Source organism: Candidatus Stoquefichus massiliensis AP9 (assembly GCF_000455285.1).
In the GTDB taxonomy this organism is placed as follows: domain Bacteria; phylum Bacillota_I; class Bacilli_A; order Erysipelotrichales; family Coprobacillaceae; genus Stoquefichus; species Stoquefichus massiliensis.
In genome coordinates, this window is the sequence record NZ_HG005284.1 from 255921 (window position 1) to 312235 (window position 56315).

Annotated in this window: 72 protein-coding genes; 12 read left to right on the top strand and 60 right to left on the bottom strand. The window is 33.4% G+C overall.

The window, feature by feature from the left end:
- Positions 1 to 78 precede the first annotated feature (78 nt).
- From BN350_RS01345 to BN350_RS01360, 4 genes are read right to left on the bottom strand one after another with little or no spacing between them, the layout of a single operon-like run.
- Positions 79 to 1248, bottom strand: coding sequence for a MalY/PatB family protein (locus tag BN350_RS01345; protein ID WP_028041992.1), 1170 nt, complete (start codon positions 1246 to 1248; stop codon positions 79 to 81).
- A complete protein-coding gene (locus tag BN350_RS01350; protein ID WP_028041993.1) occupies positions 1241 to 1981 on the bottom strand; it encodes a TrmH family RNA methyltransferase in 741 nt (246 codons plus the stop codon). Before BN350_RS01350 ends, BN350_RS01345 begins: the two co-directional genes overlap by 8 nt.
- Positions 1968 to 3095, bottom strand: coding sequence for a tetratricopeptide repeat protein (locus BN350_RS01355; protein ID WP_028041994.1), 1128 nt, complete (start codon positions 3093 to 3095; stop codon positions 1968 to 1970). The genes BN350_RS01350 and BN350_RS01355 overlap by 14 nt, the downstream gene beginning before the upstream one ends.
- Positions 3095 to 3367: a hypothetical protein gene (locus tag BN350_RS01360; RefSeq protein WP_028041995.1), complete on the bottom strand. Its 273-nt coding sequence runs from the start codon at positions 3365 to 3367 to the stop codon at positions 3095 to 3097. Before BN350_RS01360 ends, BN350_RS01355 begins: the two co-directional genes overlap by 1 nt.
- 86 nt (positions 3368 to 3453) lie before the next feature.
- Here BN350_RS01360 and BN350_RS01365 point away from each other — a divergent pair, with 86 nt between their 5' ends.
- Positions 3454 to 4263, top strand: a complete 810-nt coding sequence (locus BN350_RS01365; protein ID WP_028041996.1) for a methyltransferase domain-containing protein — start codon at positions 3454 to 3456, stop codon at positions 4261 to 4263.
- A complete protein-coding gene (locus tag BN350_RS01370) occupies positions 4260 to 5165 on the top strand; it encodes an RluA family pseudouridine synthase (protein WP_028041997.1) in 906 nt (301 codons plus the stop codon). Before BN350_RS01365 ends, BN350_RS01370 begins: the two co-directional genes overlap by 4 nt.
- Here the strand turns inward: BN350_RS01370 and BN350_RS01375 are convergent.
- Positions 5137 to 5742, bottom strand: coding sequence for a hypothetical protein (locus BN350_RS01375; RefSeq protein WP_028041998.1), 606 nt, complete (start codon positions 5740 to 5742; stop codon positions 5137 to 5139). The two genes, BN350_RS01370 and BN350_RS01375, sit on opposite strands and share 29 nt — an antisense overlap.
- Positions 5743 to 6329: 587 nt before the next feature.
- Between BN350_RS01375 and BN350_RS21785 the strand changes: the two genes are divergently transcribed.
- Positions 6330 to 6506: an Abi family protein gene (locus BN350_RS21785; RefSeq protein WP_420885232.1), complete on the top strand. Its 177-nt coding sequence runs from the start codon at positions 6330 to 6332 to the stop codon at positions 6504 to 6506.
- Between the two features lie 481 nt (positions 6507 to 6987).
- Here BN350_RS21785 and BN350_RS20785 read toward each other — a convergent pair whose 3' ends face one another.
- The 39 genes from BN350_RS20785 to BN350_RS01595 form a co-directional block, all read right to left on the bottom strand.
- Positions 6988 to 7884: an NlpC/P60 family protein gene (locus BN350_RS20785; RefSeq protein WP_187117086.1), complete on the bottom strand. Its 897-nt coding sequence runs from the start codon at positions 7882 to 7884 to the stop codon at positions 6988 to 6990.
- Between the two features lie 35 nt (positions 7885 to 7919).
- Positions 7920 to 8372, bottom strand: a complete 453-nt coding sequence (locus BN350_RS01385; RefSeq protein WP_028041999.1) for a phage holin family protein — start codon at positions 8370 to 8372, stop codon at positions 7920 to 7922.
- Positions 8373 to 8550: 178 nt separating this feature from the next.
- The gene (locus tag BN350_RS01390; RefSeq protein WP_028042000.1) at positions 8551 to 8850 is read right to left on the bottom strand and encodes a hypothetical protein; all 300 of its coding nucleotides are present in this window, start codon (positions 8848 to 8850) and stop codon (positions 8551 to 8553) included.
- Between the two features lie 32 nt (positions 8851 to 8882).
- A complete protein-coding gene (locus tag BN350_RS20470) occupies positions 8883 to 9203 on the bottom strand; it encodes a hypothetical protein (RefSeq protein WP_028042001.1) in 321 nt (106 codons plus the stop codon).
- Between the two features lie 25 nt (positions 9204 to 9228).
- Positions 9229 to 9564, bottom strand: a complete 336-nt coding sequence (locus tag BN350_RS01400) for a hypothetical protein (protein ID WP_028042002.1) — start codon at positions 9562 to 9564, stop codon at positions 9229 to 9231.
- A gap of 169 nt (positions 9565 to 9733) precedes the next feature.
- The gene (locus BN350_RS01410) at positions 9734 to 11209 is read right to left on the bottom strand and encodes a DUF859 family phage minor structural protein (protein ID WP_028042003.1); all 1476 of its coding nucleotides are present in this window, start codon (positions 11207 to 11209) and stop codon (positions 9734 to 9736) included.
- A gap of 6 nt (positions 11210 to 11215) precedes the next feature.
- Positions 11216 to 14416, bottom strand: a complete 3201-nt coding sequence (locus BN350_RS01415; RefSeq protein ID WP_147573503.1) for a collagen-like domain-containing protein — start codon at positions 14414 to 14416, stop codon at positions 11216 to 11218.
- 70 nt (positions 14417 to 14486) lie between these two features.
- Positions 14487 to 14852 carry a hypothetical protein gene (locus tag BN350_RS01420; protein WP_147573504.1) on the bottom strand — a complete coding sequence of 122 codons (366 nt, stop codon included), beginning with the start codon at positions 14850 to 14852 and terminating at the stop codon, positions 14487 to 14489.
- Between the two features lie 11 nt (positions 14853 to 14863).
- On the bottom strand, positions 14864 to 17470 hold the full coding sequence (locus BN350_RS01425) for a phage tail protein (protein ID WP_231385212.1): 2607 nt from the start codon (positions 17468 to 17470) through the stop codon (positions 14864 to 14866).
- A 152-nt stretch (positions 17471 to 17622) separates the two neighbouring features.
- The gene (locus tag BN350_RS18165; protein ID WP_231385213.1) at positions 17623 to 17931 is read right to left on the bottom strand and encodes a hypothetical protein; all 309 of its coding nucleotides are present in this window, start codon (positions 17929 to 17931) and stop codon (positions 17623 to 17625) included.
- Between the two features lie 92 nt (positions 17932 to 18023).
- Positions 18024 to 18464 (bottom strand): DUF6096 family protein, encoded by a 441-nt coding sequence (locus tag BN350_RS01435; RefSeq protein ID WP_028042008.1) that lies wholly within the window; start codon positions 18462 to 18464, stop codon positions 18024 to 18026.
- 10 nt (positions 18465 to 18474) lie between these two features.
- The gene (locus BN350_RS01440) at positions 18475 to 18891 is read right to left on the bottom strand and encodes a phage tail tube protein (RefSeq protein ID WP_028042009.1); all 417 of its coding nucleotides are present in this window, start codon (positions 18889 to 18891) and stop codon (positions 18475 to 18477) included.
- 21 nt (positions 18892 to 18912) lie between these two features.
- Positions 18913 to 19269 (bottom strand): hypothetical protein, encoded by a 357-nt coding sequence (locus BN350_RS01445; RefSeq protein ID WP_028042010.1) that lies wholly within the window; start codon positions 19267 to 19269, stop codon positions 18913 to 18915.
- Positions 19266 to 19799, bottom strand: a complete 534-nt coding sequence (locus BN350_RS01450; protein ID WP_028042011.1) for an HK97-gp10 family putative phage morphogenesis protein — start codon at positions 19797 to 19799, stop codon at positions 19266 to 19268. Before BN350_RS01450 ends, BN350_RS01445 begins: the two co-directional genes overlap by 4 nt.
- Complete coding sequence (locus tag BN350_RS01455) at positions 19796 to 20101, bottom strand: hypothetical protein (RefSeq protein ID WP_028042012.1); 306 nt, start codon at positions 20099 to 20101, stop codon at positions 19796 to 19798. The genes BN350_RS01450 and BN350_RS01455 overlap by 4 nt, the downstream gene beginning before the upstream one ends.
- On the bottom strand, positions 20073 to 20408 hold the full coding sequence (locus BN350_RS01460; protein ID WP_044600025.1) for a phage head-tail connector protein: 336 nt from the start codon (positions 20406 to 20408) through the stop codon (positions 20073 to 20075). Before BN350_RS01460 ends, BN350_RS01455 begins: the two co-directional genes overlap by 29 nt.
- The gene (locus BN350_RS01465; RefSeq protein ID WP_028042014.1) at positions 20395 to 20652 is read right to left on the bottom strand and encodes a hypothetical protein; all 258 of its coding nucleotides are present in this window, start codon (positions 20650 to 20652) and stop codon (positions 20395 to 20397) included. Before BN350_RS01465 ends, BN350_RS01460 begins: the two co-directional genes overlap by 14 nt.
- A 12-nt stretch (positions 20653 to 20664) precedes the next feature.
- The gene (locus tag BN350_RS01470; protein ID WP_028042015.1) at positions 20665 to 21594 is read right to left on the bottom strand and encodes a hypothetical protein; all 930 of its coding nucleotides are present in this window, start codon (positions 21592 to 21594) and stop codon (positions 20665 to 20667) included.
- Positions 21595 to 21607: 13 nt separating this feature from the next.
- A complete protein-coding gene (locus BN350_RS01475) occupies positions 21608 to 22195 on the bottom strand; it encodes a DUF4355 domain-containing protein (protein WP_044600026.1) in 588 nt (195 codons plus the stop codon).
- An 87-nt stretch (positions 22196 to 22282) separates the two neighbouring features.
- Positions 22283 to 22438: a hypothetical protein gene (locus BN350_RS20475; protein ID WP_155849086.1), complete on the bottom strand. Its 156-nt coding sequence runs from the start codon at positions 22436 to 22438 to the stop codon at positions 22283 to 22285.
- A 46-nt stretch (positions 22439 to 22484) separates the two neighbouring features.
- The gene (locus tag BN350_RS01485) at positions 22485 to 22772 is read right to left on the bottom strand and encodes a hypothetical protein (protein WP_028042017.1); all 288 of its coding nucleotides are present in this window, start codon (positions 22770 to 22772) and stop codon (positions 22485 to 22487) included.
- Between the two features lie 3 nt (positions 22773 to 22775).
- Positions 22776 to 24338, bottom strand: coding sequence for a minor capsid protein (locus tag BN350_RS18170; protein WP_049945480.1), 1563 nt, complete (start codon positions 24336 to 24338; stop codon positions 22776 to 22778).
- 18 nt (positions 24339 to 24356) lie between these two features.
- On the bottom strand, positions 24357 to 25814 hold the full coding sequence (locus BN350_RS01495; protein ID WP_028042018.1) for a phage portal protein: 1458 nt from the start codon (positions 25812 to 25814) through the stop codon (positions 24357 to 24359).
- Positions 25815 to 25825: 11 nt separating this feature from the next.
- Positions 25826 to 27100, bottom strand: a complete 1275-nt coding sequence (locus BN350_RS18175; RefSeq protein ID WP_044600027.1) for a PBSX family phage terminase large subunit — start codon at positions 27098 to 27100, stop codon at positions 25826 to 25828.
- The gene (locus tag BN350_RS19820; protein WP_049945481.1) at positions 27090 to 27485 is read right to left on the bottom strand and encodes a terminase small subunit; all 396 of its coding nucleotides are present in this window, start codon (positions 27483 to 27485) and stop codon (positions 27090 to 27092) included. The genes BN350_RS18175 and BN350_RS19820 overlap by 11 nt, the downstream gene beginning before the upstream one ends.
- A complete protein-coding gene (locus tag BN350_RS01515; protein ID WP_028042019.1) occupies positions 27482 to 27718 on the bottom strand; it encodes a hypothetical protein in 237 nt (78 codons plus the stop codon). Before BN350_RS01515 ends, BN350_RS19820 begins: the two co-directional genes overlap by 4 nt.
- A gap of 517 nt (positions 27719 to 28235) precedes the next feature.
- Positions 28236 to 29459 (bottom strand): hypothetical protein, encoded by a 1224-nt coding sequence (locus BN350_RS01525; RefSeq protein WP_028042020.1) that lies wholly within the window; start codon positions 29457 to 29459, stop codon positions 28236 to 28238.
- A gap of 4 nt (positions 29460 to 29463) precedes the next feature.
- A complete protein-coding gene (locus tag BN350_RS01530; protein ID WP_028042021.1) occupies positions 29464 to 29883 on the bottom strand; it encodes a Panacea domain-containing protein in 420 nt (139 codons plus the stop codon).
- 84 nt (positions 29884 to 29967) lie between these two features.
- The gene (locus BN350_RS01535) at positions 29968 to 30501 is read right to left on the bottom strand and encodes a hypothetical protein (RefSeq protein ID WP_028042022.1); all 534 of its coding nucleotides are present in this window, start codon (positions 30499 to 30501) and stop codon (positions 29968 to 29970) included.
- 313 nt (positions 30502 to 30814) lie between these two features.
- Complete coding sequence (locus BN350_RS01550) at positions 30815 to 31252, bottom strand: RusA family crossover junction endodeoxyribonuclease (RefSeq protein ID WP_044600054.1); 438 nt, start codon at positions 31250 to 31252, stop codon at positions 30815 to 30817.
- Positions 31236 to 31952, bottom strand: a complete 717-nt coding sequence (locus BN350_RS01555; protein WP_028042024.1) for a hypothetical protein — start codon at positions 31950 to 31952, stop codon at positions 31236 to 31238. The genes BN350_RS01550 and BN350_RS01555 overlap by 17 nt, the downstream gene beginning before the upstream one ends.
- An 11-nt stretch (positions 31953 to 31963) precedes the next feature.
- Positions 31964 to 33340 carry a PcfJ domain-containing protein gene (locus BN350_RS01560; protein WP_028042025.1) on the bottom strand — a complete coding sequence of 459 codons (1377 nt, stop codon included), beginning with the start codon at positions 33338 to 33340 and terminating at the stop codon, positions 31964 to 31966.
- Positions 33315 to 33791, bottom strand: a complete 477-nt coding sequence (locus BN350_RS01565) for a Cas9 inhibitor AcrIIA9 family protein (RefSeq protein ID WP_028042026.1) — start codon at positions 33789 to 33791, stop codon at positions 33315 to 33317. The genes BN350_RS01560 and BN350_RS01565 overlap by 26 nt, the downstream gene beginning before the upstream one ends.
- Before the next feature lie 23 nt (positions 33792 to 33814).
- Entirely contained in the window at positions 33815 to 34594 is a 780-nt protein-coding gene (locus tag BN350_RS01570; protein WP_028042027.1) for a DnaA ATPase domain-containing protein, read from the bottom strand.
- A 189-nt stretch (positions 34595 to 34783) separates the two neighbouring features.
- Positions 34784 to 35110 carry a helix-turn-helix domain-containing protein gene (locus BN350_RS01575; RefSeq protein WP_028042028.1) on the bottom strand — a complete coding sequence of 109 codons (327 nt, stop codon included), beginning with the start codon at positions 35108 to 35110 and terminating at the stop codon, positions 34784 to 34786.
- Between the two features lie 8 nt (positions 35111 to 35118).
- A complete protein-coding gene (locus tag BN350_RS01580; protein WP_028042029.1) occupies positions 35119 to 35511 on the bottom strand; it encodes a hypothetical protein in 393 nt (130 codons plus the stop codon).
- A 9-nt stretch (positions 35512 to 35520) separates the two neighbouring features.
- A complete protein-coding gene (locus BN350_RS18185) occupies positions 35521 to 36507 on the bottom strand; it encodes a recombinase RecT (protein ID WP_044600029.1) in 987 nt (328 codons plus the stop codon).
- Positions 36494 to 38029, bottom strand: a complete 1536-nt coding sequence (locus tag BN350_RS01590) for a DUF1351 domain-containing protein (RefSeq protein ID WP_028042030.1) — start codon at positions 38027 to 38029, stop codon at positions 36494 to 36496. The genes BN350_RS18185 and BN350_RS01590 overlap by 14 nt, the downstream gene beginning before the upstream one ends.
- The gene (locus tag BN350_RS01595; protein ID WP_028042031.1) at positions 38016 to 38744 is read right to left on the bottom strand and encodes a Rha family transcriptional regulator; all 729 of its coding nucleotides are present in this window, start codon (positions 38742 to 38744) and stop codon (positions 38016 to 38018) included. The genes BN350_RS01590 and BN350_RS01595 overlap by 14 nt, the downstream gene beginning before the upstream one ends.
- Positions 38745 to 38860: 116 nt before the next feature.
- Between BN350_RS01595 and BN350_RS01600 the strand changes: the two genes are divergently transcribed.
- Positions 38861 to 39568 (top strand): hypothetical protein, encoded by a 708-nt coding sequence (locus BN350_RS01600; RefSeq protein WP_028042032.1) that lies wholly within the window; start codon positions 38861 to 38863, stop codon positions 39566 to 39568.
- Here BN350_RS01600 and BN350_RS20480 read toward each other — a convergent pair.
- From BN350_RS20480 to BN350_RS01645, 8 genes are all read right to left on the bottom strand, one after another.
- Positions 39565 to 39735: a hypothetical protein gene (locus BN350_RS20480; RefSeq protein ID WP_155849087.1), complete on the bottom strand. Its 171-nt coding sequence runs from the start codon at positions 39733 to 39735 to the stop codon at positions 39565 to 39567. The two genes, BN350_RS01600 and BN350_RS20480, sit on opposite strands and share 4 nt — an antisense overlap.
- An 11-nt stretch (positions 39736 to 39746) precedes the next feature.
- Positions 39747 to 40457, bottom strand: a complete 711-nt coding sequence (locus tag BN350_RS19825) for a YqaJ viral recombinase family protein (RefSeq protein WP_028042033.1) — start codon at positions 40455 to 40457, stop codon at positions 39747 to 39749.
- Entirely contained in the window at positions 40450 to 40572 is a 123-nt protein-coding gene (locus BN350_RS21585) for a hypothetical protein (RefSeq protein ID WP_261797072.1), read from the bottom strand. Before BN350_RS21585 ends, BN350_RS19825 begins: the two co-directional genes overlap by 8 nt.
- A gap of 93 nt (positions 40573 to 40665) precedes the next feature.
- A complete protein-coding gene (locus BN350_RS01620; protein ID WP_028042034.1) occupies positions 40666 to 40914 on the bottom strand; it encodes a hypothetical protein in 249 nt (82 codons plus the stop codon).
- Entirely contained in the window at positions 40907 to 41155 is a 249-nt protein-coding gene (locus BN350_RS01625; RefSeq protein ID WP_028042035.1) for a hypothetical protein, read from the bottom strand. The genes BN350_RS01620 and BN350_RS01625 overlap by 8 nt, the downstream gene beginning before the upstream one ends.
- Before the next feature lie 91 nt (positions 41156 to 41246).
- Complete coding sequence (locus BN350_RS19830) at positions 41247 to 41717, bottom strand: helix-turn-helix domain-containing protein (RefSeq protein WP_049945482.1); 471 nt, start codon at positions 41715 to 41717, stop codon at positions 41247 to 41249.
- A gap of 469 nt (positions 41718 to 42186) precedes the next feature.
- Positions 42187 to 42363, bottom strand: a complete 177-nt coding sequence (locus BN350_RS20790) for a hypothetical protein (RefSeq protein ID WP_187117087.1) — start codon at positions 42361 to 42363, stop codon at positions 42187 to 42189.
- A gap of 1 nt (position 42364) precedes the next feature.
- A complete protein-coding gene (locus BN350_RS01645; protein WP_028042037.1) occupies positions 42365 to 42592 on the bottom strand; it encodes a helix-turn-helix domain-containing protein in 228 nt (75 codons plus the stop codon).
- 162 nt (positions 42593 to 42754) lie between these two features.
- Here BN350_RS01645 and BN350_RS01650 point away from each other — a divergent pair, with 162 nt between their 5' ends.
- Genes BN350_RS01650 through BN350_RS01660 form a run of 3 tightly spaced genes read left to right on the top strand, consistent with a single transcriptional unit; the run spans position 42755 to position 44396 of the window.
- The gene (locus BN350_RS01650; RefSeq protein ID WP_028042038.1) at positions 42755 to 43465 is read left to right on the top strand and encodes an XRE family transcriptional regulator; all 711 of its coding nucleotides are present in this window, start codon (positions 42755 to 42757) and stop codon (positions 43463 to 43465) included.
- Position 43466: 1 nt separating this feature from the next.
- On the top strand, positions 43467 to 43649 hold the full coding sequence (locus BN350_RS01655) for a hypothetical protein (RefSeq protein WP_028042039.1): 183 nt from the start codon (positions 43467 to 43469) through the stop codon (positions 43647 to 43649).
- Between the two features lie 9 nt (positions 43650 to 43658).
- Positions 43659 to 44396 carry a hypothetical protein gene (locus tag BN350_RS01660; RefSeq protein ID WP_028042040.1) on the top strand — a complete coding sequence of 246 codons (738 nt, stop codon included), beginning with the start codon at positions 43659 to 43661 and terminating at the stop codon, positions 44394 to 44396.
- A gap of 14 nt (positions 44397 to 44410) precedes the next feature.
- On the opposite strand, the gene BN350_RS01665 is transcribed toward BN350_RS01660, so the two are convergent.
- Positions 44411 to 44593, bottom strand: a complete 183-nt coding sequence (locus BN350_RS01665; protein ID WP_028042041.1) for a hypothetical protein — start codon at positions 44591 to 44593, stop codon at positions 44411 to 44413.
- Between the two features lie 308 nt (positions 44594 to 44901).
- On the opposite strand from BN350_RS01665, the gene BN350_RS01670 reads away from it, so the two are divergent.
- Positions 44902 to 46032 carry a site-specific integrase gene (locus BN350_RS01670; protein ID WP_028042042.1) on the top strand — a complete coding sequence of 377 codons (1131 nt, stop codon included), beginning with the start codon at positions 44902 to 44904 and terminating at the stop codon, positions 46030 to 46032.
- A gap of 188 nt (positions 46033 to 46220) precedes the next feature.
- Here BN350_RS01670 and BN350_RS01675 read toward each other — a convergent pair whose 3' ends face one another.
- Positions 46221 to 46949: an acyl-[acyl-carrier-protein] thioesterase gene (locus BN350_RS01675; protein WP_028042043.1), complete on the bottom strand. Its 729-nt coding sequence runs from the start codon at positions 46947 to 46949 to the stop codon at positions 46221 to 46223.
- 125 nt (positions 46950 to 47074) lie between these two features.
- On the opposite strand from BN350_RS01675, the gene BN350_RS01680 reads away from it, so the two are divergent.
- Positions 47075 to 47563, top strand: coding sequence for a hypothetical protein (locus BN350_RS01680; protein WP_028042044.1), 489 nt, complete (start codon positions 47075 to 47077; stop codon positions 47561 to 47563).
- 28 nt (positions 47564 to 47591) lie between these two features.
- On the opposite strand, the gene BN350_RS01685 is transcribed toward BN350_RS01680, so the two are convergent.
- The 3 genes from BN350_RS01685 to BN350_RS01695 form a co-directional block, all read right to left on the bottom strand.
- Positions 47592 to 48545 (bottom strand): hypothetical protein, encoded by a 954-nt coding sequence (locus BN350_RS01685; protein WP_028042045.1) that lies wholly within the window; start codon positions 48543 to 48545, stop codon positions 47592 to 47594.
- 110 nt (positions 48546 to 48655) lie between these two features.
- Complete coding sequence (locus BN350_RS01690; RefSeq protein ID WP_028042046.1) at positions 48656 to 50398, bottom strand: ABC transporter ATP-binding protein; 1743 nt, start codon at positions 50396 to 50398, stop codon at positions 48656 to 48658.
- Positions 50398 to 52101 (bottom strand): ABC transporter ATP-binding protein, encoded by a 1704-nt coding sequence (locus BN350_RS01695; RefSeq protein ID WP_028042047.1) that lies wholly within the window; start codon positions 52099 to 52101, stop codon positions 50398 to 50400. Before BN350_RS01695 ends, BN350_RS01690 begins: the two co-directional genes overlap by 1 nt.
- A 100-nt stretch (positions 52102 to 52201) precedes the next feature.
- On the opposite strand from BN350_RS01695, the gene BN350_RS01700 reads away from it, so the two are divergent.
- From BN350_RS01700 to BN350_RS01710, 3 genes are read left to right on the top strand one after another with little or no spacing between them, the layout of a single operon-like run.
- Positions 52202 to 53062: a LysR family transcriptional regulator gene (locus tag BN350_RS01700; RefSeq protein ID WP_028042048.1), complete on the top strand. Its 861-nt coding sequence runs from the start codon at positions 52202 to 52204 to the stop codon at positions 53060 to 53062.
- Between the two features lie 4 nt (positions 53063 to 53066).
- A complete protein-coding gene (locus BN350_RS01705) occupies positions 53067 to 53360 on the top strand; it encodes a hypothetical protein (RefSeq protein ID WP_028042049.1) in 294 nt (97 codons plus the stop codon).
- A gap of 1 nt (position 53361) precedes the next feature.
- Positions 53362 to 53781 carry a DUF6120 family protein gene (locus tag BN350_RS01710; RefSeq protein WP_028042050.1) on the top strand — a complete coding sequence of 140 codons (420 nt, stop codon included), beginning with the start codon at positions 53362 to 53364 and terminating at the stop codon, positions 53779 to 53781.
- A 37-nt stretch (positions 53782 to 53818) separates the two neighbouring features.
- Here BN350_RS01710 and BN350_RS01715 read toward each other — a convergent pair whose 3' ends face one another.
- The 3 genes from BN350_RS01715 to BN350_RS21175 all read right to left on the bottom strand — a co-directional run.
- On the bottom strand, positions 53819 to 54937 hold the full coding sequence (locus BN350_RS01715; protein ID WP_028042051.1) for an Ldh family oxidoreductase: 1119 nt from the start codon (positions 54935 to 54937) through the stop codon (positions 53819 to 53821).
- A gap of 61 nt (positions 54938 to 54998) precedes the next feature.
- A complete protein-coding gene (locus BN350_RS01720; RefSeq protein WP_028042052.1) occupies positions 54999 to 55883 on the bottom strand; it encodes a YitT family protein in 885 nt (294 codons plus the stop codon).
- Positions 55876 to 56315 (bottom strand): peptide chain release factor-like protein (locus tag BN350_RS21175; protein WP_044600030.1); only part of this gene is annotated, 440 nt, incomplete at its 5' end. The genes BN350_RS01720 and BN350_RS21175, both read right to left, overlap by 8 nt.

Here is a 56315-nt window from a genome sequence, read left to right on the forward strand (position 1 = left end):
CAAATTTTTGATGAAAGACAAATATTTTCATCATTTTTTACTTATATAACAAAAAGAGCAAATTATTGCTCTTGATGATTATACTCTCTCTTTAATAGCTTTCTCTAATTGCTCTAAAGCTTGTTTTAAAATACTTCTTGGGCAAGCAACATTAAATCTTTCAAAACCAGCTCCACCAGTTCCAAATATATATCCCTCATCTAGCCATAAATAAGCTTTCTTTAACATAAACTCTTCTAATTCTTCGTTATTCATTCCTAAACTTCTCATATCTACCCAAACAAGATATAAACCTTGAGGATCAATAACTTTAATATCAGGTAAATGCTCTGCAAAGAAATCTTTCATATAATCAATATTCCCTTGTAAATAAACAAGTAACTCATCAACCCACTTTGCTCCATATGTATAAGCTGCTTCACAGGCATCTAAGCCAAAGATATTAGGATCATTGACACCAGATGCATTTTTTTCATCAACAAACATCTTTCTCATTTCTTTATTAGCAATCACAATATTCGATGTCTGTAATGCTGCTAAATTAAATGTTTTTGATGGTGCAGTACAAATGATTGTAAAATCTTTAAATGATTCATCAACATTATAAAAAGCCACATGATTATGATTTTTATATGTAAAGTCCATATGTATTTCATCACTTATAACATAAACATGATGTTTTTGACATATTTTTCCCATTTGATACAATTCATCTCTTGTCCAAACTCTTCCAATTGGATTATGAGGATTACATAAAATAAACATCTTTACATGATTATCTATGATTTGTTTTTCAAAAAGTTCAAAATCACAAGTGTACTGTTCTCCATCAAAAAGAAGTGGACATTCGACAACTGTTCTACCATTTAAATTGATAGAAGCATCAAAAGGATAATAGACTGGTTTCATAATCATAATTTTATCACTTGGATGTGTATATGCTCTCACTGCTAATTTTAATGCAGTGACAATACCTGGTGTTGGTACAATCCATTCTTTTTGAATGTCAAAATGATGTCTATCTTTCATCCAATTTATAACTGCTTGATAATAATTTTCGGTTGGTGCTGCATATCCAAAAATACCATGTTCTGCTCTTTTGAGTAAGGCTTCTTTGACTTCAGGAAGTGTTTCAAAATCCATATCTGCAACCCACATTGGAATAATGCGAGAATCTTGTGCTTTTTCTCGATCATATTTAATACTATTTGTTTGTTTTCTATTTATAACTTTATCAAAATTATACATTTTCTCTTAATACCTCTTTCTGTTTAAAATTCTCTTTTGAAAAATGAAATAAAGCTAAACCTAATGCCATTGATAAATTTAATGAATCTATCTTATCACTATGCGGTATAAATACACTTTGTCCATATTCTAAATAACAATCATCTAATCCACTGCTCTCATTACCAAAAATCAAAGAATGTTTTTTTAAGGCTGTGACCTGATGTATATTTTTGGCTCCCTTTAACATAAATGGATAAAACTCTCGATCATGATATTGATGATAATATGTTTGAAAATCATCATAATAAATAACATTCAAATGAAAGATTGAACCCATGGAAGCACGAACCACCTTAGGATCAAAAATATCAACTGCTGGTCTAACAATCACAAGATTTGTATAGCCAAACCCTAACATTGTACGCATCATTGTTCCCATGTTTCCCATATCCATTGGATTAACCAGAACAATATGATTTTCATCATTTAATGAACTTGAATATGTTTGAAATACTCCTATCGCAAAACAATTGCTTTTAGGACTAAGTTTATCAATTGTTTTATCATGAATATTCATAGGAATATGATGTTGTTGACAGAGTTGTTGAATCAGTGGATAACCTTTATTTTTTTCAATAGAAGAATGAACAACTACTCGCATAACATTTTCTGGTTTTGTCTTTAACAACTCAATAGTTGGAAAAACGCCTAGTGTATAGCTTGTATCATCTCCTTTTTTATATAACTTCATAACTTATCTCCTTTGTTTCAATCTTATCAATATTTTTTTTAATTGCTTTTGCTCTTTGATAATAATAACTAGATTTTTGATAATCTCTTTTCATATAACGACCAGACTGGTAAAACTGAGATAATAATATGCAAGCATCATAACTATGTAAACGTGCTGCCTGATGCAAATAATTTAAAGCTTTCTTTTCACTCTTTTCAACTGTCAAACCATCAAAATACATCATTGATAATTCATATGCACTCTCACCATGCAATGAATAATAAGCATACCTCAATAATTCAAATGCTCTTTGTATATCCATTTCAACACCGATACCCAATTTTAAACATAATCCTGCTTTATACATACATTCTACCTGAAAAATCTTAGCACCCTCATAATACGCTTCAAAGGCTTGTGCATATTCTCGTTGTGATTCTAATAATAACCCTTTATAAAAATAAGCTTCATCATAATGACTATCATTTAAATACTGATAAGAGCGTCGTAAATCTTTATCAACATATTGTCCAAGCATATAAAAAACACCTAAATGAAAACATGTCAAATCATCACGATGACACTCATAATACATCAAAGCCTTCTCCACATCTCGTTCTACACCATAGCCATGTTCATACATATATCCTAAATAATAGGCTCCTCGATCATCTCCCAATCCATAAAGGTAAGAATAAATTTCAAAAGCCTTCTCATAATCCTGAGATACTCCAAAACCTAAAAAATATGTTTTTGCGATGATTAATAAATGATCAAAATCATTTCTCTTATATGCATCATGAATTAAAGTCTCTATCTCAGGAATCTCAAAATAATAACCAGTTTCCTGTATTAAAGTATAAAAGACAGCTACCATAAAATAAGCTTCATCTTCACTCAATTGAGCATGTTCTTTCAAGTAAGAAACATAACCACTCAAATCTATATCTTCATCAAAGATCATAGCATCAAAGATTCCCATCTTCATACCTAAAACAATCAAATAACATTCGTCAGGTAAATCCATTGCTTCATCATTTAAAGCTTCTTCAAATCGATCATAATCAAATCTAATCATATCACCATAATGGTCAAAAACATCAAGCACATTCTCTATAATCCGAATATCCATTAAACATCCTTATTCATTTGATGAATCATTGTCAATTCTTTTTGAGCATTATCCATTAATGCAACAAAATGATCCTTATCAAAAGAAGCCCCCTGATTAATTAATTCTATTAATTCTCTATATTTTTCTACAATTAATTCATACAAAGATTCCTTAATGACATAATCCATTTCTTGATGAGCCTGCTGTAATAACTGATTAATCGATTTATACTGTTCCTTAAAGACAGCATCATAATCAATTGCTGCTTTTTTCTTAGAAAACAATCCCATAAGTTCAACCTCCTTTACTTTTTATATTATACCAATATTCCCAAGTAAAAGTAAACATGTTATAATGCTTTCAAAGGAGGGAAATTATGCATAAACTCGCATGTCCAAAATGCCATCAGCCACTTGTATTAGATGGTCATTCATATAAATGTCAAAACAATCACTGTTTTGACATCGCTAAAAGTCAATATATTAATCTCTTATTAAATCCTGATAAATCCACAAACAATCCAGGTGATAATAAAGAAAGTTTACAATGCCGTAAAAACTTTTTAAATCAAAGATATTATGATGTCATTTTAAACGAAGTTGTTACTTATATTTCTCGTCATAATTGTCGCCACATGCAAATCTTAGATTTAGGATGTGGTGAGGGTTATTATACTTATCGTATGAAACAAGAATTAGGTGATAATTGTACAATCTATGGTTTGGATATATCTAAAGATGGTATTCAGATGGCTTCTAAATATACAAAAGATATTTATTGGATAGTTGGAAATTCAAAGAATATTCCTATCCAAGATCATTCTTTAGATGTTATAACTGCTTTATTTACAGTGGTTAATGCTAAGGAAATTCAAAGATGTTTAAAAGAAGATGGTTATATGATCCATGTGACTGCTAATAATAAACATCTGATTGAATTTAAGGAATTGATATATGATGAAGTGAAAGTCAAATCTGATGAACATATTCGTTTGCCTTTTGAGACAGTAAAAAATTATGATTTTCAAAAGACAATACATTTAAAAAATCGTGAAGATACTTTAAATCTATTAAAAATGACTCCTCACTATTATCATATTAAAAAAGAACGTCGTCATGTTTTAGATACATTAGGTGAATTCGATGTAACGATTGATATCCGTATTACAATCTATAAAATGTCATGAGATATCAAGTTCATTATCCCTATTTAACTTTAATTATTGATTCACCTATTGCAATAGAAGAGCTTTTCAAAGAATTTCACTTATCTAAAAAAACAATCCATTTGCTTAAACAAGAAAAAAACTATACAGTCAACAAAAGATATGTTTCTCCTACAACAATTCTTATTAAGGGAGATCAATTAACACTCAAGGCTTTTCAAGAAGATGATGGAATGTATACACCACTTTATCAAGATTTAGATATTATTTATGAAGATGAATTTTTATTAGTTGTCAATAAACCACCTTTTCTTCAGGTCTTTCCAAGTGATTCATCAAAGAATGATTCACTTGCTAATATCGTCAGTGGTTACTATCATCAACAGGGTTATAACCTTCCTGTACGTTTTATTCATCGTTTAGATTATGAAACAAGTGGTCTTGTTATATTTTGTAAATGTGCTTTTGTTCAGCCATTATTAGACTATCAGCTTTCTATTAAAAACATACATCGTCATTATCTAGCTATTGTTGAAGGTACAATCAACGATTATAAACGTCATTGTATTCCTTTACCGATTGGTAAAGATCGCCATCACAATCAAAAAATGATTGTGACTCATCATGGAAAAGAAGCTTGTACATATTATCAATGTGTAAATTCACATCAAGGTCTATCGCTCCTTTCATGTACACTCACATCTGGACGTAAACATCAGATTCGTGTCCATTTAGCTCATGTCGGATTACCTATTTTAGGTGATTCACTCTATCACCAGCCATCACCTCTGATAGCTCGTCAGGCATTACATGCTTATCAGTTAGAGTTGGTACATCCTATCACAAAAGAAAAGATGACACTCATTTGTCATCCTCCTCAAGATATGAAAACAATTATTCAATCAATAGATCCTCAATTGTAGGATCTTTTTTCATTCTCACCATTTTAAATACATTCTGATGATGTGTATCAAATAATATACGTGAGTCAATTTCTCTTCTTTTTCCACAATCAGAAAAAATAATACGATAATGGGATTCACTTTCAATATATCCACTTAAGCATATCCAATGCCAATTATCTTCTTCTAATTCTTCAGCACGATGATGAAGAATTAACATACCTACTGGATGTCCTTCATCAATACTCTTTAGCACAAAAGATAATGCATGTTTATAATTTTTAGATTTCTTTTGATAAATTGGATGTAAACATTGACCATCATCTGCCATTCTTTTCACAAATGTTCTCGCAAACTTATACAGAAAAGGATATCCCATATAACCAGGAGTCATCAGTGAAAACATCTCTTTCATAATCTTAAGAAATTCTTCTTTTGGATACTGTTTCTGTTGGTGATAATATGCAAAAAGATTACTTGCCAGTACACTTGCACATCCTGCTTTCTGTGCCCATTCATCATCAAACCAATCTTGATCCCCACCATAACCTATACGCTGATTATTTTCATATATTATTGGCATTTCTAATTCTTTCATTCTACTCCTCCAAATCTAATATATCCCTTAAAAAACTGATTAAATACCAGTTATTTTTTGTAATAATTTTAATTCAATTATTTTTAATTCTAAACCTTTATGCATAATTATACAACTTAACTCTTGAATTTCAAATCTTAATTTGTTGCACTCTTCATGGCATTTTAAATCATCAAACGGAATTAATAATTGATTTATTTTTTTCTAAAGTTTCTCTTTTCTTATATAAATTTTCCAAACCTTTTATAATAACTTTTCTTTTAATAATTGTTCATGTTATTGGATGAGTTCTTCTATTGTTAGTACTACGGTATTTCATTTGTCACTTTATAAAATTATTATCTCACATAAATATAGAAATATCTTTAATCATTTGATTAAAACAAGTTTTTATGTCATAGAATAAGGTGTAGCGATAGCAACTCTACAAGGTCTACTGCGGAAAACCTGCTGTTATTCTGTAATGGCAGGTTTTTCACTATGAAAGGAAGTCGATTATGAAATCATTGAAAACAATTGTTGAACAATTTGAACGTTTAAAATCACGAGGATTGAAGTTTAGTGAATAAATTAAAGCAAAAAGATTTATACTAAATTATTATACCAATTTTTTCATGGATAAAGATGATAACTTTATATCAGGTACAAATTTTCATGAAATAACTCAAGTTCATTATTTTGACAAAGAAATCAAATCTCTTTTTAAATATATAATTAAAATTGAAAAACATTTTATGTCTATAATTAGCTTATCACTTTTCTGAAAAATACAAAGACCAAAAGTACGCATATCTTATAGCATCAAATTATAACAATAAAGATATTCTTCAAGTAAAAAATACTCTATCCAAAATGAATCATATCATTAATAATTACAAATAAAAAAATAGGAACAAAATATTTATATCAAAAATGATTAACTATAGATACAAATATCATATTACAAAGCTTAGGAACTCCTTACAATTGGTATAATATGGCCCAAATATCTCAACCTCAATAGTTTAGAAATATTAAAACAATAGAAAAAAACTACCTCACGGTAGCAATTTCCATATCATGTATTCTATACGGGAAAAGTAAAGTTAATTTAATAGTTATAACCCAAGTAAAATATATTTAAAACAATATATTTAGTTATGTTTACAATTTAAAATAATTTATTTGTGTTATCTTAAGTTTAAAAGAATTACCCTAAAATTACACCAAAAAAAGCCTACTCCTTAATTGGAGTAGGCTGATTTTTTATACAATTTCTATATATAGTTTTGTTGCATTCTTACCAAGTACTCCAGCATAGCCGTCTTGGTTATTATTTGTTTCTGTATCATATTGCCAACCATAATTTGTTTTATACTTTGCTTTCTTATATGGTCTTATATCATCAGGTGTATAATAATAAACCTGCACCAAATCAATTGCTTTGCCATTACCAGCATATTTATAACTATTTTTAATATCACATTCCGTAATCCAGCCAAGCCACTTTCCACCTTTAACATGCACACGATACTTTATCTTACCCTTGTCTACTCTAATGGCAACATCTGTAATAGGGCTATCTTGATAACCAGCATAATCTTCAAGATTTTTCACTTCACTTAGCCATCCATGCTTTTGTGTTCTTACACGATAAAATGCATTAACTTTTGTATCTTTAGGCTTAGAAGGAGCAGATTCACTTTCGCTAGAATAATCAATATAACAATCTAGCCTTCCACACTTACTCCACTTTCTTTCATGCAAATGCGAACGATTTGATAATCCACAACCTTTGCAATAAGTTTTCTGTATACCATTTTCCCAAATCGGACTTGATTCAATAACTACACCATCACCAACATATATTCCAATATGTCCTTTCATCCAGACAAGCCATCCTGGTTGTAACTTTGTAAAATTTGTTGTTACATTGGAACATCTTGAAATCATTGTATCAGCATTAATATCTGGAACATTATTACTTGCATATTTTCCAGCAGATGGATAACCCCATAAGATACCTTTAATTAACCCTGAACAGTCACAAAGTAAATATTTACCACTTTTACTGTTCATAAACTTACCTAATTTATATAATGTTGGTAACTTTTCTACTTCTATTGCTTTATTAATAAAAGATTGTACTTTCATTTTTGCCATTTTTATACTTCCTCCCTTAAAGAGTAGCCTTTTGACTACTCTTGATTTTCTTTGTTAATAACTTTATCTGCGACTTCTAATCCTTTTGTTAGAATACCTGGTACATTGAATCCTGCTTCTACAAAGTTTTCTATAATTGATCTAATTTCATTTACAAGTAATGATGCTAATACGAAATATCCTAGTAACGCTGTAATACCCAAATCAACACCAATTGTATTCCCAATTTCAATAAAGACCGCTGCTGCTGCAAAAGAGACTAAGATCATAAGCCAATATCCTAATTTTTTTAATACCCCTTGCCATCCTGCAGTAGAATTCGTCTTATTAGCAATACTGGATTTCATCCATCCAGTTAACCAGTCAATAATGTTAAACAAAAGGAACATAGCAAATAATAACCAATGTTCCCCAAATACCAAACTTAAGAATGCAATAATACCACCTGTTACTGCATTATACGTATCCATGTAATTCATTTTCTTCATTTTCCTCACCTTCATTTTTCTTGTATATAAAAAGCACTATTTCTAGTGCATGAGAACTAATACATTATTGGCATCACAATAAAGTTAATGCCATTTGTATTAAATGCTACTGTGCCACTGTTATTTGTTGCAACAACATTAATAGTGTTTTTAACAATGGTGTGTACAATATAATAAGTTATGCAAAGTACATTAAGCAGTAATTGATTTTAATAGTTCCATTAGCAGGAAGAGGTCTATCAAATACTGCATAAATATAGTCCCCAAGTATTGTTGTGCCATCTATATGTACATCAGTAAGAGTGCCATTAGCATTAGTAGCGAAAATAAAAATTTTCCCTACATCTATATTAGAAATATTATATAAACTTGCAAAATCTTTAATTGTTACAATCCGTATAGCCGTGCTTCCTTCCTCCACTGTTCCAGTAAAATGATCCGTATGTACTACTGGAGCCAATACTGTATAATTTGTCATAATTTAATTTTTTTGCTATCTTGAAAGAGAGATTAAACAAAATAACAATTGCACCCTATAAATGTGTACCATGTCCAAGAAGGAATATTTGATACTTCAATTTGAAGATTAATTCCGTCATCACTAATTGTCCTGCAATTTAATTGCTGACCAGTCGCTGCATGATATCCCGTATTAGTGCCATGCATCTTATCATCATATTCTATAGTCCCAAAAGTTCCATATGCACCAAACATTAGTATGCCTCCACGCATACCACCATTGTATCTCTTAACATTTAAAACAACGGATGTTTCACCAGATAAATAGATATCTAATATTCTATCGCCATCAATTGTTGTATGATTTGTCATTTTTACTTAATAGCTCTGTGATAGATTAACCATTTGTACGAGCAATTTCAAAGGGGTCTGTTCCTTGTAGGGAATAAACGGAATATTGAGGAACCCATATTACACATCTAATAAAATCTGCTGTTACCTCCTGGTAAGAACCAACAACACCAGAGCCAAATATGGTTTGCAGTATAAAACCGTCTTGATTATATGAAATGATTCCGCAATATCCATTTGTATTATTCATAAATCCATATATGAATATACTTCCTTTGTCATACATCATTTTATTGCGTCGTATAACTATATGTAGATGAGTATATCCTTCCTGTATAACATAATGAAACTTTTCTCCATCAACTGTACAATAACTAGTCATATCTATCACTGGTGAAAGCTATTAAGCCTTCACCTCTCTTTCTTTGAGAGATGCTACTCTCTGATAGCATCCTCCTTTCGCAAGTTGTAGATACGAAGTGATTTTCGTACCCCCCCCCCGGCTATTTTGGGGGTATTTTTATTTTTACTTTTTAGCATCTTTCTTCCTCCTAATCTATTGTGTGGAATTTTATTTTTCCATTTTCATAACCATCAAAAACCATAATCTTGCCTAGATCCAGTAACTGTCCATTGTAGTAGACTGGTATTGCAATCTTAAACTTTCCACTTTCTGCGGTTGTTCCAACTGCTATTCCTCTTCCATCACTACTAAAGTTCATGAGTGTAAAAGTTGGTGGCATTGTCGCATAGGCATACCACGTTCCAAAGTAATCTGTTACTGCTATTCTAAATTGTCTTTCCTTATTAACATCAAACGTAACTGTTGTTACGTAGTATGTATCCTTAGAATAACCACTTCCTGTTGTAAAATTTACCCATGTTCCAGCATCATTCAAGTATTGCAAAGCAAAGGAATTTGAATTCTTTGAGCCAACAGATGCGATTGAAAATGCATAGGTTATTCTTGCATAGGCACCCGCATTCTCATCGATTGTCCCAGCATTGTTGCACCTCACAACATTAAACTTGGAAATACTTGGAGAGTAGTAATCCAGAACAGTAACTGTCTTACTGGCACTTGCCGTTCTTCCGCGGCTGTCTGTGACAGTTGTTGTTATTGTTACTGTTCCTGCATTCCATAAAACTCCACTTGTAAAGCTGGCACCACCATATGTTCCAATACCACTAACACTTGTTGAATACTGTGTTATCCAGCTTGAATATGATCCACCAGCACTAATTGCTACCTTCAACTGTGACTTGCCTTTGACATATCCTCCAAACTTCGCTGACAATCCTGATATGGCTTCACTAACTGATGGTGCTGATACCCACGGAACAACACTTGCAGGCACATTAACTGTAAAATTGATGTACTTATCTTCACCCACCTGCGTTGAACCGTTATATGTTCTTAAGATAAGTGTTCCTGTTCCACTCGTTGCATTTCCGATCTGATTACATAAATCCATTGGCACAGTCCACGTTGTAGATGTTCCTACACCACTTGCTATTCCTGCCCAGCTAATATTTCCAAAACTATACCAAAGAGAGTGTGTAAAAGCCGTACTTGCACGATTGATATTAATTGTCATAGCACTACCGATTGTATTACCGCTAATAGCACCAAAAGAACTTGCACGGGGAATTGTTGGAAGTGTAAAGCTTCCAGATAGATTCATCGACCCAATATACGTTCCACTATAAGTAACTGCTATATTAAAGCTGGCACTAACGCTAACAGACTTTGTACCATCGGCATTATGTCCAACGGAAGTTGTTCCACTACGAATTGTCTTTGAGCCACTTCCACCACTTGCTCCGCCAGTATAAGTTCCTGAATAATTGGTTCCGTTGACTGTTACCGAATAGCTTTTGCTGGCACTAAAATTTAAACTTGCATCCCAATGAAGGACTAAGCTCCATGATATGGAACTGTTATTGTTTGCAACATTCTGTGAATAAGAATAATCAAAGGTTAGCCACAGATGAGATTTATATGTACTACTTCGTATACTTGCCATCTATAATCACCCCACCTTCTTGAAATCTAGAGAACCATTACTTCTTGGAACAAATACAAAGTTGCCTATCCTCAATGAATTTGTGAACTCACCATCAATAACAAATAGGCGACTGTTTGTAAAATAAGCGAGCTCTTTTTGAGACTGTTTGAATACAATTCTATCGTTTTCAATAGTTAGGGTTAGTCCATCCTGACTATTTCCTAGAAGAATGCCTCCGTCCTCAAACTTTATATACTTAAGAATCCTTTCATAATTTTCTTTTTGTTCATTGTCAAGGTTTTTAAACTGTTCTGTTAGTGTTTCAAAGTTAAACGTCCATGACTCACTATCCTGCTCGAGTTTAGTGGTTTTTTGTGCTAGCAATTCACCGTCTTTTTTAGAATAATAGCTAGCAGACACTTCCTGTTTTATCGTATCCGCAGTTTTAATAATTTCGGAACTAAACTCCGCTTTTGCACTGCTTAGCTGTGTAGCTAAGTCTGCTGCTGCCTCATCAAACTTTTCATTCATATCTACTTCTAAATCATTAACAGCCTCCCAGGAACTGTCGCATATAGGACTTGTATATGCTGTAGAAGTAGGATTCTTATATGTTATGGCATAGCGTGTCCACAAATACAATCCTGTACTCCATGTTGGCATTGCAGTCACCCAGCTACCACCACTCTGTGCTGTTTTGGATGTACTAAGATAATATTGCTGTTCAATTGTATTAACTCCTGTTCCAGTAGCACCATTACTCCCATTCTTAGGAATGTAGGCAACACTATAAGTCGTAGACGTTGTGTTGTCTGTATAGGCAATAACAGTTTTAGACCATAGATACTGTCCTTGTGCAACCGATGGAATAGAAGTAGCCCACGTTCCAGTTGGTGCAATTGTTCCACTTGTTCCAGCCTGATAGGTAATTGCTGTAGACATAATTCCTTTGCCTGCTGGTCCCTGTGGTCCTGTTGAACCTGTATTTCCTTTATTTCCATATACACCAATAACTCTTTTTGCGGTTTCCTTTGTTGTGTTATTTGTATACTTGATCATTTCATAATTCCACAAGTATTTATTTGTCTCTGTCATGCCTGGTGGAGTCGTTACCCAGCTCGTTGGTGCTGATGTATTGCTTGTGCTTACCTGATAATATTCAGTAATTGCACTTATTCCCACACCAGTTGATCCTGTAGAACCTGTATCTCCATAAGCACCAATAATACAAGGTGTACTTGCTGTGGTAGAGTTGTCTGTATAAGTGATCACTTCATAGTTCCATAAATATTTTTTTGATGATGAAACAGACTGTACAGACGTTGTCCATCCTGATGTACTTGCTGTGATTCCACTACTGCTTGCAGTAGCTAAATAATAATTTGTGATTGACTTAATCCCTTTACCTGCATCTCCCTTATCACCCTTGATAAGAGACCACGTATAATCAGCAGCATTTGTTGATTCAGTTGGTGTTGTCTTATTATAAGCCAAACCAATATAAGTCTTTCCAGTTGGATCATCACTCATGTTTGCTCCTGATGAAGATGTTGCATACTTGATCCATGTATAGAAAGTCTTTCCATCTGCTCCCTTACCACCTGCAACACCTTGATCACCTTTTTCACCTTTGATGAGTGACCATGTGTAATCACTGTAGTTATTGCTTTCTGTAGACGTTTCCTTGTTATAAGCTAAACCAATATAGGCTTTACCAGTAGGATTATCTGACATACCAGTTGTTGGTGTATCAGCATATTTCAGCCATGTATAATACTGTTTACCATCTGTACCCTTTGGACCTTGAACACCTTGAGGTCCTTGTGGTCCAACTTGTCCATCCTGGCCATCCTTGCCTGTCTTCGTAGAAATAACTGTTAGTTCCTCTTTCTTGGAAATCAGATCTAAGGTTGCAGTGCACACAAATGTTACAGTCTCCTCAAAGTTATGACTGATTGTGAGTATATTGTTGTTGACATGTTCTCCTGCTACTAATGGTTCAAGAGCATTCTCTGTCTTGCGTTTCCACTCATACCTGGCATCATTTAATTCATTTCCTTCAAGATCATAGGCATGTGCGGTAATCACAAGATTGTTTGCAAAGAAATCAGGAATGTATGTTTGTGCATTACTGTCATAGACCTGATTGACCAGTCTGTTTGTCTCAAGATAAACAGTAAAGTTCTTAAAAACCTTATCTACATTTTCTTCAGTCCTTTTTATAGTCTCCTGAATACCATCTAAAGAAACTTTAAATTCTGCCTGCTGACTGCCAAGTTCGTCCTGCTGCTTTGCAAGAATGCTCAGACTGAGATCCTGCTCATTAGTAATAACCTGCAGTCTTCTTATCTTTGCAGAGTTTGATACTCTCACACCTACTGTTTCCTGATTTTCACTAGCAAACTCTCCGCTAAGGATATAATCAGGTTCATCCCCACCAGCATATTTCTCTTCAAAGTTCAGTACAACAAATGAGAATTCATCCAGACATTTAATAACATTTCCTAATGTCAGGTTATCACAGTAATCAGCATTTACATTTTGTGCTGAGTTGACTGATAATCCTATCAGTTTCTGCGAAACTATATTGATATGTTCCTGATCAGTAATATAGATGTTATCGCTACTTAAGAAATAGGTATTAGCATCTTCAGTCCCTTTATCAAATATCCTGATTCCATCATTGAATGTAACTTTTGAAATAATATATGGATTGCCTTTCTTATAGTCAAGAAGGTCCTTATATTCAGCGAAAATAGTACTTTGAAACGGAATAAAAACAGCCCTGCTATACTGATCATGACCTGCCATCACATTGCATCCGCTTATTTCGCCAATCCATCTCAGATAGCTGCGCATAGTTAATGTAGAATCGTACTGGTTTGTTTCCCTATTTAAGATTGTTTGATCAACAGAACTGTAGTCTATCTCAATGCCTGTAATACTTTGCATTTCCATTAGCTGTGCTTCAATTGTTGCTGGATATTCAATTTTTGTATTGTAGCTGGCATCAAAAATATACATGCAATCATAGAGAGTCAATTCCAGAATGGAATCCCATGTTTCTGGCATTTCATACGCCTTAAAAAAGTACTTATTTGATTTTGGTGTTGGCTGTACTTCAAAAACCGCATCATTAACTGTTTTATAATCAAATAATCCATTAGAGTTATCCAAAGATACTTTTAATGCTTGAGTTGGAGCATTGCCAACAATTCTGTTCATGCTGCCACTTCTCTTATAGCTTAATAAAATATCGGATATATCTTTGTTGTTCATTTTTATGATCATATGCCTACACCTCCGTCATATCAAAAGAAAACGACTGAGCTTTATGTCCAGTCGCTGTATTAATATAATTGAATTTCTTTTTGTTTGAATACATCTCAATGGTTCCAACAATTCCTTCATTAGGAAGATAAAGTTCTGCACTATAAGTCTGCGGCTTAATCATTTTCATAATTTTCATCACATCAGGCATATCCTTTAAGTTATATGTCAGTGAGATCTTCATCACCTCACCACGTGTACGTTTTCTTCTTAACTTCCCTGTAGTGACATATCGCTTAGACTGTTCACTATCCAGATCTTCAAAGCTAACATCATATGAAGAAGGAGCTGGCAATTCAGCTCCTTCAATCTTAATTGTAACATTACTCACCATATCTCCTCCTAATAGTCAAAGACAGATTCTCCTGTCTTGACTTCATACTCCTTAATATTCCTGATAACCATCTGTGTCAGACGTTCACCAGTTTCCAAGACAAGATTGATTATGTAAGTTCCTCCGCCACTGCCATTAGCTGGCATTCTTGAAAGAATCTTATCAGCAATCATATCAAGCCCCTGTGTATTTCTTTTCAATGGAATAACAGCCTCAGTTCCTGCTTCACCAAAGATTCCTAAGGTTGGCTTGCTGGCAATCATACCTTGTGCAAGTCGTGGAATTTTAGGAACACTGAATCCTTTTCCACCAACAAGCGGTACCCAATCAGGTATCTTAATCTTATTCAATCCACCAAGAAAACTGTTTATTCCATCAATGATTGCGTTGATAGGTGATTTGAAGATATTCGCAAATCCTTTGACAATGTTTGAGAAAATGTCCTTTACACCCTGCCATGCTCTTTTCCAGTTGCCTGTGAAAACACCAGATACAAAAGTCGTAATACCATTAAACACGCCCTTGATCATGCTCCATACAGATTTGATGCCTGAGCATAATGTATTCATTGGAACTCCGAGCAGTCCGAGTGATTTTGTCCAGTCAGTATTGAATGCACCAGATACAAATTTAGCTACATTATTGAATGAATCTTTAACATAGCCCCACTGCCTAGAAAAGAAGCCAGCAACCGGTTCAAAGAAATCACAGATATTTTTAATTGATTCATCAAAGATACCACATATATTCTTCCATGCTGTATCCATATCTAAAGTAAACAGCCCAACAAAGAACTCAAGAACTATCTTTGCAACCGCCAATATTGCATCAAAGACACCTTCAATAATTGGCTGTGCTGTTTCAAATGATGCTGCAAATATACCAATTATAGCATCTGCAATCGGCTGCAGGCATTCACTCCAGAATAGATTCAACATCTGCATGACAAGCTCTACACCTGGTTTCCATTTCTCCCATACTTTCATAACTGCATTTAGCGCAGCTGAGAATAAGCCGACAAGAAAATTAACCAAAGGTGCCAGAACCGTATTCCATAATATAAGAATAACAGATGAAACCAACTGGATAGTCGTTACAAATACATTTGCAAGAAAGGATGCTATTGGTACAAGAACAGTCATAAACACATCAGCCAGAAAAGCAAACAACGGCTGTATGATTTCCGTCCATAAGCCAGATAAAATCGAGGCAATATTTGACAATGCCTCATTGACAAGATTTTTGAAGCCATCACTTGTCTGGTACAGATAAATCAGTGCTGCTGTTACTGCACCTATAGCAGCAGAAATCCCTATAGCTGTGCCTGCAGCTGTTCCAAAGACTGAAGTTAATCCTGACATGATGCCATTTCCCGATAAAATTTCACCAAAGAATGTAGAGGCACATAACCCAAGAAACTTAAATGTATCTCCAAAAGTCTGTAATACCTTTGATGTGCTTCCCCAGTTTCTCAATAGACCAAATACTGCAAATCCAGTAGCCAGTCCACCCAGCAAAGATGTTATAGCTGGCACATTCTTAGAGACCCAGCTTTTCAGTAAGTCTATCTTTGCTATAACTTTGTCCACTGCCTTATCTACTCCTGAAGTATCTGGCTCTTCAAATGCACTTCCCCAGTCAATAGAGCCAACATCATAGCCACCGCCTGCACTGCTTCCACCTGCTGCAGAGCCTGTACCAGAAGAATTGCTATTTGTTTCACTTAGAATATTGAGATCATCAAATCCAGCAAGCACACCTTTTATTTCCTTTGCTGCCTTCTTTGCCTTTCCTCCTGTTCCATCAAGTGCCTTTCCAACTCCTCCAACAGAATTTGATGCCAATGATGCATCATTGGCTACAGCGCTCATTACGCTACTCTTGGCATTCTGTTTTGATTGTCCTCCAAAGAGTTTACCAAAAACTCCTGCTATGACATTTGCTAGTGTTATGAATTTTCCAATAACTGTATTAATCACCTGAATAACAGGTGTAAATACAGAAATCAGTCCATTCCCAATTATGCCTAGAAGCTGTTTCCACTGCTCCTGAAGTATACGTACCTGGTTAGCCCATGTTCCGCTTGTTCGTGCAAAATCTCCTTGTGTAAACGCCAGTCTATCCAATACAAAATTGTATCTCAATGTTGTCTGCTCAGCTTGAGTCATATCATTGATATTTTTTGTGATCCCCTGTGATAATGCAAACTGTTTGAGATTAGCCTGAGTCATAACTACGCCAAGTTCCTTTAACGTTTCAGTTTCACCTGTAAAGACTGACTTAAGCCTTACATCAGCAAGTTCCTGAGAAATATTAAAGAAAGAAGCTACATCTCCAGTCAGACCAGCTAATGTAATGGCCATATCTGATGCAGCACTATTATTTATCTGTGCACTCTTAGCCATAGACATATATGTGCTTGCTGTTTTCTTGGCACTCAGTTCACTCATGCCAAACTGCTGTATAGATTTTTTAGCAAAACGTTCTGCCTTCCATGACATCTCTCCAAAAGCTGTATCAACAACATTCTGTACTTCAGTCAGACTGCTTGCTACTGCAACTGCTTCCTTGCCTAACTTGTATAATCCAAATCCTGCAGCTGCTGATGCTACCATAGACTTTATCCCAGACATTGACTTATTGATTCTATTTGCCTGTGTTTCGATAGTGCCAGCAGAAGATTTAGCATCTGCTGTCGCAGTTTTCAATGCACTGCTGAATTTCTTAGTTTCAGCAGATATAATTACTTTTAATTCCTCTAATGTGCTTAGTCACCATCTCCCTTATATTTTTTATTATACTGGCTGGCAAATCTCTTTCTTCTGTTCTTGAATACTTCAAATTCGCTTTCCTGTTTTTCCATATAATATTGTTTCTTCTCATCTTCAAATAAATCAGGATAGTAATCCCAAAGCTGCTTAAACTGAGTATCTTCATTTGTCTTTTCAGAACCATTGATAATGAGATTAATTCCTCTCATGATCTGGTCAGATAAAATCTGATTATTAACAGCAACCTGCTTCTGTTTGCGAATTTCCACTCTTTCGTGAGATTCAATAAGATCGCTTATTTCCAAAATGGATAAATCCCAAAAAATAGATGGACTTATGCCACAGTCTAATGCAGCTAGATAAAGTTCATCTATCAGATCTCCAACTTTTTTATAACTTACATCATTTCTTTTGCATTCTCCAGACGTTTGTCCATTGACTCCGTCTGTGCTTGTGAGAAAAAACCACTTACCTGGTATATTGGAAAGAAAACATCAGTCATGAACGTCATCTGTGTTCCACCTTCATCCTGATATTTATCAAACAAATCAATGACATCAGCTTCCTTTATGCCATGCTCATATTTCTGCATTGCCTGATGTGCAATCAAAAGCATGACCTTTAATGCAGGCATTGATCCATTATCTGTACTTGATATTACATTGAGTAAATTCGTACCAAGCTTATCCTCAAGATTAATGATTGACTGTGTTGTTAATTTTAATTTATAATCCCTTCCATCAACACTCCATATTGCATATGGCTTTCTTTTATTCACCGTTGAAGTTTCTGACTTCTGATTACCATCTTCTATAACTTCTCCACTTAACGCTCCCATAATCATCCTCCTATGCTATAACTGGATCAGTGATTTCTAACGCACTTGCTAGTGCAATATTCAAATCAAATTCAATGACACCATTAACGCCGCCACCTGTACGTTTCAGTGATATCTGTCCATCAAATGATGTTGTTGTTCCATCCTTGAGTGTCTCCTTGAAAGATAAGGTTTCTCCTGAAGCCTCAAACGCTCTTAAGACACGATAAGGTGACTCTGCTTCACTATTATCGTATCTGAATTTATAAACGACATCCCCTGGATCTCCAATACCCATTTCGTATACCTTGATTGTATCTTCAAGAGTAGTGTTTTCTACTTTCTCAGGGTCAACTCCCATTTCTGGTATTTCCTTTAGACCTTTTAATTTTGTATAGGTACTTGCACCCTTAGCCTTGTACTCCAATGTAGCTCCATTTGCTAACATAAAATCATCCTCCTTCTATTTCTATGTGTGATATATAAATTTCTTTTTGCATTCAATAATAGCTTCATATCTCATTTGTTTGTGCTTCAAACTGCTTGGATCTGGAACATCCTGACAGTTTGTTCTTAAGAATCCAAGTCTTGACATAACAGCATCAATATCAACAGCTGTCTGAGATGTACTTTTACCATCCCATATATCAATGCGATATCTGATATAAGAACTCTGTTCCTGATCATCAGTGAATTCATCCACCTTATTTTCCTCTTCAACATACTGAACTGCTGGCATATCCGAAAAACTTTGCGGATACATATCACTTACATTTTTAACAACAGACTGAAGCTCCCTATAAATAATATCCTTTACATTTATCATTTCTTGCATATCTCCTTTATCTTAGATGAAATAATCTTCTTGGAATTTTTAATAATATCTTTTTCATGATTCTTTAGTGCTGGATACATAAATGGTCTGGCCATCTGTCCTTTTGTATAATAGCCAATAACTTCACCATCTTTCATAGCAACTCTATATCCATAGCTTTCAGCCTTTTCAACTGACATGGCATCTGCTGGTATCATCCAGCCTCTTTGTGAGTATCGTGGTATGACTGCTGGTGAAATGCCTGCGTGATTAGCCTGACCGTTAGGTCCAGTACCAAATTCATAGTAGGCACCATATTCTGAATTTGTATAGACAGTAGATGAGATAACTTGATCTTTAATTTCTTTCTTTATTCTGACCGATCTCTCCAACGCATGAGAATCAGATGTAATGAGAAGTCGAGCCTGTGACTGAACAATAAGTCCGCCTTGCGATACCGCCTCTACAACGGCCTCTTTAGCAACCTTTGAATCAAGTTCTGATAGTTTGTTAAACAGTTTGCTTAAATCTATATTGCTCATAATCGCTCAATCTCCAATCCTCTAAATCGCCTACTTTTCTTTACGCTAATGACCTTATGACTTATCCCTTCATAAATAATCATGTCATGCTCTTCAATCTCTAAAATGCCATAATAATGCATATTCATGATGCTGTTTATTCTCAAGCCATATAGTTCTGTTTGCAGTTTAGAACCCGCAGGCCAGATAAGTGCTTCATCTTCATGAATTTCATCACTGTAAGCCTCTAAGATATTGCCCTCACTGTCTTTGTGAGGCATATAAGCCCTATGCTTAAATTTTCGTAGACTCTTCTTTTTCATCCTTGACTCTCCTTCCAAGCGCAGAAAGACGATAGCTTGCAATTCCTGAAAGAATATCATCTTCACTTAGATAGGTTTCACTTTCCCCACCCTCATTGTATGATGACAGTCCTTCATTCCCACGCTTGTTGTATCTTGCTACTGCGAGCTGAAGCTTGGCTTCTGATAATTCATCAATCATTTTTCTGCGGTTTGTTCTGGAAAGAATTGTGGCTTCTGCACTTAAAAGAAAAGATGAGACTTTTTCCAGATCAGTCTCACCTGTTAGCAGCTGAAACCTTTGTTCCAGCAGATTATTCATTTCCATTTTGTGCTTCCTTGATGATAGCCACAATTTCCTTGTTTGTTAAAGAATCATCAATTTCAATTCCCAGCTGTGCAGCCAATTCCTTCAGTTCACCGCTATTCATCTTGCTTAAGGATTTTTGCTTTTTCTCATTATTCTCAGATTCGTCCACTTTCTTAACTTGCTTAAATCCCTTATCAATGTATTCCTGAACTTTTTCATCCTTAACAATAAACTGTACATTCTCTTTCATAACAATAGTCATTTCAGTTTCCTCCTAGGCTGTTGGCTTTGAATCTTTAATATTGACATAGATTGAATCCTCTTTATTGTCTAATGTCCATATTTCATGAAAACGGCGATAATCCATATCCCATGCATTGGCTCTTTGATTTGTCAATGGATCAAAGATACGCATAACATCCTGCTTAGAGATAGCAATAGGTGTAATTCTAGGTACAATAATAAAGTTTGCTTCCAAAGCACCTGTTCCCTTCACATAGCCACCTTGTTCCTGTCCAGAAGTTTCACCATCATAGATTGTAATAGCAGAATACATTCTATTCTGTGGTGTCTCGATAATAGGGCATTGATCAACCGCTGGTACTTTTGTATCAATGCCACCTTGAGAGAATGTTACATCAGTAATTTTTCCAGCCAACGCCATTTCTAATTCAAGTTTTGCATCCGCAGTCATATGGATAACCAACTCACCGTTATATCCTTTATCTCGAATTTTCGCAATGCCTTTCTTGATTTCCCTTAAAATTGTTGATTCTGCTGGCACATATCCATAGACAATATTTTCATCCTTTGTGATTGCTGTTGTAATCAATTTTGATAAACGATATGCGTCAATTTCTGGAGTTACAAACATTCTTTGGAACTCTCCCATAACTGTAGATGCAGTTGCAACAAAGTTCGTTTCATCCACATCCATAGCATCCAATGAGAACTTACGACCTCTATCCTGTGTCATTGTTCTTGTCTCATATTCCAAAGTAATGGCACCCTGATTGTACCCTTTTTCCCTATCGTATTGACCTAAGCCCTGCAATGCGATTTTAGGAATTTTAACTTCTGCTCCTCCGCTGTATTTGACTTGTCCCGCGTTCGCTTCCATCCATCCTGTTAATGCTTCCTGTTGTGCTACTAAATCCAATGTCTGCTGGAATAAAGTAGCAGTTGCTAATGTATTAATTGGCATATTCTATTCCTCCTTATTTGCCCATCATATTTTTATAAATCAATTCCGCTTCAGATGGTGTATCATCCTTAGCTCTTTTTGGTGGCTTTCCACCCTTTAGTCTTTCATCAACCGCTTTTTCTACAGCAGATTGAAAAGCCTTTTCAACAGTCTCAATGCTTTTCTTGCAGCTGTCTGCATCAGTAAAATTTAGAATTTCGGCAAGTTCTGTTGGGATACCTTTATCAGCCAGCTGAACCTTAGCCTGCGCAGTCAATTCTCTTTGAGTAATTGCTGCTTCTCTCGCATCCAGGTCCTCCTGACGTTTCTTCGCCTGATATTCCTTCTTTTCCTTTTCGGACATTCCTGCAAGCTTTTCTGCTTCTGTTTTCTGATCTTCCAGATGCTTTTCCCAGCTTTTACGTTCCTTTGCAATTCTTCCCTGAACAATCTTGTCCAGTTCCTCCTGTGTAAAGGTCTTAGGCTGCTGAATATCATTTTCAGGTTCACCTTCATGACTTTCGTTTTCCTGATTATCTGTGTCATTTGCACCAGTCCCAGGATCTTCTTCTGCAAATAACTGTAAATTATCTAATGGAAATAAAAACTTGTTTTTTTTCATAACTTCCTCCATTTAAAGTCCGTACGACCATCCCAGCTTTTCATGTCATCAGTTTCTGGACATATAAAAAGACAATCACACGATTGCCTATTTATCATTATTTTCCTTTAATTCAGCAACAACTTTTTTGTCAATAAGTTCTTTCACTCGCTTAGGGTTTTCAACCACAAATATATCTCCCTCTCGTCTGGGAATTCCACACTGAACATCAAACATGTTCCTGATAACCTTTAATCTCGCCATCATGTTCACCTCCTTTTTGGCAAAATAAAAACCGATGAAACATCGGTCAATAATAATCTTTTTCTTCAAGAATATCAAATAATTTGTCAAACAGTTCTTCTGTTTCATATCCTAATTCATTAGGTTCGTCATTCTCAAAACCATATTCAATATTCTTTTGAATAACATAATTCCTTATTTGTCTTATTTCTTCCTTGCCGAGTGCCCTATTGGAATTGGTAAATTCAATAACATCCTTTTTTACATACCCATCATCAGGATTCAAATCTTTCATCTCTAACAAGCTAAATAATAGTTCTTTTTCATCCTTGGTTAACCTATATTTTTTGAACATACACTATAATTCCTTTCTTACAGTCTGAATCAAAACACCTGTATCAGGATTGACTGTGACATCAACTCTCTTATTTGTATATTTACTACTTCTTCCGTTAGATCCAGACTTTGTATCAACAGCTTTTCCTGATAATGCTTCTATAATATCTTCTATATCAACACCTTCACGCTTGATTGATGCTTTTTGTCCTTCTTTAACGGTAGTTCCCAAAACTCTCTCAATAAAATGATTACTTTGTGATGTTATTTTTATTCCATCACCTGTTATAAGACCAACAACATTATTTTGAATAATTTCATGATATTTCTTATAATCATCAAAACTGGAAAATGCTGATAATTTACCAGAAACACGTGACTTTTTATATTTCTTTAACAAGTTCCATTCATTAGTATTATTATACTTCATTTCCTGGAACTTTGCTAGTGAATCTGGCATGTTTTCAGTACCAATTACATCTTTATAATATTTATACTGCCTTCTGTCAGATGATAGATTTACTGTTTTCTTCTGAAATGTTTCAACAGTATCAATTCCATGCACGTCCTGCTGCCTTTTTAGCCAATCATCATATGTTTCATTAGCATTAACAGTTTCTTCTTCACCAGTAATAGGATTACGCTGACGACGAACCATATTTTCACTAACGCCTTCAATATATGGTTCCATAACAGAACGACAATGAGGATGAAGCGGAGGAATATCTTTACCAATTTCTCCCTTGCCTACTTCTACAGCAGTTCCATCGTGCTTCTGGCATACTCTTGAGGTCTTGAAATCATGCACTGCACGAAACACTTCTTTCCTGATTCCCGCATCCTCAAATGCCAATTGATCAACAAACGAAGTTACTGCTGCCGATTCTGTTTCAATAAGACGTCTGGCCTTGTATGCACCAACAGAAAAACGCTCATCTATGCTGTCCTGCATTTCCCTTTCAGTCTTTCCAGTAAGAAGTCCCATCATCATTTCATCTTTTAGACTATAGGTCAATTCATCTGTGTTGTTCCAAATTCTTTCAGAATAATTCTCCCCACTCCATCTTGACTTGAGCATTCCATCAACTAATGTTGGATCCAATGTATTAAACTGATAGGCAACATCTGTAGCATGCTGAATATTAAAAACATCTCTATGGTATCCATCAAAGGCTGAATTGATATAAGACAAAGTCGATACTTCCTTTTCGGTACTGTAGATGCTTTGCATCAGGATATCCAAATCATTCTGGATATTTTCAAGTCTGCTGATTCGATAGCGATAGGCAGGTGCATCCAGCTTCTTGATAAGTTCTTTTTTCTCCTGGCTGGTTTGACCATTTTTCAGTTTTCTCAGCAGTTCATTGTAATCATGAGGATTTTCCAATGAATTAATAAGCGTTTTAGCTTCCTGAATAGAAAGATTGTTCTTTGCTCTGTAGGTATCAAATATTCCCTGAATTTTCTTATTCAGATACAGCGACGATTTTTGATACAGCTTAGCCAGATACTCTGCAGTAACATCTGCATCATTGAGAATATTAAGAAGTTTTTCTTCCTGCCTTTTCTTCCAGTAATCACTCATTGCTATTTACCAGCAATACTAATGATTTTTTGAAGAATCCAGTTTAGAGTTTTTATCACTGGCAGAAGTATCCTCTGATGTATCTTCATCTTCCTCATCCTCCCTAAATGGCTTGTCATTCTCAAACTTAAACATCTGCTGCTGGCGACGTACGTTATCATCATTTTCCTTCTTGACTTTCTCCACCTCACCAGCTGCATCTTCAACAAAAGGCAACTGTTCGATTAACGTTTCGTTTGACACCTTGCCACTTAAGTTTGCAATCATCTGTGCAAGTTCATTGAGGTTCTTAGGAAGTTCCCTTGTGAATGTAATTTTAACCATATTTGGATTAACCGATATTGCTTTAAGTTTAAGAAAATTACAGAACAGTTCAATTCTTCTTTTCAGACCCTTCTTATAGTACTTTTCCTTCTCGCCAGTAATCATCTGCAGTCCAAGCAACTTATACTCCATAGCTACACCTGAACTGTTGCCAACAAAGTTTTCATCCGTTAGGTTAGGAACATGAGAAAATGTGTAAATATCTTCCTTTATAGCCTTACGCAGTACTTCTATTCCCGTTTCATCAAATGTTCTTGCTATATATTCAGCACGTGCATCCAGTGGCAGTTCCAACAATCCATTTTCTTTCAGTATCTTCATAGCCTCAGAAACTTCTTCATTGTCATCACCTAGCAATGAGCCATAAATAACCAATAAAGCCTCAACAAACTGCTCCTTGTCATTGACTCTATCACTTGTGATTTTATTGTATGCATCTATAAGAGAAATCTGCTGTTCAAAATCACCAATGCAAAGTTTGTTGTTGCGATACTCAACGATTGGAACATTGCCAAGATGATTCTCATATGGCTCACTAATATCTTGATGGTTGTTTCCATTGCATTCAAGTATCATATTGTAGATATAAGTCTTAGTTACTACTGTTGCACGATAGCAGAACTTTTCCGTTATTGAATCCTTAAAGCGATAATAATAGACACCAAATAATAAATTCTGTTCAATGGTATCATCATACACAAGGAATGTATGATCAGCTTCAATATTTCTGACAAGCAAATCAGTTGTATCCTCTTTGACATAAACATATTCATAGGCAACACCACAGACACTCATATCATGCGCATTGTCACTGTCCACATCATCTGTATCTGCTGTATCAAATGCATCGGTGAGCCTATCAATACCTGCTGTATCTTCTTTATCATATACACCATACGATATTGGACTGTTCATGAAGAATCCAGTTGCTGTATCTGATATATCCTTGGCATGATTGCATACAACCTTATTATTTGCCGCTTTCTTGTTCTTCTTTTTTCTGCCTTTGATCGCATGATCAGCTTCATAATATCTCATATTCTTTCTGAATTTTGATGCAATGTTATTGTGCTTTCTGATCAGCTGCTCAATTTGCGTTTTATTCAGCTGTGTTTCATCATATATACTTCCATCAACTGTAAATGTATACATCTGATTCCCTCCTATTCGTATTTAGATCTGTTTTTGCCAGCACGACCTTTTTTCTTTGTAATATCATTTTCCATACCATATCTTGCAGCATCTATTGTATGGTTGTTCTTATCAGGAAACTCACCTTTGAGATTTCCCTCCTTATCCTTTTCAATTTCATATTCCTGAAATTCTCTAGCTGCATTTGGACATCTGATTGGATCAATGATAATTTCTTCTAGATCCTGTAGCCACTTGATTCCATTTTCAACACTACCTGGACCTTTCTTTGCACCAATTACGTTTAATCCTAAGAGATTGAATTCATTTATAGTTCGAGGATCCTCACTATCAGCAATAATTAATTTATTTAAAGGATTGAGTTTTTTAATTTTAACCACAGCATTTGCATTTGATAATCTCACCTGATAAACTTCACCAAAAATAAAAAGACGTCTTCTCGTCTTGTCATAGTGCATTTTTAAATATGCCAATGGATCTCCAGCATATCCAAAATCCAATCCATTCTTTAATCTATCAAACACCTGAATTTCTTCATCTGTTATTTGCCTGATTGAAAGGTTTGTAAATACCTCTCCACCCGTTCCAATAACAACACCTAGATATTCATGATCATATTTTGCCTTATTCACTTTCTTTAAATGCTCTGCTTCAATGATAAACTGTTCTCCCAGCCATTCCTTAGGAACATCCAAATAAGTACTATGATGGATATAAGTGTCTTCTCTCGGTTCAAGAACATGTCTGTTTACCCAGTTCCTCTGGCTTTCAGGCGGATTATAAGAGTAGAAAACAATAAAATCCGGTCCACCACGCATTAATGACTGATTGATGTTACGTATCTTGGCATAAGACTCAAACTCATCAACTTCTTCATACCAGATGTATTTTATCCATCCCTTTGGCACTTTTGTTGATTTAACTTTTTTAGGATTATCAGCCCCTTTAAAACGAATGACCTGTCCAGTAGGCTTATAAGTAATTGTGAGTTTAGACTCTGGTACATGCCAATACTCAGATACACCAAGTATCTCAATAGCCCATTTAATCTGGTCACGTACTGATTCAGACAAAGTATCCTTTACACGTCTTAAAACAAGTGCGTTGGACATAATTCCATTTTGAGCATCATCCATAATTCCTTTGACAATCTCTATACTGATAAATGATGATTTAGTAGATCCTCTACCACCCTTAAGCCAGTAATGAGTATGTCTTTTCTTAACAATATCAACATGGACTGCATGAAATGGTGCGGCTAGCACATCTGATAACTTAACTGTCATCTATATCATCAACTATCTGTACAAGTTGTTGACCAGATACTTCTAATTTTTGACTATAAAGTCCTTTCACTTTTAAAAGTTTTTCCACTGCATCATTTCTATCCCTTAACGATGCATCAAGTCCAAAGGCATCCTTCTCCTGTCCACGAACGACTCTTGTAAGATACATCAGCAATTCATTGGCACTTGCTATTTCAGTTGACTCAATATCATTCAGCCATTGCTCCTTAAACTCAATAACATCCTTCTTGTTCATCATTCTTGAAAAAGCTGCAGCTGCTGAACTTTCTTTCCTGCATTTCTTGAAGACTGTCATATACGCCTTTGTACCATTGAATCCATTCTTAACCCATTCGATAACACAAAGTTTCTCTTTTTCTGTCATGATGTATCACCACTCTTGTACAGTAGATCCTTATACAAAAAAACAAGGTTATTTAATAACTGAACCTTGCCATAGCATTCTATTCCATCCTTAGGATTGTCATCATAGATGATATACTTTGTGACAATCTTACCTGTTTTCCTGCTTCTAAACTGCTGGGTATTGATAAAATACTCATGTCCATGCATTTTCAGAGCCAACAGCACCTTATTGATATTCTTCTGTATATTCATTACGATCACATCCTTTCATTTTCTTGGTCGCAGGAGGTGGACTTGAACCACCTACAACAGAAAAGCACTCTGTCAAGTTACCAGTTACTCCATCCTGCAATGTTTTGGGTAAAAGAAAAAGGACTTGTTTGTCCTTGAATTTATAAATTTTAAGAATATACAACCGCTTAAAGCCATTCCCGTTGCGGTTAACATATCCATTATTGCTACTTGTACCTCACAATAATCTTTTTTGTTACAGGTTTTTTATAGCAAGCTGCGTCTGTGTAAAATACTTACTACTGGCTATCATTTTCTCTTTTAAAGCGATACCACAATGTAAATTTAATTAATATATGGAGTTTAAAAGGAGTAATAAATCATGCCCGTGATATCGCTATAAAAGAAAAAAAGACGATCATTCGCCTTTTTTGGTTTGTTCATGTATTCTCAGAAAGGAGTGAACTAATGAAACCGTACCTTTGTATGTCTTTTGACAGTATAATAATAACACGTTTTTTGATTACATAATATAGCATTATATAAAATAAAGTATAACTATTATTAAAATTATGTTTATCCAAATTATAAAAGGATATCTATTAAAAATTCTTCTTTTTAAATTAATAATTCTTGAATGAATATTACCCCGTTTAATTTTTAGATATTGTTTTATAGTTTCTCCAAAGTCTCTACAATTGCGCAACTCTCCCCAAGAATCCACAAAATACCACACTCCATCATCTTTATAAATTCGGCTTTTATCTACAAAAAGCAATTGTATTGATTTTCCTGTTACTTTATCAAAAATTTTACCATATACATAATAAATAATAAAAATTGAATCTATAAATATTAAAAGAATAATTACAATCAATAAAATGTAGAATTCAAAACTTTTTCCTATCGCAAGACTTTCAATTATCCCAACAAAATCGTATTTATAATTAAATACATAAACTATCCAAGATATAACATCAACAACAATTAATATTAAAAAACAAATATTAAAATAATATATTATTGGATATTTTATTTTTAATCTTTCAATCACATTTGAACAATAAATATCTTCCGTTATAGTTGCAATTGATCTACCTAGTAATTTAGAAAGAAAATATAAAAACATAAAAATAATGTTAAAAACAATCCACCCCACCACTATGGAAATAGCAATACTTTTTAACAAAAATGTTTTACTTATTGTTGAAAGAACATTCCCTAAAATACTTGTTCCACCAAAGTATACCAAAACAACCGCAGAAAAAATACCTAGTATGGATACAAACTCAGAATATGAATGTTCTGTTTGTTCTACTAATTTTTCTACTTTAGGTTTTATATTGCTTGCGGTTTCATTTAAATCATCATATTTTTGACGTAATTCTTGTCCAGTCATATCCATTCTTGCATCTATAGATGTAATATAATTAATTCTAGCAATTTCTAAATTTGTATGATCTAGCAATTTTTTTAATGGTTGCTGTATAATATTATCACTTACACAAGATTCTTTATATAAAATTTCTAAATTTTGACTAATTATTTCAATTTGTCTATTGTCTTTTTTTAAATCTGTAAGTATTGGAAAAATATCAGAATAAAAATGATGAAATATAACTTCACCATTTTTAATATATACATTTCGTAATCTATTTAAATAATTATCTTTAGCTCCTTGATTTTTAAGCGCTTTTTCATTTACAAGGTCCTTAATTATTTGCTTTATCTGATTTCTTTTTTGTCTTTCGTTATTACTCATTAAATTATCCCCTTTCCCTAATTAATTCTTTTGGAATAATTTTTTTATAGCCAGAGCCATTATTATACACCTGATCCCAAGCTCCACCTAAAGAATGAGTTTTTTCAACCAAAACCCAAGGATCCATTACTCTTAAACGCTCGATAGTTTCATTTATATCTAGTTTAATCTTCTCATCCAAATTATTATCATATTCTCTATCAATTGGCATAGCCCCATAACTACAAAATATGTTATATAATTGAGGGATAACCGGTCCATATGGCCACGCCTCAAAATCCTCTCTAATAAACCATCCCGCATGTTTAAGCCTATCTTTCTGTATAAAAAACAAAATTTTTTGTAGTTGCAAGTTACTTATTGGTTCGTTATCTTGTGAACATTTTGAAAGTATATATTTTGCAATTTCAATAACATTAATCATATAATTCATCCCCTTATGTTTATAATATACCTCATCTCTCAAAAAAATACAACTCCTACACATTCTATAAAAAAAGACACCAAACTACAGTATCTTTCTCAAAATGTTACTTGCTTTACGATAAACATCACCATTATTCTCAATCCTATACTTCTTCATAACCTTTTTAAAGCCAATCGCTTCGATGTAAATATCTTTAATGAATTGCCTATCATCTTCACTCATTTCTTCCAAAGCCTTCTCAACATTCGCTATACGAGACATCAGAACCCACTTGCGATTGTAATAAACATAATTGTTCAGCTGGTAGAACTTTCGCAACTCTTCATTAGCTTTGTCTTTCTCTTCTGTCAATCTGTTTATCTTCTGGTCAAGAGATTCAACATGTCCACCCAAACCATCACCCTTACCAGGTGATTTTATTTTTTGGATTTCCTCGTCACTCTGGTAAACTTTTTCCTGTCTTGTGATGACTTCCTTAGCATATTCAACATCAAGACAATTTAATTCGTTCTTGAGATGTTTGTAATTCTTGATATCAGACCTCAATAAATCCAACGATCTAACTCTTCCTGAATCTGCAAGTTTCTGTAATAATTCCTTTTCTAATTCATCCACCTTATCAATCCTCCTAATCCTTGTATGCTATTAATATCAAGGCAGCACAACCCCAGGCACTGTTAAAGAACCAGCAAAGGAATGCTGTCAAAGCAAGCACTCCTAATTTGTAAATACAATCACACACTACCTTGTACTTCTGATCATTAAACATATTCTAATCCTCCCTACTTTCTGCATTCCTGATTGTTAATAATATAAATACCAAACCTGGTACTCCAATAACCGTATAGATAAATCCTAACACAGCAAAGAAATTAATTATCCCATTAGGCATTTACTTCACCTTCCTTTATAAGATTCTTAACCTTTCTTAACTTCTGAACAGCTCGCCATTCTCACTTAAACATATCACGAGCTTCTCTTCCTTATTCCAATGCCTAAGGACATGGATCTCATTCACCTGCGTATCGTCCTGATAAGCAATCTTATTCAAAGCATCAAGCACGATTTTAATCACATTGTCAATATCAGGTTTCTTTCCTGGCCATAAACTGTTCTTTAATTTTATAAGTTTATTCTTCTTCGTATCTGACTTGTTAGGAGCGAAACAGATATACATAGATATTCTTACACTCTTTTGTGAAATATAGCTCGTATGCTTTAAATATGAAGCTTGTATGAGTTTTTCGTATGTCACTGTATTTTTATCTGTATATGTATGACCATTTTTCATGAATCTCGGTCTGCCCTTACCCCTAACTTTACCAGGTACTTCAAACACTAAACCATAACTAGGCCATTGGGTCATCGTCTTCATCGTCAAACGATTCCTCAATGTATTCATCATCGTCAAACTCTTCAGGTGGTTCTTCTACTGGTGGATTGGCGTTGATTGCATCCATAATCTTTTCAGCAATTCCCTGATTATTCTCATAAGCATCAATTTTCATCTGTGTTGAATCTTCAACATCAGGAACAACAACGCTATCTGTAAAAACAAGATAAATGTCACAATAGTCATCCTGACTCCTTATAATCAGGCAATCTTGCCCATTATATATTTCAAATTCAGTGAATGCCTTCAGATAAGAGATATCATCGTCTCTAATCCATTTACCTGAATCCATTGCTATCTTGGCGATTTTATGATCATAATCCTTTGACATTTCAGCAATCCACTCTTTGGAATGAATTCGACTATCTACAAAATCGATAATATTGTAGTAGAGTTTTTGTGTATCGAAATCAAGTCCACTTAAAGCATCCAATACAAATGACTTGTTTGGAAGCTGCTTCAGTTCATATTGATATGTTGCAAAGTCATAAGACTCTACGAGTGTTTCTTCATTTTCTTTTGAAATGAATACTCCACAGTACCCTAATGTATAAAAGTAAAGTTTATTCAAATTACCAACAATAGCAGTTCTGTCACTTGTCTTTCCAAAAATCTTATTTACTACGTCCAGCAGCTTATATAGCTGTTTTTCTTCTTTTGTTATTTTCATCATGTTTCACTCTCCTAATAGTTTTGGTAGATTGTTGTACCGAAACGATACTTTTTTGCCCATTTCTTAATGAATCTAGATACTGCATCTATTGGATCACAGTTATGTAACCCTCTGACCTGATTAATCTTTTTATCCTTTAATTCCAATGTGTAGAAGGGATGAAGCACATCATCACGTTTTCTAATCAAAAATATAGTGGTCTCTCCTCTTGCGTACTTATTCGTATAGGTCCTTACACAGTGATGAAGCTGCTTACTTTCTTCTATTAAATCCTGAACACTATTTGCTGGAGTAATGACATATTCATTATCTGCATAGCGATATTTAAATAGCGTCTTAATCACCTGTTCTTGAATCTTATCCGTTACAATCTTTGACTCATTGATTTTTATTTTATCTTGCATATCATCATGAGCTTTTTTAAAATTTTCTGGATACCTGACTGCTGATGTTAAAGGAATCCCTAAGATATTACAGAAGCCTATGTAATCAATATAGTCACTGCTATATGAACTGTATTCATATCCATATGTGTTTGAACGGTCTACCTTGTCAATGTATTCAATTAGTTTTTTAGACATTGGATAATTCCTTTGCAGAAGAATATCGTAAATAAATATTTTATGCTTAGAATCAAGACCATATTTTCTGATGTTATCTTTATGTTTCCTGTAGTACTTCAGACCGCCCTGACGACTACATAAATTTATGATTTCTAGTTCACTTTTATCATCAATTCCAAGAAGTTTATATCCCTTCTGTGACCATCTTAAGCAGTTCATGCTTCCTTGTACGACATCCATAAGACCCATTTTAGCTATAATTTCCATCTGTGGATGCTTTTCGTACTGATAAAGGAACCAGAATAATCTTTCATCTTCAAGCCCGCTCTCCTTGAACCCACAATACTTATGTTTAGTTTGCTTAAGCAAATGTTCATAATCATTTAATCTATAATGGCTGATATACTGACTTGAATAGCGCTGACCATAGCTGATCATGAATCTCTCATTGGTGCTTCTTTCCCACTCACAATTATTATAGGATTTCCAGTAGATCATCCTGATTCCACCATATGAAGCAACATATATTCCTTTGTTGATTTTATATCTTGAACCAGCCAGGTAGCGCTGAACTTCATAGATGTTACAGTATTGCTTAATCTTCTGTTCCCACTTCTGGTTGACATAGAACACTCTTTCAATCAGCCTTTCATTCCATATCTCAAACTTTGATATGTAAAACTCATTGACTATTGAATCTTTTTTTCTGTTCTTCCATACTGATTTGTCATTCATGTCATAGAGATAACATTCAAATTGTTCAATATCGAGTGCATCAAGATGTGCCTTCGATAAATCATCAAGAAACTTTTCCATGCTCGTCATAGTAGTGTCGCCCCCATCCATAAACGATGTCATCTGATAGATAGCCTTCCTTTTCTGCATCTTCAGGAAATGCATCTATCAACTCCTGTGGTACAGTTATGAATGCTCCATTTTTTGCATGCTTTCTAGCTTGCGATTGAATGTATTCATACATCCCTTCAATAGACACATATGGATGTTCCATTTTTTCCTTGATATCAGGATATTTCATAAGCAGATATCTAACGATCACTTTTTCCTGAGGTCCTGCCTTTTTTAACTGCTCATCAAATGTCGGTACTGTAGATGTTTCTAATTCATCCTTTTTGCCTTCTTTTTTCTTCACTGATGGTTTTTCTTCTGTTTTAGGTGTTACAGACTGTAATTCCTTATTTTGCTTTGTAATAGGCGTATTCTGTGCCTTTTGCTTTTCTTGCTCCTGTTTCATCATTTCAAAAAAATCTAATGCCATTTTTAGTTCCCCTTTCTGTTTTTTTATACTTTGCTTTTCTTTATGCGATAGTTGTTGCTCTGTGTCTTGGGAATCCTGATCAAGTAATCCTGACACATCTCAGCAATTCTATAAGCAATTGCTTCATCAAGTTCACACAACTGTTTAAAGGAGCGTTCACTCGATATAATTGTTTTCAGCCGATTGTTATATCGGTAATTAATTAAATCAAATGCAATGTTCTTGATATCGTATTCAGTATCTGCACCTTTGAATAAATCATCTATGTATAAAACTTCAACTTGCTGATATTCCCTCATAAGGTCCTTGCTGGCAACGTTCTTCATGTTCTCCTTGTAGAATGTTGCAAAATCATTCCATGCAAGATAGCGAACATCCTTGTACATTTCCATGAAGGCATTGCAAATAGCTGAGCAGATATGTGTCTTTCCTGCACCGCTTTGTCCCAGCATGCAGAACCAGCAATTGTTATCAGTTCTAACATAATGTGCTGCTGTGTTTTTAACTTTCTTTTGCCATTCTTCTTTGGCTTCATAATTCTTAACCCTATGTTTCAGAAGTTCTCCCAATCCACTTTCATCGGCTAACCGTTTCACTTTTCTAAGATGCATGCATTTACAACTTACAAGAGATTGTGTAACACCATTGTCATCATCAAGAAGAATATATCCTTTGTTCTTGCATATAGGACAGTCAATACCATCCAAATCATTAAGGTGTCCAATTTCATCATTAGCTAATTTTGTTATATCACACTGAATTTCAGAATTTCCGTTATTTAGGAAATTTTGTATTTTATCCAATTACTTATTCACCCCTTTTTGAAATATTTATATTCATGAAAATTTGGCTTGCTACTATATAACATATAGAAGACTAATATATATATAAATATATTCTTATATTCTTAAATTCTTATATATATAGATAGATGTGGGGATTTATTCCTCACATAGTGGGGAAAATTTCCTCACTTAATGGGGATTTATTCCTCACATGACATCATTCAAACTATCCTGATAAAGGTCATAATTTTTCACTTTTATTATTGAAATTTTTCCACTTTTTCTTACACTAATGACTTTCTCATCAATCAATATATTTAGACTTTTCCTAATTGTCTTTCTATCTTTTTTTAGGTCTTCAGCAAGTTCTGAGACACTGATTTTCAGTTCACCACGCTTCTCATCATCACTATCAAACCATGAAGCTTCTAAAATTATATGAAAGAAGAGGAGCATAGTGTTTGCATCAGTATAAAACTTATTACGCTTAAGTTTTCTATGAAATTTAACGAAACCCTCCTCATTCTTTTTCATATCTTTATTTAACCTTCTATCAGTGCACAGTGATTAATTAAATCATCCAGTTTGTACTCTTTTCCAGTTTCCAAGAACTTGAATAATTTTTGTTTGGACCAATTCTGATAGAATACTTCAATATCACATTCATCTGGTCCATGCCATATTGACATATCATTATCCTCATCTATCATGATTCCGATAATTTCATTATCTTTCCAGTAGTTCATCAGCATCCATTCTAGTTCATTAACATAGAATTTTTCTGGCACTTCTGCTAAAAGGTTCTTTTTAGTAGGCAGTTTCTCAACGCCTTCAATAAATATTGCAATACTAGGAATAACATTATCTTTGGTAATTGTTTTCGCCTGATTAATGCTTATTTCATTTTCCATTAATAACTTAGTAATAAGATTCATATGTACCTCCTACGCCATTGGATCATCTTCAATGTCAACAGTTGCTATTTCCTGCTGGAGATCAGTTAAATCCAATGATGGTGAAGATGTTTCCTGTTCGATTTGTGGAGTTTCTATAGTTTGTTGCAAATCATTATCAATGATATCTGGATGATCAACATATTCAGGCTTTAAATCCTCTGTGATAACTGCCTGATCACTTTCAACAGCTCTTTGCATTTCAGTTGATAGTAAACCATGTTTAGATAACAGTTGTCTTAACATCGTCTTTTTCGCCATTTCATCAAAGTTCTTATACCAGAATGATGAATACTTCCATAAATCTTTTTGAGGAATTTTACCTTCCTGAAGTTCATGGTATTTCTGCAAACTAAATGCTTGAGAAAATTCATCAGCATGTTTTAGCATCTTTTCCTTAGACCAGTAAATACGCTTGATATAACCATTTTTCATCTCAAAATAAGCCATATATCCAATAATAGGAAGATTCTCTCTTATTGCATCATCATCCACAAATTCAAACTCAGGCTTTCCAGTTAGTCGATTACGCCCTTTATATTCACCCTCACGAATTTCAATGGCATCTATATCAATATATTCTCCAGTTCTAATTGCTAATTGAAGGTAACCTTTATATCCCAACTGAAACTGTGCTTCTGTTTTTTCAGGAGAGATAATTTGTCCTGTCTGTTTATCATATTTTGCTTTTTTCTTATATGGAACCATATAGAAGTATCCAAGCTGAGGGCTAGGCTTCAAATGTAAACTTTGTCCTAATAACGCTGCACTGATGATTGACTGTGAATCACATTCAGCTAATGCTGGATTATTATTGACCGCACTTGTGATTGATGTAATAAACTCCTGTGCATCAGTACGACCAACCATCTGATAAATCTTTGTCTTCATCAAATCAGAACCCATAAGATTATTGAATGCTTTAATTCCATTCATAGGAAGATTTTTACTTTTACCTGTTAAACTATTTTGTACCATTGTTATTTACCTCCTGAGTACATAAGTATTCTTTTACTTCACCAGTATTTGGATCAGATAATCTTCTTTTCTCTAGCTTTCTTTCTACATATTTAAAATCTTTGAACATCATTGATAATAATTTCAATACGCTACTAAAAGTCTTTATTGAGCCAAAAGGGCCGCTAAATGAATATGTATATTCAAATGTCTTGCCTTGATGTTTTTCTGGTGTTGATACAACCAAAGCCATCAATTTTTGATTATCTGCCTTCGCTAATACCTCACCAGTCTTATCATCACTGAGAATTGTCACATTTTTCGTATCTGTGACGTTTTGAATACTTTCGACTTGTTGATTGTCTTTTTGCATTTGTTGCTGAGATTGAATATTTTGAGTCTGTTTTTGAACAGCAACATCAACAGTTTTCTTAATGATTGCAATATCCTGATTCATACGTTCCTGTACCGCTGGCATTGGAGTACCTTTCTTATAAAGTTCAACATATGTATCTACGTTGAGCGAACCGTCAACTCCTCTAGCAATCGCTAACTGCTTAACTGTTGACTCAATAGTTGCAATGTCATTTTTTTCCTGAGTATATTCATTAATCAGTCTTTGAATTTCTGCTTTGATTGCATCTGATGTTTTTTTAGTTAGATTACCTATTTTAGTAACAGCATCCTTATTCAACCATTTTTCATCAAATTTGAATTCATTGACTTGCTTTTCTGAAATAGATTCATTTTGAAAACATGTCATCAGTTCAGGCATAATATGCGCCTTGAAGAATTCTTTTGTTTTTTCTTCTTTTTCTTCTTCCTCAAATACCTGTATATCTGCTTTTATTGATTTAGATACATCCTTTAGCGTGTTGATTACCTCAGTAAAGGCTTTTGAAAACGGATCTGTAAATTTTTTAACTTCTTTATTAAAGAATGCTCTCTGCTCTTCTAATGCTTTAGCCTTAGCATTCAAATCAGTGACTACCTCTTTAATCTCAGTAAAATTCTCTCTTGTAACAACGATATTTTCTTTCTTTTTGACTATTTCAATGACTTTATCCTTTACTTCAAGAAGATTTCCAGAACATTTAGCTGGAGTAATTGTTCCAATAGTCAATTGGTTTAATACCTCTTTCAAGGAAATCTCATTCTCCACTTCTTTCACTTCTGTATCAATTGGTTCCTGCGCCATTGGATCATCAGCAATCAATGCTTCATCAGGCTGCTGCACAATGCCTGTGGAACTGTCACCAAACAAGCCAAGTTGTTCTTCAAAGGCTTCATTAAATTCCTTTAAAGAATAGTTACATCCAACATTTGCAGGATGATCATATCCAACAAACATTCCTATTTCATCACGATAGAAAGCAATACGCTTATTAACTGTAAGATGCAGCTGTGTTGCTGGTGTACCATCACTCAAGAACAAGTTTTTAATTCCCATGAACTCTTTTAGTTTTTCAAACTGTTCTTGTGTTTCAACGATAATCGCACTCATGCATCCTAAAAATTCACTTTGTACATTATTTCGCTCCATTTTCCTTTTCCTCCTCAAAATTTAAAGATAACTGTTCAATAACAACTAATGTTGCCTTGCTTGGCTCCCAATCATTAATAAAATCCAAAACTGTTTTAAAATCCTTAGCTTTCAACTGACTACGACATTCTGCATTTGTAATCACCTTAATTTCACGATTGATAGATTTGTATAACTCACTTTTCTGCTTTTTATTAGGATTCAAATGATAAGCCTGAATAATATGATTAATACGTTCTCTTACTCTTGTATTGATAAGATGATATTCTCCAGGATTGAGAAGTTTGTTTTCATCTAACTCTTTTACTTTCTCCTCAATATTATCAACACGTTTAGCTGTATTTTCTTGTGCCATAATAGTAAGTTGTAAAAGTTCTCTTGGATCAGTTGGCAGTTGCTGCTGTACCTCCATGTCATTAAATGCATCTACATACATTGCAGTGAAGATAACACCTTTTTTACCAGTTATTTTGTTAGCTACCATCTCACAGCCTTTCTTCGTGAGCATATAACAAACTCTTGTTTCACCCTTTCCATCTTCGTAAGCACTTGGAACAAAGAAATCTAACGGGCGCAATTTTTCGCTGGTTAAAATATCGTCATAATTTCTAATTTTCTTCAATAAATCTTTGTGTTGCATATTTAAAGCCTCAGCAACAAGTCGGCTATCTATTGTTTGTTGACCGTTCATGTCAACAATTTTTAATTTATTCATTGTGAATAACTCCTTTCTTTTTTTACAAAACTTAACATTTTTCACCATTTACTTTATAATGAGTATATAAGTATTTAGTGGTACTTAAATCCAATTAGAAAGTGAGGTGATTATAAATGTCAAAAAAATGTTTTGTTGTTTGTCCAATATCTGATGAAAATACAGAAATTCGCAAAAGATCAGATCAACTTTTAAAACATATAATCAAACCTGCTTGTCAAGAATGCGGATTTGATGAACCTGAACGAGTTGATTTAATGGCTAACCCTAACTCAATAACTGATAAAATTCTTGAATGTCTTCGTACATATGATTTAGTCATAGTAGATTTAACAGGTCATAATCCAAACGTTTTTTATGAATTAGGGTATAGAGTAGCATTATCAAAACCTCTAATTCAATTAAAATCAAAAACTGACACCATTCCTTTTGATGTAGCTAATATCAACACCATTGATTATGATTTGCAAGACCTTGATGAAGCTGATAAAACAAGAACACGATTATCTGCAATGATAAACACATTTGAATTTGATTCTGCCGATAGTGAAGATACACAATTACCAAATACAAACACTTTATCTTCTACTATTTTGCAAGAATTATATGCAATCAAAGATGATGTATCTGTCATTAGAGAACAAACAAAATCTTTAGATATTAGCGCGATTTCTGTACTTGCAGATAAACTAACTGCTACAAATCAAAAAACTGATAACCAAGTATTAATGGAAGCAATTCTTCCTAAGATACTTGAAAATCCGGAATCACTTGTAAACCTATTTAAACTAAGTGAAAAATTTCAAAATGGTAATAAATTTTAATAGGTAATGTCTTTTAAAATTTCTTGGAACATAGTTTCAAGAAATTTTTTTGTCTTTTCCAAATCGGAAGAATTAACATTTTCTAAAGAAATTGACATTTTTATTGTCTCTTTGCTATTTTCAAAAAAATATTCTACAGACTGTGTTTTTATCTTTTTTTCAATCATATAACTCCCTCCTATCTAAAATTCATCTGCATGAATGGTGGTGGAACATTGTCCTCCAGCCTTTTCCAGAATTTTTTCTCTTCTTGAATGATGTAATTTATATCATTGATATGATCATCCCAATAAATATCAACTTCTCTAGTCTCTTGACCCTTTCTATCTTTTCTATATTCAAAATCTAACTGTGCATAAACAACAACGTGCTTAATCTTCGTTGTGGCCATATAATGGAGTACCTGGCAATAATAGGCATCTGGAATTTTTTCAATCCATACTTGTTGCTCATTATCCCAATAGCCCCACTCATCTAACATTTTTTTATTTTGGATAGTAGTTGTCTTGATTTCTAGAATAGCCTTATCACTATTCTCATCTAAGAACGCACCATCAAGATTGGCATTCATAAAAGCATATTCTTTAGACTTTAAAGAGATATGCTTTGTATCCGCTGATGTATACTCTGGATGCAGTGCATAGAATACATCTATAAGTGGCTGTTCAAGACGATTGCCCTTTTCGATTGCTGGATTGCTGATATGTTCTACTGCATTGCCTTTCTTTTCCATAAAAAGTTGGTAAGGTGTCTTATACTTGCTTAGATTAAGGATAACTGCCACCTCACTGCCACCAATACCTGTTTTTCTTTGTTCAAGCCATTCATCACTTTTATCAACTGTTTCGTAGACATGGCACTGATCAAAGAACTCATGAACATCAATCATCAAGTGACCTCAATTCTTCCTGAAGTTCACGTCTATACTGAAAATCCTCTTGAGTCATATGATCCTTCATATCCAGCAAAAACAATTCCATTTCAATTTCTTCTTTTCTTGTCATCTTCATTCCTCCTAATATACATTCTTAATACTTAACGCTACTGTAAGGGTCCACGTCATGAACCAGTAGCCGATACAGTAATACTTATCTGTTCTATCCATAGATCATCACCAATCCAAAAAGAATGATTGTCACAATCCAAGAACTGATCAATACAAAGCCTTTGACTCTGTCTTTCTTTTCCTTTGGTTTGAACTTCATCCAAAGCAATTCTGGCTTGCTGATGGTCATCAAAGGATTTGTGTTCGTCTTCTTAGCCATATGTTCAGTTCCTTGGCATAATAGAACCAATACACTTCCAAATAGGAACGAACCTATCACAGTTTCAATAATCTCACTCATGACGAAACCTTGCTCTGTTGACAATTTCACAAATCTTTTTCATTTGAGAATTCATGTCTTTCCAAAACTTAGCATTTGATGCCATGTTTTTATACTTTGGAGTTCCATCTTCATTTAATTCTAGGGTTAATTCTTCACAAGCCTGTTGTTCTCTGCTGCGATAATCAGATGATGCAAACAAATATAAATCCAAATCATTTGCTTGCTGTTCTGTTAATTCAATAACAACTTTCTTTTCCATACTTGATTTCTCTCTTTCCATCACTTACAATATAAGTGATTAATTTTAACGAATTAATTTTTGAGTCGCTGTTGTCGCAGCGGCTTTTTCTTTACATTCCATGAACTTCATTGTAGGCCTTAATCATTTTTACTTTATTGCCCAGGTCATAGCCCAAATAAGCTTCTTGGAACTTCTCTATTTCCTTCTGTGGAAACATAAATGATGCACCAGTTTTAATAAAGTTTAAAATACCTACATCTTTCATACTGAGAATCTGTTGTCTTGTGGTTCCAATTAATTCAGCAACCTCTTCAGTTGTAAGCATCTTTAACCCTGCCATACCTTCATCCTCCTCTCTTAGATACTTTATAAACGTGACATTTACAAAGTTGCCTGATACATAGCTTAGACATTCACCATACTCATATCCATTCTTTTCGGCAATACGGTTGAGTGCTGCCTGTCTGAAATGCTTCAGCGATGGGTTAAATGCTGACATCAGATCCTCATCTGTAAAATCAACATCCCTTTCAAGAATTGCAGTCATCTGGACTAATCTAGTCACTTCATTTACTTGCATAATTCAAATCCCCTTTCTTTTTAATTTTTTTATTTCCTCATTCACAAATGTGCATGTCTCTTTGAACGTTTCAAATACTTCATCCCTATGTTTTGCAACAACAAAATCAGTATATATTTTTGAAAGAGTAACACTTAATATAATTGTCAAGATTACTTCCAATTCCTCTCACCACCTTCTATTTTGAATAGTTCTTCAATATTTTGTATATTTAAGATGCTTTATTTTGTTTCCAAAATCAAAAATATACAAAAACTAACTATTGAAATATAGAACGAATAATATAAGAAACAATCCGGTTTCATATTCTTATTGGAATCTAGTTTCCAACAAATCCACTCTACAATGAAATCTGGAACAACAAATAATCCATAAAAAACGATTGGCATAAGTAAATAACTTAATGGATTCATATATCACCCTTCTTCCTTTTCTACAATTTGTAGGCTGTCTTTATTCTGATTCATTACTAAATACATATAAAAAATGCAATTAGGAATATAGCACCTAAACTATAGAAGATAAAAACTGGTTTTATTAACCTTTTATAGTCGCTCACAATTCCCATTCCAAGTAGTAAAAAACTTCCTATACTACTTGATAAAACAAAACCCAACGCACAACATAAACATAAAATTATCTTCATATCAATTATCACCCATAAAGTTATCACCCATAAAGTTTTTGGAGTTTTCCAAAAGATAATCAATATCTGTTTTAAATAATTTAGCGAACTTTATTAACGCCGAACTGGGAATATCTGTTTCTTCATTAATCCAGTTGTAATACGTTTTAAGAGAAATACCCATTTTTTTTGCCAATTCGTCTTGAGATAATCTTTTACGTACCCTTTCTGCTTCAATATTGTTGAGCATTTTACCACTCCTTTCTGCTCGTTTTGAGCTTTTCTATACATATCATAACTCCGTATTGGGCACTTGTCAATAATAATTTGAAATAATTTGCTCGTTTTGAGCATTTTTTTATTGTAAATATGTAATAATTTATATATAATGTTGTTAAAGAAGGTGATAATAATGACTTTTGGTCAACGATTAGTACAATTAAGAAAAGAAAACGGATTTAAAACAAGAAATGAACTTGCTGATAAATTAAAAATTCCAAGTACAACTTTAAGAAATTATGAGACTGATGTTAGGGAACCAGGTCATAAATTTTTAAAAGAAATTTCAGAATTTTTCAACGTTTCAGTTGATTATTTATTATGTCTAACAGACGAAAAAGAAGTACTTAATTCTTTTCGATTAAAAACAGCAGAATATGAGCATATAAAAAAATACCGCAACTTAGATAGTCACGGTCAGGATTTAGTAGATACAGTTTTATTGAAAGAATATGATAGATGCATTAAAGAACCAGAAGAAAAATGTGAAACAGTATTAAAGCCTAGTTATCAATGCGGTCTTAGTGCTGGTACGGGGCTTTATGTGTTTGATGATGTTCCAAGTGAACAAATTGAAGTACCTATTGAATTTAAAGATATTGATTTTGTTATTGGTGTCAATGGCGATTCAATGGAGCCAACATATAGTAATGGTGAAAAAGTTATGATAAAGAAACAAGAAGTACAGATTGGTGAGATTGGGGCTTTCATGATTAATGGCGAGGCATACATAAAAGAGCGTGGAAAAATGGGGTTAATATCCCACAATAAAAAATATCCCATTAAAGAATTCAACGATGGTATGAGAATTGAATGCATTGGGAAAGTAGTAGGTAAATTATAAAATGAACTACAAAACCAGACGAGAAGCATTAGACTTTATTTTAAAACATGAGTTAGATACATACCCACCTCTTGACTTTGATAGTATGAGTGATGAAGAGATATTTGAACATGCTGACGAAGTTTATGAGTTATTGGAAATTATGAGAAAGAAAAGCAAGTTAAAAGACTTGAGTAAGAGTTAGAGAAAAAATATGCCAAAAAAGGAAACTATTCGATTTGTTCTTTTATTAACAGCAGCCACTATTACAATAGCAATCATTATTTTGATTTTTAGTTGGTTGTGTTATTTAATCCCAATTGATTTCCCTGGCACAGTAGGAGAATGGATAACAGCATTATCTACTCTATCGGCTGGTGCATTAACTTTAATAGGTGTTTGGTGGACAATATCATCACAAAATGAAATAAACAGAGGAAAAGAAATGAACGAACAAAAAGCATATCTTGGTATCAAAAAAATTAATTTAGATCCATCACATATAAATTGTAAATTATCCATAAAGCCTAGTATCGTATTAAAAAACACTGGAAAAACAACTCTTTTCTCACCAATGGATTTAGGTGCCTATTATAAATCTGATATGCCAGGTATTGATATTTGTATTGCATCTGAATATGGAGGAAATTTTGCTGACTCCTCATTTATAGATCCACATGATGAAGTAGAAATTTTTTATCCAAAAATGGAAATTGAAAACTTTAAAAACGAATCATATTTGTATATGTTAATCGGATACCAGAATATATATGATCAAATGGAATACATATGTTTTAAAATTACAGTACATAAATTATTAGCAGATATTAAAGTAAAAAATATTGACACATTATCTTCTTCTGAAATTATTAGTATATTGCATAATTTTAAGCATCTAGACAGTACCATAAAAGAAGATATACAAATCAAACTCAAGCACAGTATGCATTAAAATTATGAAATTGTTTAATATTCATACTTATCAGCAATCCCAATCGGACCTGGTGCACCAGTAAGCCCTACATCCACGTGCACTTTTAATTCTTTCCATAAGATATTATAGATGACTTGTCTAGATTCTTCAGACAAAAGTTCATCTGCCAGTTTTATGAAATTAGAAATGTCATTGCTTTTATTTGTATCATTCATACTTATATCACTCCTATCTGTTATAAGTATAACTAATATCCAATTTAAAATCAAATAAAAAAGTCCTAAGCCCACACGGGTAACTTAGGATCTACCGCAATAGGCTCTGTAGAGTATCTATCGCTACACTAGAATTATAACATAAAAACTCCCCTGCTACCAACAGGAGAGTAATAAGTGTGTGCTGCCAACACAACACTAAGTACGATTGAAAACTGCCTGACCAGCAAGTTCTTTTTATCGTACTCCTATTATAACTTAAGATAACACATAATTCAAGAGAAGTTAAAAAGGAGGATCAATTAATCATGAGTATTACAGAAAGGAAACTAAAGAATGGGAAAGTTGTGTATGACAATGCTTTTATGTACAAGGGTACACGATATAAGAAAGGTGGGTTTAAGACAAAAGGACAAGCTGAAAATTGGGAAATAGAAGTTAAGTATGAAGTAAATAAAAATGGATCATTCCATATTGAAACAAAAAAGACATTTGCAGACGTATACACCGAATGGTTTGAACTGCACAAAGATGAATATGCAATCAATACAATCAAGAACTATCAAAGTTCATATGCAAAAATTAAGTGTCATAAAATAGCTAAGATGAAGATCAGCACAATCAATTACACAATAATCCAGACATATTTTAATGAACTGTCAAAAAAGTATGAGTATGGTACATGCAAGAATGTATTAAAAATATTCAATGCTGTCTTTAAGCACGCTATTAGATCCAACTACCTTCAGACTAATCATATGCCTTATGTTATCCTAAAAAAAGATGAACATAAGAATAATGATCAGGGAAAGACAATATCATATGAAGATTTCATAACAATATGTAATGAATTTGTTGGATGTCATGATATCTTTAATAATCGTGCTATGGTTATTGCGTTAAAAATAGGATATTACACTGGTGCAAGAGTAAGTGAAGTTTTAGCACTTAGTAAAAATGATATTGACTTTGAAAACAATACCATCAACTTTGACAAAAGATTAGACAATAGATCAAAGGCTGGAGAATCGTTTACAACTAAGATGAAGACCAAATCATCTTATGCCATTGTTCCTCTTGCTGAGCCACTAAAAGATGTACTACTGGAATGGTTTCAGGAAAACCCATATGACAACATCTGTGTCTATGAAGATGGCAATTACATTGAATATGCCTGGCTACAGAAAAAGATTCAAAATGTATCCAAAAAACTTAATATTCCATTTCATTTTCATATGCTGCGCCATACTTTTGCTACAACACTTGTTACAAACGGAATTAGTCCAGAGATTGCAAAGAAGCTATTAAGACACTCAAGTATAAAAACAACAATGGACCTTTATACACATATTGATATTGATGTTGAGAAACAGGCACTTGATAGCGTGTTTAGCAGTCAATTACCCCAAAATTACACCAAAAGAGATTTATTGTCATAAATTCAATCCATTGTACATAGATAAAATATCTAAAAAGAATTGATAAAATCAGCATAAAAGAAAAAACCACCATAAAGGTAGTTGTTTCTCTATCTGTATTCTATACGGGAAAACGAATACTATTATAGATATTTGGGACGAGTACATAATAGCACAATTTTTATCATAAAATTTTCAAATTATGAAAATTATCTCTTATTAAAATAAATTTCTATTGTAAAATAAATAATTCCCTGATTTCCACGTCCTTCAACAATATACCTTGTTTTATCTTGTCCAAGATATAACTCTACATTTTCTAAAGGTCGTATTTCTTTCTTATATTGAATATTTAGATCACTGATAAAGAAATCTTTATGTATCTGATAATCAATAATATCTAATGCCCATTGAACATAACGTGTATTATTCATATGCTGATTGGTATCTACATCACTATAAAGAACCTGACGAGTTGTCTTATAATCCATTGGAATATTTATATTTATTGATTGAGGCTCATCTAAATAAATATCATGAAGCACTTCAGGCATCATAATACCTATCTTTTTAGGAGAAACAATACGCCTTTTTTGAATATTTATAAGAGTCCATATTGATGAACAATGACCAATTTCTTTTTTATTCTTCTTTATAAAATAATATCTTGGAAATGCCACAAAAGAACCATTATTGATGATTGTGGATAATTCAATCATATCTTTATAATAAATAGGTTCATCTAAATGTAAACTTTGCTTGGCTACAACCCATCCATATTGTTTCATCATTTCCTCATTCCACATACCTAATTCTTTAGCATTGATTGTTGCTATTTCAGAAAAACGATTTAATAGATGACATAACTGATATTGCCCCATATAATCTACTTCACATATTTCTATTTGTTTTGTTTCATAAGTTCGTAAATTTTTCATCTTTTTCACATCCTTGAGGAGTATTATATACTAAATGATCGAAGATTTCACACATTTTCCTTTTTTTCTTTGCGTTAGTATAAGAATATATGTATAATAATAACATATGAAAGGAAGTTTGATGTATGCAGGAAATTATTTTATCAATTTTTTCATTTCTTTTACTTATCATTATTATTTGGTTTACTTATACAATCGCAAATATCTTTGTAACCATTTATCGTTGTAAAAAACAAGACCATTCTTTAGCATTTTGTTTTAATACAACTGGTAAAGTCTTCTACAGTATTCTGACAATACTTTATGTTGTTGGATTTATTGGTGGGATAATTGCAATGGTTTATGGACTTTTTAATGATAGTATGACGATTTATCGTAATGGATTAAATGTTGCTGCTTTTATTTGTGTTGTATTTGCCTATTTTGCTTCGACATTAGTTATGATCGGAAGAAAGAATATGATGGTCGGAAGAATGATGATTGATTATCGTAAACTCAAAAAAGTTAATTTTACTTATAACAATAAAATGTCATTCGTATATGCCCAAAAAGATTATAGTTTCTCTACTCGCTTTGTAGATAAAACAGAATTAAGAAAAATTATTTCTAAATAAACAAAATCCCTCAAATTGAGGGATTTTCTTATTCATAATATGCAAATGGTGCACGATACTCTGGAAACTCTTTACCTATAACTTGATCATATGCCTGTTTATTGGTTTTATAATGACTGGTTAGTAATATTTGTTTAAGTAATTTAAATGCTGTTTCCTCATCATATCCATTTAACAGTTGGTCTTCATTAATAGCTGTGGGTACCAGTGTGCCATCATCCATTCTTCTATATCCAACTTTTGAAAATTGTGTTCCATTTTTATAAAAGATATGCCAATGAGCGATTTTACCAGCACGTTTAATCATTGGAATTTCCTGCCTTAAAAGAACACTTTCTGAATCTATTGTTCGAATATAAACATGAAAATTTCTACCTTGGTATGATTTAACAAATGTTCTAGATACGATATTCCATAAAGGTGCTTCTAATTTCCATTCAGTGGTTAATGGTAAAGTATCTAATAACTTTCCTAATTGTGTTTGTTCAAGTGGACATTTCCCAAAGCGACTTGAGAATAGACTTAAATCATAACCCCCACTCCATAAAGACAATTCATTTGAACCCGTTGATAAATATGTTTTTAGTTTATCAGCAAAGTTCACATAATCAGGATTTGATGCTTTCACAACACTTTTAAAAAACATAAGTTTATCTTCTGTTTTCTTTATTTCCAGATAGACATTTTTACATATTTGTGCATAGTCAGTATCTCCACATGAATAAGTATCAAAAATACTTATATCCGTTGGTGCATCAATTAATGCATTTGCATCCTGATTGATAACTTTTTGTTTGACAATACCATCAATCAGCAATTTCCAGCAAGCAAAAATATCAATTTCACTTATTCCCCAACTAGATAAAGTTGTTTTAAAAATATCATATTGGGGATGATCCTCTGCTCTTTTCAATCTTGAATAATCTCTAAAAAAACTTTCAATACCAATAAATTTTGTTTTATTTGTTTCTGTATATTTCATAATATTCCTCCTATCTATTTCCATTTTAACAAAGATAAATAAGAAAATTGATAGGAACTCATATCATACAAATTAATAGTCTCTATTACAAAGACACAGAGTTCTGTGTCTTAAGATTCATTATTTTCCAAATCAAATTGACTATAGTATAAATGGTGATAAAAGCCATGTTTATCTAATAATTCCTGATGATTACCTTGTTCAATAATTTGACCATGATTCATCACGAGAATTTGATCTGCTTTTTGAATTGTTGATAAACGATGAGCAACAATAAACGTTGTTCTTCCTTGCATCATTTTATCAAAGGCATCCTGAATTTGTTTTTCAGTACGTGTATCTATAGAAGACGTAGCCTCATCCAATATGAGCATAGGAGGCTTTGTGAGCATGATTCGGGCAATACATAAAAGCTGTTTTTGTCCCTGTGATAAATTACCACCATCTTCATCCACAAAGGCATCATAACCATCTTTTAATTGTATAATAAACTTATGAGCATGAGCATTTTTAGCTGCTTCTATAATTTCATCATCAGTTGCTTCACAGCCATAAGCGATATTTTCTTTGATTGTTCCCTTAAAAAGCCACGAATCCTGTAATACCATACCATATAAACTTCGTACATATTCACGCTGCATATCTAATGTATTGATACCATCAATTGTAATATGTCCTGCATTTTGATTATAGAAACGCATAAGTAAGTTAATCAAAGTTGTCTTTCCACAACCTGTTGGTCCAACAATCGCAACGGTCTGTCCAGGCATGGCTTCAACATTTAAATCTTCAATAAGTTTTTGATTCTCATTATATGAAAAGTAGAGATGTTCTATCTTGATATGTCCTTTGACATGATCAATTGTTTGAGGACATTGTATTTTTTCTTCACTTGGTGTATCTAAAAGCTGAAAAACTCTTCCTGCACTTGCGAGTGCAGTTTGTAATTCTGTAAAGACGTTGGATATTTCATTAAATGGTTTTGTATATTGATTGGCATAACTCAAAAAGCTAGAAAGTGTCCCTACTGTTAAATACCCACTCACGACTGATAAAGAACCTGCAATACAAACACTGGCATAAACAATATTATTGACAACACGGGTACTCGGATTCGCAAGTGCTCCTAAAAATTGTGACTTGACTCCACTTATATAAACTCGCTGATTAATCTCTTCAAATCTTTGCTGATTTTCTGATTCATATCCAAAAGCCTTCACAATCTTTTGATTACCAATCATTTCTTCGACATAACCACTTAGTTCCCCACGCAATGCCAATTGTTGTTGAAAAAACTTGTAAGTCTTACTTGCTATTAAAGTCGCTACAACCAGCGATAAAGGCGTTAAAATAATAACAATCATCGCAATTGGAATATTGATATATAACATAAAAGCAATTGTTCCAATAATTGTTGCAAAACCACTAAAAAGATGTGTAAACCCTTGTAGTAAGCCATCACCAATCAAATCAATATCATTAATCATACGACTCAATAAATCACCATGAGCATGTCCATCAATATACTTAAGTGGTAAAGTTACATACTTAGCAAATAATTTTTCACGTAAATCTTTTGTAATAGAATAAGTCACTTTATTTGATAATCTTACAACTAACCAATCAAAAAAACCTGCTATCAAAACACTTCCCATAATGAAGATTATCTTTTGAACCAGTTCTTCAAAATCAACTAAACCAATACCAATAATATGATCAACAGCCTGTCCAATCAAAACTGGTGTTAATAAAGTAAACAAAATTTGCATTGCAGAACATAATAAAGCCAACCATAAATACTTTAAATAAGGCTTACAAAACAATAATAACCTTCTTATCATCTGCTTATTCATTATGCCACCTCCTCAGATAATTGTGAATTTACAATTTCCTGATAAACAGCACAGTTTTGAAGCAAATCATGGTGTTTTCCAATACCAACCAATTCTCCATGGCTTAAAACCAATATTTTATCAGCATGCATAAGACTGCTCACTCTTTGCGAAACAATAATTGTCGTTTGAGATAATTTTTTTAGTGATTGTCTTAATGATGCATCTGTTGCAAAATCCAAGGCACTTGCACTATCATCTAAAATTAGCAGTTCTGGTTTTTTAACAATAGCTCTAGCAATTGTTAAACGCTGTTTCTGTCCACCAGATAAGTTCTGTCCACCCTGAGAAATGAATGTATCTATGCCTTCTTGATACTCTTCTACAAATGTGGCTTGTGCAATCTGTAAAGCATCATATATTTCACTATCAGTTGCATCTTTTTTACCCCAGCACATATTCTCTCTTATTGTTCCTGTAAACAAAACAGCCTTTTGTGGAACAATTCCCATCATCTTTCTCAAAGATTGAAAGGAATACTTTTGAATAGGTAAATCTTTTATATAAATTTGCCCCTCTGTTGCTTCATAAAAACGTGGTAAAAGATTCACTAATGTTGTTTTCCCTGAACCTGTTCCACCTATAATTCCAATTGTTTCACCTTTATTCATTTCAAAAGTCAAATCTTTTAATGCTACACTTCCCTGATAAGAAAAAGAAACATGATCAAAACGAATAAAACTTGGACTATGAGATTCTTTGACCTCCAAAGTCCCATCCTGAATATGAGGATGAATGGCTAACACTTCTTTGACTCTTTTATAGCTTGCACTCGCCTTATTAAAAATAACAATCACATTTGCAAAAACAAACATAGATAAAAGAATCTGATTCATATAGTTAATTAAAGCAATGACTTCTCCCTGAGTCAGATTTCCTACATTAACCTTTAATCCTCCCACATATAAAATCAAAAGAATGGCACAATTAACAATTATACTTGTGCTCGGATTTAAGAGTGCAGATAATTTTGCGACTCTAATTTGCATAGATTTTTGGTTTTCTGTTGCCTCCCTAAATCTTTCTTTTTCTGAGACTTCTTTTGAGAAGGCACGTATCACTCTTATTCCTGATAAATTTTCACGACAAACCAAAGAAACATGATCTAACTGTTTTTGAATTCGCATATAAAGCGGTAATGAACGAGACATAACCAAATAAATAACGAGTCCAAGCAGTGGTGCACTGAATAAAAAGATAAGTGACATCTGCATATCAATACGAAATGCCATAATCAATGATCCAATAATCAAAAAAGGTGAACGTGATACTAAACGAATAGCCATAGCAACAGCAACCTGTAATTGATTCACATCATTTGTTATTCTTGTAATTAAAGATGGTGTTCCAATTTCATCTATATTCTCATAATCATAGGCATTCATGGCCTTAAACATATCATTCCTTAAATATGTACCAAATCCCTGTGATGTTTTAGATGCAAAATATTGACAAACCAAAGCACAGCAATATCCAATAATAGCTAATAAAAATAAAACAATTCCCATTTTTAAAATATACTGAGAATCCATTTTTGATATCCCATTATCAATAATATCAGCCACAACAAGAGGCACAATTAATTCAAAAAAAGCTTCTATCATCTTAAAAATAAAACCTGTTAAAGCTTGAACTCGATAAGGTTTTAAATATTTCATCCACATACAATCATTCCTTTCTTGTTTCATTATAACGGAAATGTTATTATATGTATAATATATATAATATATACTTAACATATTAATTTAATATAGGGGGATCCACATGGATATAAAGCAAATGATTTATTTTAAAACAATTGTAGAAGAAGGAACAATTTCTAAAGCAGCTCAAGTTCTTCATATAGCCCAACCACCACTATCTATTCAACTCAAACAACTGGAAACAGAATTAGGTGTTACATTACTCAAACGAGGGCATCGCAAGGTAGAATTGACACAAGCTGGAAGATTATTTTATAAACGTAGTTTACAAATCATCTCATTAAGTGAAATAACTCAACATGAAATCAAAGAGACTCAAAATGAAATCTTACGTATTGGTATTACCTCTTCCAATTCTGCTCTTATTACTCAAGTTAATGAATCACTTTTAAAAACACTCTTTCGTATTCATGAGGGGACAACTTATGAACTCATTGATCTACTTCTTGCCCATAATATAGACTTAGGTATTGTGCGTACACCTTTTGATCAGAGCCAAGTCAATGCCTCTTTTTTAACTGCTGAGCCTATGGTTGCAGTTGGAAAAGGAACTTACATACAATCTCATATGAAAGATATGAAGGATTATCAAAATCTCCCCCTTATTATCCATCAGCGTTATTTATCACTTATTACTGATTATTGCCTAAAAATTCATTTTAATCCCACAATTAAAATGACTGCTGATGATTGTCGTACATCATTAATATGGGCCCAATCTGGATTAGGTATCGCTATTGTCCCTCAAAGTGCATTAGCCCTTATTCAAGATTCAACACTCAAAACCATTTCTCTTCAAAATAAGGAACTCTATACAGCAGTTGCTTTTATTACTCGTAAAGAAGAAATATTAGATACCAAGATTCAACAATTTATGAACCTCTTTTTACAAAAAGATGCTATAATAAACAACAAGGAGTGAAAATATGATAAATAACGATCATTTTTATAAATCAGAAATGCTTATTCTCTCACAACTCAAAAAACAAGATGCAACTATCGATGATTTATATCTCACTTTTCAATCAGTGAATTTAAATCAGCTCAATAATGGTTCTTTATTAACATCAATATTCTTCTTTCTAGAATCTCATTTAATATCTCAATATTCCCATAACAATACCATTTATTATCACATAGAATCAGCTGGACTTGTTAGATTAGATACTCTCAAAAGACGTTACCATGAAATCCAGAATACAATCGAGGAACTTTTGTAATATGAAAAAGCAATTCTTTCAAAATAAAAACACAAATCAATATTATAAACAAGTCCACAAAGCATTCCCTGTTTTGAGTCAACAAGAAAAAAGATTTCTTCAATTTTTTAAACAAAGCTTAAAAAATTATGAAATCAACCACCCTGATTTACAATACCAGGATTATTTAGAACAATTTGGTCAACCAGAAGTTATTATATCTAGTTATTATGAGCATATTGAGAGTGATTTTATCATACATCATATGAAATCCAGAAAATTTATGAAACGTTCTCTCATTATACTCATTACACTAGCAGTATGTGTTTCAACATATATTATCTATACTTATTATCGTGCATTTCATGAATTTCAAAACAGTCAAATCTATTCTGAACAAATCATTATTGAAGATTATGGCGATACTAATGAAGATGAATAATTAAGAAAAGGTATCGCTATAGAGACGATACCTTTGTTTAATCTTCAAATGGGAAATGATAATTAAGATGTAATCTATCTCTAATTTCGATCATTTCTTTTTGGACTGCTTCCCCTACTGGAACACCTTTATCTTTACGATATTGCCATATCAGATATTCTTTTTCACCAGCTGTATAAATACGTTCTTCACCAGGAGCTTTCATTGAGCCTCTTAAATCACGTAAGATATCCCCTGTCGTTTTCTTAAAAGAATCTAACCCCATAAATGCTTCTGGATCAATAACGATAAAGAAATGTCCTAAATGACAAGGAACTTTATTATGATTTTCATCAAACCCACTTAACGCTCTTAAAAAAGTTCCTTGCTGTAAAGCAGCTGATAATATTTCTACTACTGTTGCATACCCATATCCTTTATATCCAGCAAATTCCTCACCAATACCACCTAAGGGTGCTAAAGCTGCATCTCCAGTTGTTAAATCTTTTAAGATTTGCTGGCTATCTGTCATTGTTTTGCCATCATGTCCAATCACCATACCAGCAGGTGTATCTTCACTATTTCTAGCATAAAATTCAATTTTCCCTCTTTGAATAATTGATGTTGCACAATCTAAAACAAATGGAAATTCTTCATCTGTTGGCATAGCAAAAGTAATAGGATTCGTTCCCAACATATTTTCAACTCCAAATGTTGGAGCAATTGAAGGTCTGGCATTTGTTCCAGTGATTCCTATCATTCCTGCATCACTAGCCATTGTTGCCCAGTATCCAGCAATACCATAATGTGACGAATTACGTACAGCAACCATAGCCATACCAAATTTTTTGGCCTTTTCAATTGCCATTTCCATAGCTTTATGCGATGCTACCATACCCATTCCATCATGTGCATCTAAAACAGCAGTTGTTGGTCCTTCTTTTAAAATTTCAATTTCAGTGACTGGTTTTTGCATTTTCGCATCAATACGGTCTAAATAAATAGGTTTAAAACGATTGCATCCATGGCTCTCAATTCCCCTACGATCACTTTCTAATAATACATCAGCACATATCTTTGCATCAGCACTAGGAACACCAAATCCTATAAAAGCATCAATTAAAAAATCATTCATTAAATCCCAAGGGACAAATGGTCTTGTTTCATGAAAATCCATACTAATTCCTCCTTTCCTTTATTGTATATCAGTCAAAAGAAAAAAGATAGTGAAAACTATCTTAAACATGATCTCTCATTTGTTTATCTAAATCTATATTAGGCAAGGTAAATCCTCGTCCTTTTACACTATGTATTTCACTACCAATGATAAATGCTGTTGGGTCTATATTCATAACCAAATCATTAATTTTTGCATATTCACGATTATTCGCAACACAAAGTACAGCTTTTTGCTGATGATGAAAATAACCCGTTGTCACATTAACAAATGTACATCCACGATCAATTTCCTTAAAAATAGCATCAGCAATTTCTTCATGATGAGTAGAAATGACAAAAACCTGTAAATTCTTTTCGCCCATCACAATCACTTGATCCAAAACAAATGTAGAAACAAAAACAGTAATAATCCCATATAAAATTCCTTCAAAACTTGAAAAGAAAACCTGCCCAACTAATATCATAATATCTAAAACATTAATAGCTAAAGCAACAGAAATTCCAGTTCTCTTATTTAAAATAATAGGTGGAACATCCATACCTCCAGTACTATAACCTAATCTAAAGACAATTCCTAACCCTACACCAGTAAAAATACCAGCATAAATCGCAGATAGTAGGATATCATTTGTGATATTTTGAAATTGGGGAATTGTTTCAAATAAACTTAAAAAGAATGGAAATATAAATGAACTTAAGATTGTTCCAGCTGCAAATTTCTTTCCTAATACAAAGAAACCTAAAACAAGCATAACCATATTAATTCCAAAAACAATAGAAGCATAATTAATAGGAATAAATTCCCCAATAATTAGTGACAAACCCGTTGCCCCACCAACAATCAAGTCAGAAGGAACAGCAAATACAGCAACACCAAATGCAAGAATAGCATTACCAATAATAACTAATACAGTATCTCTTACAACTCTTTTTACACTATGCATTCTTTTCCTCCTTTACAATAGATTTTAAATAAGCATAAATACAATCATCCAAATCACCATCCAAAATAGCCTTAGGATTATTAGATTCATATCCACTACGATTATCTTTCACCATTGAATAAGGATGTAAAACATATGAACGAATCTGACTACCCCATTCAATGGCTTTTTGTTCACCCTTAATATCACTTAACTGAGACGCCTGTTCCTCTAACATTAACTGATAAAGCTTTGACTTTAACATAATCATTGCCTGTTCCTTATTTTGTATTTGAGAACGCTGGGATTGACAAGTTACCACAATATTAGTAGGAATATGGGTAATACGAATAGCTGAATCAGTTTTATTGATATGTTGTCCACCTGCTCCAGAAGCACGATATGTATCAATACGTAAATCATTTTGATTGATTTCAATTTCAATATCATTAT

Excerpts from the sequence above, each read along its gene's own strand:
- BN350_RS01705 (WP_028042049.1), top strand. The coding sequence starts at position 53,067 with ATGATAAATAACGATCATTTTTATAAATCAGAAATGCTTATTCTCTCA.
- BN350_RS01425 (WP_231385212.1), bottom strand. The coding sequence starts at position 17,470 with ATGGTAGCATCAGCAGCTGCAGGATTTGGATTATACAAGTTAGGCAAG.
- BN350_RS01555 (WP_028042024.1), bottom strand. The coding sequence starts at position 31,952 with ATGATGAAAATAACAAAAGAAGAAAAACAGCTATATAAGCTGCTGGAC.
- BN350_RS01600 (WP_028042032.1), top strand. The coding sequence starts at position 38,861 with ATGTCAAAAAAATGTTTTGTTGTTTGTCCAATATCTGATGAAAATACA.
- BN350_RS01670 (WP_028042042.1), top strand. The coding sequence starts at position 44,902 with ATGAGTATTACAGAAAGGAAACTAAAGAATGGGAAAGTTGTGTATGAC.
- BN350_RS01450 (WP_028042011.1), bottom strand. The coding sequence starts at position 19,799 with ATGAGCAATATAGATTTAAGCAAACTGTTTAACAAACTATCAGAACTT.
- BN350_RS19820 (WP_049945481.1), bottom strand. The coding sequence starts at position 27,485 with ATGACAGAAAAAGAGAAACTTTGTGTTATCGAATGGGTTAAGAATGGA.
- BN350_RS01625 (WP_028042035.1), bottom strand. The coding sequence starts at position 41,155 with ATGGAAAAGAAAGTTGTTATTGAATTAACAGAACAGCAAGCAAATGAT.
- BN350_RS01495 (WP_028042018.1), bottom strand. The coding sequence starts at position 25,814 with ATGTATACATTTACAGTTGATGGAAGTATATATGATGAAACACAGCTG.
- BN350_RS18175 (WP_044600027.1), bottom strand. The coding sequence starts at position 27,100 with ATGACAGTTAAGTTATCAGATGTGCTAGCCGCACCATTTCATGCAGTC.
- BN350_RS18185 (WP_044600029.1), bottom strand. The coding sequence starts at position 36,507 with ATGGTACAAAATAGTTTAACAGGTAAAAGTAAAAATCTTCCTATGAAT.
- BN350_RS01375 (WP_028041998.1), bottom strand. The coding sequence starts at position 5,742 with ATGAAAGAATTAGAAATGCCAATAATATATGAAAATAATCAGCGTATA.
- BN350_RS01580 (WP_028042029.1), bottom strand. The coding sequence starts at position 35,511 with ATGAATCTTATTACTAAGTTATTAATGGAAAATGAAATAAGCATTAAT.
- BN350_RS01690 (WP_028042046.1), bottom strand. The coding sequence starts at position 50,398 with ATGAATAAGCAGATGATAAGAAGGTTATTATTGTTTTGTAAGCCTTAT.
- BN350_RS01360 (WP_028041995.1), bottom strand. The coding sequence starts at position 3,367 with ATGGGATTGTTTTCTAAGAAAAAAGCAGCAATTGATTATGATGCTGTC.
- BN350_RS01720 (WP_028042052.1), bottom strand. The coding sequence starts at position 55,883 with ATGCATAGTGTAAAAAGAGTTGTAAGAGATACTGTATTAGTTATTATT.
- BN350_RS01565 (WP_028042026.1), bottom strand. The coding sequence starts at position 33,791 with ATGGCATTAGATTTTTTTGAAATGATGAAACAGGAGCAAGAAAAGCAA.
- BN350_RS01620 (WP_028042034.1), bottom strand. The coding sequence starts at position 40,914 with ATGAGTGAGATTATTGAAACTGTGATAGGTTCGTTCCTATTTGGAAGT.
- BN350_RS01440 (WP_028042009.1), bottom strand. The coding sequence starts at position 18,891 with ATGTTAGCAAATGGAGCTACATTGGAGTACAAGGCTAAGGGTGCAAGT.
- BN350_RS01400 (WP_028042002.1), bottom strand. The coding sequence starts at position 9,564 with ATGACTAGTTATTGTACAGTTGATGGAGAAAAGTTTCATTATGTTATA.
- BN350_RS01370 (WP_028041997.1), top strand. The coding sequence starts at position 4,260 with ATGAGATATCAAGTTCATTATCCCTATTTAACTTTAATTATTGATTCA.
- BN350_RS01365 (WP_028041996.1), top strand. The coding sequence starts at position 3,454 with ATGCATAAACTCGCATGTCCAAAATGCCATCAGCCACTTGTATTAGAT.
- BN350_RS01550 (WP_044600054.1), bottom strand. The coding sequence starts at position 31,252 with ATGACCCAATGGCCTAGTTATGGTTTAGTGTTTGAAGTACCTGGTAAA.
- BN350_RS01685 (WP_028042045.1), bottom strand. The coding sequence starts at position 48,545 with ATGAAATATACAGAAACAAATAAAACAAAATTTATTGGTATTGAAAGT.
- BN350_RS19830 (WP_049945482.1), bottom strand. The coding sequence starts at position 41,717 with ATGCAAGTAAATGAAGTGACTAGATTAGTCCAGATGACTGCAATTCTT.
- BN350_RS01590 (WP_028042030.1), bottom strand. The coding sequence starts at position 38,029 with ATGGAGCGAAATAATGTACAAAGTGAATTTTTAGGATGCATGAGTGCG.
- BN350_RS01355 (WP_028041994.1), bottom strand. The coding sequence starts at position 3,095 with ATGGATATTCGGATTATAGAGAATGTGCTTGATGTTTTTGACCATTAT.
- BN350_RS01345 (WP_028041992.1), bottom strand. The coding sequence starts at position 1,248 with ATGTATAATTTTGATAAAGTTATAAATAGAAAACAAACAAATAGTATT.
- BN350_RS01350 (WP_028041993.1), bottom strand. The coding sequence starts at position 1,981 with ATGAAGTTATATAAAAAAGGAGATGATACAAGCTATACACTAGGCGTT.
- BN350_RS01475 (WP_044600026.1), bottom strand. The coding sequence starts at position 22,195 with ATGAAAAAAAACAAGTTTTTATTTCCATTAGATAATTTACAGTTATTT.
- BN350_RS01700 (WP_028042048.1), top strand. The coding sequence starts at position 52,202 with ATGGATATAAAGCAAATGATTTATTTTAAAACAATTGTAGAAGAAGGA.
- BN350_RS20475 (WP_155849086.1), bottom strand. The coding sequence starts at position 22,438 with ATGGCGAGATTAAAGGTTATCAGGAACATGTTTGATGTTCAGTGTGGA.
- BN350_RS01530 (WP_028042021.1), bottom strand. The coding sequence starts at position 29,883 with ATGATTAATGTTATTGAAATTGCAAAATATATACTTTCAAAATGTTCA.
- BN350_RS20785 (WP_187117086.1), bottom strand. The coding sequence starts at position 7,884 with ATGGCAAAAATGAAAGTACAATCTTTTATTAATAAAGCAATAGAAGTA.
- BN350_RS01710 (WP_028042050.1), top strand. The coding sequence starts at position 53,362 with ATGAAAAAGCAATTCTTTCAAAATAAAAACACAAATCAATATTATAAA.
- BN350_RS01655 (WP_028042039.1), top strand. The coding sequence starts at position 43,467 with ATGAACTACAAAACCAGACGAGAAGCATTAGACTTTATTTTAAAACAT.
- BN350_RS01575 (WP_028042028.1), bottom strand. The coding sequence starts at position 35,110 with ATGAAAAAGAATGAGGAGGGTTTCGTTAAATTTCATAGAAAACTTAAG.
- BN350_RS01435 (WP_028042008.1), bottom strand. The coding sequence starts at position 18,464 with ATGGGAGCGTTAAGTGGAGAAGTTATAGAAGATGGTAATCAGAAGTCA.
- BN350_RS01675 (WP_028042043.1), bottom strand. The coding sequence starts at position 46,949 with ATGAAAAATTTACGAACTTATGAAACAAAACAAATAGAAATATGTGAA.
- BN350_RS01455 (WP_028042012.1), bottom strand. The coding sequence starts at position 20,101 with ATGAAAAAGAAGAGTCTACGAAAATTTAAGCATAGGGCTTATATGCCT.
- BN350_RS01410 (WP_028042003.1), bottom strand. The coding sequence starts at position 11,209 with ATGGCAAGTATACGAAGTAGTACATATAAATCTCATCTGTGGCTAACC.
- BN350_RS01465 (WP_028042014.1), bottom strand. The coding sequence starts at position 20,652 with ATGACTATTGTTATGAAAGAGAATGTACAGTTTATTGTTAAGGATGAA.
- BN350_RS01680 (WP_028042044.1), top strand. The coding sequence starts at position 47,075 with ATGCAGGAAATTATTTTATCAATTTTTTCATTTCTTTTACTTATCATT.
- BN350_RS19825 (WP_028042033.1), bottom strand. The coding sequence starts at position 40,457 with ATGATTGATGTTCATGAGTTCTTTGATCAGTGCCATGTCTACGAAACA.
- BN350_RS01715 (WP_028042051.1), bottom strand. The coding sequence starts at position 54,937 with ATGGATTTTCATGAAACAAGACCATTTGTCCCTTGGGATTTAATGAAT.
- BN350_RS01525 (WP_028042020.1), bottom strand. The coding sequence starts at position 29,459 with ATGAGTAATAACGAAAGACAAAAAAGAAATCAGATAAAGCAAATAATT.
- BN350_RS01515 (WP_028042019.1), bottom strand. The coding sequence starts at position 27,718 with ATGAATATACAGAAGAATATCAATAAGGTGCTGTTGGCTCTGAAAATG.
- BN350_RS01665 (WP_028042041.1), bottom strand. The coding sequence starts at position 44,593 with ATGAATGATACAAATAAAAGCAATGACATTTCTAATTTCATAAAACTG.
- BN350_RS01445 (WP_028042010.1), bottom strand. The coding sequence starts at position 19,269 with ATGATAAATGTAAAGGATATTATTTATAGGGAGCTTCAGTCTGTTGTT.
- BN350_RS01595 (WP_028042031.1), bottom strand. The coding sequence starts at position 38,744 with ATGAATAAATTAAAAATTGTTGACATGAACGGTCAACAAACAATAGAT.
- BN350_RS21585 (WP_261797072.1), bottom strand. The coding sequence starts at position 40,572 with ATGACAAGAAAAGAAGAAATTGAAATGGAATTGTTTTTGCTGGATATG.
- BN350_RS20790 (WP_187117087.1), bottom strand. The coding sequence starts at position 42,363 with ATGAAGATAATTTTATGTTTATGTTGTGCGTTGGGTTTTGTTTTATCA.
- BN350_RS20480 (WP_155849087.1), bottom strand. The coding sequence starts at position 39,735 with ATGATTGAAAAAAAGATAAAAACACAGTCTGTAGAATATTTTTTTGAA.
- BN350_RS01415 (WP_147573503.1), bottom strand. The coding sequence starts at position 14,416 with ATGAACAGAATTGTTGGCAATGCTCCAACTCAAGCATTAAAAGTATCT.
- BN350_RS01385 (WP_028041999.1), bottom strand. The coding sequence starts at position 8,372 with ATGAAGAAAATGAATTACATGGATACGTATAATGCAGTAACAGGTGGT.
- BN350_RS01650 (WP_028042038.1), top strand. The coding sequence starts at position 42,755 with ATGACTTTTGGTCAACGATTAGTACAATTAAGAAAAGAAAACGGATTT.
- BN350_RS18170 (WP_049945480.1), bottom strand. The coding sequence starts at position 24,338 with ATGAGTGATTACTGGAAGAAAAGGCAGGAAGAAAAACTTCTTAATATT.
- BN350_RS01695 (WP_028042047.1), bottom strand. The coding sequence starts at position 52,101 with ATGTGGATGAAATATTTAAAACCTTATCGAGTTCAAGCTTTAACAGGT.
- BN350_RS20470 (WP_028042001.1), bottom strand. The coding sequence starts at position 9,203 with ATGACAAATCATACAACAATTGATGGCGATAGAATATTAGATATCTAT.
- BN350_RS01460 (WP_044600025.1), bottom strand. The coding sequence starts at position 20,408 with ATGGAAATGAATAATCTGCTGGAACAAAGGTTTCAGCTGCTAACAGGT.
- BN350_RS01645 (WP_028042037.1), bottom strand. The coding sequence starts at position 42,592 with ATGCTCAACAATATTGAAGCAGAAAGGGTACGTAAAAGATTATCTCAA.
- BN350_RS01470 (WP_028042015.1), bottom strand. The coding sequence starts at position 21,594 with ATGCCAATTAATACATTAGCAACTGCTACTTTATTCCAGCAGACATTG.
- BN350_RS01390 (WP_028042000.1), bottom strand. The coding sequence starts at position 8,850 with ATGACAAATTATACAGTATTGGCTCCAGTAGTACATACGGATCATTTT.
- BN350_RS01485 (WP_028042017.1), bottom strand. The coding sequence starts at position 22,772 with ATGTTCAAAAAATATAGGTTAACCAAGGATGAAAAAGAACTATTATTT.
- BN350_RS01660 (WP_028042040.1), top strand. The coding sequence starts at position 43,659 with ATGCCAAAAAAGGAAACTATTCGATTTGTTCTTTTATTAACAGCAGCC.
- BN350_RS01560 (WP_028042025.1), bottom strand. The coding sequence starts at position 33,340 with ATGACGAGCATGGAAAAGTTTCTTGATGATTTATCGAAGGCACATCTT.